Genomic DNA, 57,671 nt, shown 5'->3' with positions numbered 1-57,671 from the left:
GTCCACCACATAGGTCGTGGTGTTGGCGACCGGGCGGCCGATCGAGCCGCCCCTGCCGTCGGTGACGTGGAGCCTGGTGGACCACACGGTGGTCTCGGTCGGGCCGTACAGGTCCCACAGCTCGTCGGTGACGGTGAGCAGGCGCGCGGCCAGCGGGCCGGGAAGCGCCTCGCCCGAGCTGACCACCCGCGGGACCCGGTGGGCCAGCGCGGGCAGCAACCCCTCCAGCACGGAGGGAGTGGCCTGGACGGTGTGCAGGTCGCCGTTCCGGAGGAGTTCGTGGACGTCTTCGATGGCGGTGACCGAGCCGACGACGACCGTGCCGCCGCTGACCAGCGGTCCGAAGATCTCGGCCATCGAGATGTCGAACGAGACCGACGTCAGGAACAGGTAGCGCGCGCCGGGCGCCAGGCCGGGGCTTTCGCGCAGGTCGCAGAGCAGATTGACCAGACCCCTGTGCGGCACCACCACGCCTTTGGGCCGGCCGGTGGAGCCGGAGGTGTAGATCAGGTACGCGCACTGGTCCGGATGGAACGCGGGCTCCGCCACGGGAGCGGCCCTCCCGATGCCCTCGTCGAGCAGGAGCACGCGCGCGGCCGCCGGCAGACTGTCCCTGAGCGAGGTGACGGTGACCGTCAGGGCGGCGCCGGAGTCGTCGAGGATCTGCCGCTGCCGTTCGGGCGGATAGCCGGGATCCATGGGGACGAAGCTGCCGCCGGACTTGAGCACGCCCAGCAACGCCACCACCACGTCCGGGTGCCGGGGCAGGCAGACGGCGACCCTGTCCTCGCGGCCGACGCCGAGCGCCCGCAGTTCCGCGGCCAGGTCGTCCGCGCGCGACTCCAGCTCGGCGTAGGTCAGCGAGACGCCGTCCCGGCCCTCGACCGCGGTGGCCTCGGGGGTGCGGGCGGCCTGCTCGGCCACCAGGTGGTGGATGCCGCCTTCCGGGTACGGCCGCGCGGTCTCGTTCCAGGCGCGCAGGGTGTTCCCGAGCTCGGCCGCGTCCATGAGCGGCAGCTCCGACAGCCGCAGGCCGGGATCGGCGACCGCCGCCCCCAGCAAGGTGCGCAGATGCGTGGTCAGGCGCCGCGCGCGGTCCTCGTCGAACAGATCGGTGGCGTAGTCGAGCACGCACACCAGCGACCCGTCCGCGCGCTCCTCCACGATGAAGTCCAGATCGAACATGGCGGTCCCGGAGCGCACGCCCAGCCGCTCCAGGCGCAGCCCGCGCGGACCGCCGGGCGGCGCCTGCGGCACGTTCTGGTAGGCGAGCATCACCTGGAAGAACGGGTTGCGGGACAGGTCCCGCCCGCTGGAAAGTTCCTCCACCAGCGTCTCGAACGGCAGGCCCGCATGCTCGAACGCGGCCAGCGTCCGCTCCTTGGTCCGCCGTACCAGCTCGGCGAAGTCAGGGTCGCCGGACAGGTCGCCGCGCAGCACCACCGTGTTCAGGAACAGCCCGACGGTCCGGTCCAGGGAGGGATGCGGCCGGGCCGACATCGGCGTGCCGACCGGGATGTCGGCCCGGCCGGTGTAGCGGGCGAGCAGCGCCTGCAGCGCGGCGAGGAGGACCATGAACGGGGTGGCGCGCTGCCCGGCGGCCAGCTCGCGCAACCCGGTGGCCAAGGTGTCGTCCAGCTCGAACACCAGGCGGCGGCCCCGGTTCGACTGCATGGGCGGGCGCGGCCGGTCGGCCGGCAGGTCGAGCACGTCGGGCAGGTCGTCGAGGGCCTTGCGCCAGTAGTCCAGGTCGCCTTCCCCGGACGGCCGGCCCTGCTGCCAGGCCACGTAGTCGGCGTACTCCACCGGCCGCTCGGGCATCGGTTCACCGGAGTAGAGCCGGAAGAGGTCGCCGAACAGGATCTCCACCGACCAGCGGTCGGCCAGGATGTGGTGCAGGGTCAGGAACAGACGGTGTTCCCGAGGCGCCACGCGCACCAGGCGGGCCCTGGTCAGCGGTCCGGCGCTCAGGTCGAAGGCGAAGCGGGCCTCCTCGCGGGCGACGGCGTCGGCCTCCCCGGCCGGCATCGTCTCGACGCTCAACGCGGGGCGGAGATGGCCGGGAGCCTGGCGGGGCTCGCCGTCGCGGGTCTCGATCACGTGGCCGAGGATCGGATGCCGGTCCACGAGCGCGTCGAACGCCTTGGCCAGCGCGGCGGCGTCCAGGTCGCCCTCGATCCGGTACGCCCACGACAAGGTGTAGGCGGGGTTGCCCGGGTCGAGCTGGTCGACCACCCACAGGCGGCGCTGGGCGGCCGACAGGGCCCCGGCGTCCGAGGCCGGGCGGGGCGGGATGGACGACGCCCCCTTGTCCGCCGCCCGGGTGCGGGCGAGGCGGGCCTCCAGCGCGGCGCGCCGTTCCGGGCTGAGCCCGGCCAGCCGCGCGCGTACCCCGTTCCCGTCGCTCACTGCTCCTCCTCCAGGAGATCCAGCAGGTCGGCATCCGTGAGTCCTTCTTCGAGCACCGCGAGCGCCTGCTCCTCGACGGTCGTGGCGTCGAAGCAGCGCCGCAGCGGCAGCTCCACGCCGAACTCCTCGTCGATCCGGCCGATGAGGCGGACCACCAGCAGTGAGTGGCCGCCCAGGGCGAAGAAGTCGTCGGTCATCCCGACGCGCTCGCGGCCGAGCAGCTCGGCCCAGATCCTGGCGATGCCCTCCTCCATCGGGGTGCGCGGTGGGGTGAACGTGGTGGTGGTGTTTTGGGGTGGGGGGAGGGCGGCGCGGTTGAGTTTGCCGCTGGGCAGGACGGGGAGGTCGGTGACGGTGACGAAGGCGGTGGGGATCATGGCGTCGGGCAGGCGGGCGCGCAGGTGTGCGCGGAGTTCTGTTTCCTGGGTGGTGCCGGTGGTGTAGGCGACGAGGCCGCGTCCGCCGGGGGCGTCGTCGCGTACGGCTATGACGGCTCGTCGTACGGTGGGGTGTTCGCCGAGGACGGCGGCGACCTCGTCGAGTTCGATGCGCACGCCGCGCACCTTCACCTGGTCGTCGAGACGGCCGAGGCATTCGAGGGTTCCGTCGGGGCGCCGGCGGGCCAGGTCGCCGGTGCGGTAGAGGCGGCCGCCGGGCGGGCCGAAGGGGTCGGGCACGAAGCGCTCGGCGGTCAGCGCGGCCCGGCCGTGGTAGCCGCGGGTCACTCCGGCGCCGCCGAGCAGCAGCTCACCCGGCACGCCCACCGGGACCGGACGCAGATCGTCGTCCACCACATAGGTCGTGGTGTTGGCGACCGGCGCGCCGATGAGCATCGTGGCGGGGGAGTGCGGCACCCGGTACGCCGTCGACCAGATCGTCGTCTCCGTGGGCCCGTAGAAGTTCCACAGCTCGTCGGTGACCGTGAGCAGGCGCGCGGCCAGGCCGAGGGGCAGCGGCTCGCCGCCGAGGATCACGCGGGGGAGCCCGGACGGCAACTGCTCGACCGCCAGGCTCGCCACCGACGGCGTGAGCTGGACCAGGTCCGCGTCCTCGGCCGCCCGGCGGAGCTCCTTGGGCGTGCGGGCGGCGTCCTCGGGAGCGATCACGAGCGTCCCACCGGACAGCAGCGGCGTGAAGATCTCCAGCGCCGCGATGTCGAACGAGAGCGAGGTCATGTACAGCGCGCTGCCGCCGCCCAGCCGCCGGATCACATCGGTGACCAGGTTGACCACGCCGCGATGCGGCACCTGCACCCCCTTGGGGCGGCCGGTGGAGCCGGAGGTGTAGATCGTGTACGCCAGATGGTCCGGCCGCACCGGCGGCAGCGGCCCGGCGCTCCCGGAGACCTGGTCGAGCAGCAGCTCCGGGGGACGCTGCGCCGGCAGCCGGTCGAGGTGGGCGGAGTCCGTGAGCAGCAGGGCGGCGCCGGAGTCGGCCAGCAGATACGCCAGCCGTTCCACCGGGTACGCCGCGTCCAGCGGCACATAACACGCGCCCGCCCGCAGCACCGCGAGCAGCGCGACGACCTGGCGCACGCCACGCGGCAGGCACAGCGCCACCCGCGACTCGACCCGAACGCCTTCCGCCACCAGCCGCCCGGCCAGCGCTTCCGTGCGGTCGTCGAGCTCGGCGTAGGTGAGCTCCTCACCGTCCGGCGCGCGCACCGCCACCGCGCCGGGCGTACGCGCCGCCTGCTCGCCGACGAGCTCGTGCAGGGCCTTGTCCGGGTACGGCGCGGCGGTGTCGTTCCACCCGGTCAGCAGCTCGGTCCGCTGAGCGGGCGTCATCAGCGGCAGCTGCGACAGCCGCGTGCCGGGCTCGGCGGCGGCCGCCTCCAGGATCAGCCGGTAGGAGCCGGCCAGGCGCTCGATCGTGCCGGGGTCGAACAGGTCGGTGCTGTACTCGAAGTAGACGCCGGCGCCGTCGGCCGTCCTGACGATGTCCAGGTTCAGGTCCAGCTGGGCGGTGCCGTTCGGGAACTGCCCGCGCGCGCTCATCGGCAGCAGGTTGAAGCCCACCTGGTAGAGCGGTGTGCGGCTGGTGTCACGGACCGGCTGGAGCGCCTCGACCAGCCGGTCGAACGGCACCTCGGCGTGGTCCAGAGCGTCGAGGACGGTCTCGCGCACCCGCTCCAGCAGCGTGCCGAACGACGGGTCCCCGCTCAGGTCGCCGCGCAGCACCAGGGTGTTGATGAACACGCCGAGCACCGGCTCGAACTCCGGCAGGTCGCGCCCGGCCACCGGCGTGCCCACCGCCACGTCCTCCTGGCCCGCGTACCGGGAGAGCAGGGCCTTCAGCGCGGCCAGCAGCACCATGAACAGGGTCGCGCCGCGCCGCTTGGCCAGCGCTTCGAGCTCGTCCACCAGGGCGGCGGGCAGCACCAGATGATGCTCGGCCCCCGCGTGCCCGCGCACCGGCGGCCTGGGCCGGTCGGCCGGCAGCCCGAGATCGGCGGGCAGCCCGGCCAGCCGGTCCCGCCAGTGATCGAGCTGGGCGGCGAGCACCCCCTGTCCGAGGTGCTCGCGCTGCCAGGCGGCGTAGTCGGCGTACTGGACGGGCAGGTCCGGCAGCCGCGCCGGACGGCCCTCGTCGAGGGCCGCGCACAGCTCCCGGATCTCCTCGCCGAGGATGGTTCCCGAGCGGGCGTCGAACACGGCGTGGTGGAACACGGAGATCAGCCGTTGCTCCCCGCCCGGCATGAGCACCAGGTGCGAGCGCCACAACGGCGCACGGTCCAGCGTGAACGGCTGCCGCGCCGTCGCCACCGCCAGCGCGCCGAACTCGCGCTCGGCCTCCTCCGGCGGCAGCCCACGCAGATCGGTACGGGGCAGCGTGACCGGCATGTCGACCTGGACGATCTGGACGAGGCACCCGTCCTCGATCGCCAGGGCGGTGCGCAGCGCCTCGTGCCGCTGGACCAGCTCGCCCAGAATCCGCTCGCAACGGTCCGGATCGGTCCGCTCGGGCAGCTTCATGATGGCGTTGATGTGATACGTGGGCGCGCCGGGATCGAGCTGGGCCAGGAACCACAACCGTTCCTGGGCGAACGAGGCGGGGAAAACGTACGTGCCGGTCACCTGGGCCGCTCCTCTACTGCCCCATGGCCTCGCGCAAGCTGCGCGGGCGCATGTCGGTCCAGACCTGCTCGATGTGGTCGAGGCAGCTCTGCTTCGCCCCTTCGAAGCCGGCCTCCCGCCAGCCGCGCGGCAGGGGCCGCTCGGCGAACCAGATGGAGTACTGCTCCTCGTCGTTGACCACGACCTTGTACTGGCCGTCGCGCATGTCAGTGCCTTTCCACTCGGGGGAGCCGGGTGATCGTCGCCGGCTTCTTCTCCTCGCCCTGGCCGCGCAGTTCCTCCACGAGCCCGGCCATGCCGGCCACGGTGGGCACCTGGAAGAGGCTGCGCATGGGCAGCCGGACGCCGATCTTCTTCCTGATGAGGGCGATGAGCTGGACCGCCACCAGCGAGTTGCCGCCCAGCTCGAAGAAGTCCTGCTCGACGCTGACGCGGCGGGCGCCGAGCACCTCGCCCCACAGCCCGGCGAGCACGCTCTCCAGCTCGTTGCGCGGGGCGACGTGATCGTCGGAGTCCAGGCCGGCCTCGCCGGCGGCGGAGGCCGCGGCCAGCTCGTCGGCGACGGTGTCCTGGGTCAGCTCGCGTACCCCGGCCACGAACTCGGGCAGCGCCGTGGCGTTGACCACGACCTGGACGCCCAGGTCAGCGGCGAGCAGGCGGCGGAACGCCTCGGCGCCGTCCGCCGGCGGGATGCCGCGCTTGGCGCCGTCGAGGTCCAGGGCGACGCCCGCGGTCGCGGACTCCTCCTTCACCGTCACATCCTCGGCCGCCTGCTTCGCGTCCTCGCCGACGGAGCGGGACACCGCCTCCGGGTCGACGCGCCTGAGCACGAAGTCGGAGATGCTCACCACCGGCTCGCCGGCCTCGCCGTACAGGGTGAGGTCGGCGGCGAGCACTTCGCCGCCGCCGGTGTCGCGCAGCCGGGCGTGGCTCCACAGCGTGGCGGGCAGCGGGGCGTGCACGGTGATGCGGCCGTAGCCGAGCGGCAGGTAGCTGTGCTCGCCGGAGACGGAGATGAACGCGGTCGCCTCGTCCAGCAGCGCCGGGTGCAGCGGCAGGGCGGCCAGTTCGGCGGCGACGCCGGGACCGGCCTCCAGGTGGGCGAGCTGCTCGTTCTGGCCCAGCCGTACGGTGCGCAGGCTGGTCCACCGCGAGCCGAACGTGACCAGCCCGGAGGCCGAGGCGAACGGGTTGGCCTCGTCGGAGCCGTGGACGCAGCGGGAGCGGACCTCGGCCAGGTCACCGGCGCTCTCCCCGGCCGCCACCCAGGCCGCCGAGCCTCTGGCGTGCTGGGCCGGCTCGCCGCCGGCGATGCTGACCACCTCGAAGTCCATGCCGTCGCCGGTGGGGGTGAGCAGCACCCGCAGTTCGGCGCTGGACCCCTCGGCGACCGGCAGCGGCGCGATGAAGGCGACGTCGCGCAGCTCGATCGCGTGCCCCGGACCCGGGGGCGGCACGGCCGCCTCGAACGCGGCGCGGGCACTCTCCAGGTAGCCGGTGCCGGGCATGACCGGCACCCCGGCCACCCGGTGCTCGTCCAGGAGCCAGTGCGTCTCGGGCGACAGGGTCGCGGCGTACCAGGGCTGGCGGCCGGCGCTCTCGTGCCGATGGCTGAGGACGGGGTGCTCCAGCCGGGTCACCCGGTCGCCGCGCTGCAGGGCGCGGAAGGCCACCGGGGCGGCGACCTCGGCGGCCATGCCGACCTCCAGCCAGGCCCCCCAGTTCACCGACAGGACCCGGCCGGGCCAGACGTGCGCGTAGGCGTCCATGAAGTTGTTGGCCGCGCAGTAGTCGACCTGGCCGAACCCGCCCGCGACGGCGGTCACCGACGAGCAGAGCAGGACGAAGTCGAGCGGCAGGTCGCCGAACACCTCGCGCAGCGCCAGCGTCCCGGCGACCTTGGGCGCCATGACGTCGTCGGCGGCCTCGCGCTCCTTGACCTCGGCCATGCCGCCGCCGGGGACGCCGGCCGCGTGCACGATGCCGTCGACGCGGCCGAACCTGCCGAGCGCCTCGTCCTTGGCCCGGCGCAGCGACCCGGGGTCGGTCACGTCGGCGGCCAGCACGATCACCTCGGCGCCCGCCCGCTCCATGCGCAGCACCGCGGCCACGGCCCGCCGCACCCGCTCCGGCGCGCCGTCGAGCGTGTCCCACTCCGCACGGGGCGGCAGCCCGGAACGTCCGAGCAGCACCAGCCTGGCCTGGACGCGCCGGGCCAGGTCCTCGGCCAGCGTGAGGCCGATGCCGCCGAGCCCGCCGGTGATGACGTACACGCCGTGCCGGCGCAGCGGGTCGTCCTGCGGGGGCAGCGGCACCGGCTCGAAACCGCGCACCCAGCGGCGGCCGGCACGCAGCACGACGGGGGACGGCGGCACGCCCTCCTCCGGCTCCGCGGGCTCGGTGGCCAGCTCCGCCAGCACCTTCCCCACCTCGTACGGCCCCACCTCGTACGGCCCGGCCTCCAGGTCGAGATGGCGGGCCGTCAGCCAGCGGGCCTCCAGCGGGACGACGCCGGTGATGCCGGCGACGGTGGCGTGCTCGGGCCGGTGGACGTCCTGGCCGGTGACGCCCTGCGTGCCGGCGGTCAGGATGTCGAGCCGCACCCCCGCCTCGCGCTCGGCGCCGGCCAGCGCCTGCACGAGGGCGAGCAGGCTGTGGAAGCCGAGGTCCTGGGCGGCGGTGGCCCGCGCGGCCGTGGTCGCGGGCTCGCCGTCGAGCGTCCAGGCGTGGATGACGCGGGCCGGTACGCCGGTCTCGGTGAGCAGCGCCTCGTAGTCGTCGCGTTCGGCGGGGCGGACGGTGACGGTGCCGTCGGGGGCGGTGCCGTACGCGCTGCCGGGGACCACCCGGACCGCGTGGGCGCCGGCCGCGCGCAGCCCGTCCAGCAGCGGCTCGGCGGCGGGGCCGGCGAAGACCAGGCAGCGCAGGCCGGTCAGCGCGGCGGTCCCGGCGGGGGCCAGGGGCGCCTGACGCCAGGCCGGCGCCGAGAACCACTCTTCCAGCGGGAGCGCTCCCGCCCGCGGCGGCCGGGTGAAGACGAGCTCCGGGTCGAACGCGGTGCGCACCCAGTGCTCGGCGCGCTCGTACGGGTAGGCGGGAAGCGGGACGCGGCGCGCGGGCTCGGCCAGGGCGTCGGTGTCCAGCGGGACACCCGCCGTCCACAGGGCGCCGGCCGCGGCGTAGACGATCTCCAGGTCGGGCCGGGCGTCGGCGGGGCCGGGGAGGCTGGCCAGCGGCTGCGGCGCGGACTTGGGCAGCTGGGTCCTGGCCAGGCCGGCGAGCTGGCGTCCGGGACCGCACTCCACCAGCCGCCACTCGCCCTCGGCGACCAGCGTCGCCACGCAGTCGCCGAACCGGACCGCCTCGCGCAGGTGCCGCGTCCAGTAGCCGGGGTCGGTGGCCTGCTCGGCGGTGATCCAGGTGCCGGTGACGTTCGACAGGAAGGGCAGGCCGGGCGCGTGCCGGGCCGCGGCGGCGACGGCCTCGTGGAAGTCGCCGAGTATCGGGTCCATCATCGCCGAGTGGAAGGCGTGCGAGGTGCGCAGCGCGGTGTGCTGGACGCCGCTCTCCTCCAGCCGGGCGGCGTAGGCGGCGATCAGCTCGCCGGGTCCGGCGACGACGCACGTTCCCGGGCCGTTGACGGTGGCGATCGACAGGCCGTCGGGCAGGTCCCCGCGTACCTCTTCCTGGTCGCGGCGCAGGGCGAGCATCGCGCCCGGCGGCATGCTCTGCATGAGCCGGCCCCGGGTGGCCACCAGGCGCAGCGCGTCGGGCAGGGAGAAGACGCCCGCGACGGTCGCGGCCACGTACTCGCCGATGCTGTGCCCGATCATCGCGGCGGGCTCCACGCCCCACGAGCGCCACAGGGCGGCCAGCGCCCACTCCACCGTGAACAGTGCGGGCTGGGTGAGCCCCGTCTGCCGCAGCCGCTCGTCGGCGGCCTCCTTCTCCTCCTCGGCGGGGAAGAGCAGCGTACGCAGGTCCAGGCCCAGCTCGTCGCGCAGGATCGCGGCGCACTCGTCGACCGCGGCGGCGAAGACCGGCTGGGTGCTGTAGAGCCCGGCGCCCATGCCCGCGTACTGCGCGCCCTGGCCGGAGAACAGCCACGCGACCTTGGGCGTGCCCGCCTTGCCCTTGACCACGCGGCGCGGGGTGGACAGCGCCGTGATCGCGTCGGCGGCGTCGCCGGCCACCACGGCGGCCCGGTGCGCGTACCGCCGCCGGCCCGTCCGCAGCGTGTGGGCCACGTCGGCCAGGTCGGCCTCGCTGCCCTTGAGGTGGCCGGCCAGCCTGGTCACGGCCGCGTCCAGCGCGGCCGGGGTGCGCGCCGACAACAGCAGCAGGTGGGCGGGTCGCGGCTGGGCGGTGGGCAGGGGCGCGGGCGGCGCCTGCTCGACCAGGACGTGCGCGTTGGTGCCGCCGATGCCGAACGAGCTGACGCCGGCGCGGCGAGGGAAGCCGTTCGTCTCCCACTTGGTCAGCGTCGAGACGACGTGGAAGGGGTTGGTGCCGAAGTCGATGCGCGGGTTCGGCTTGTCGTAGTTGAGGCTCGGCGGGATCATGCCGTGCTCCAGCGCGAGCACGGTCTTGATGAAGCCCGCGATGCCGGCGGCGGGGCCGAGGTGGCCGATGTTGGTCTTGACCGAGCCGATGCCGCACCAGCCCGCCTCGTCGGTGCCGGCGCCGAGCACGCTGGACAGGGCGCCCACCTCGATCGGGTCGCCCAGCGAGGTGCCGGTGCCGTGCGCCTCGACGTAGGTGACGGTGCGCGGGTCGATCTGGGCGACGCCCAGCGCCTGCGAGACCGCGGCCGCCTGGCCCTCGGCGCTCGGCGCCGAGAAGCCCATCTTGGTGGCGCCGTCGTTGTTGATCGCGTTGCCGATCACCACGGCGCGGATGTGGTCGCCGTCGGCGACGGCGTCCGACAGCCGCTTCAGCACGGCGATGCCGCCGCCACCGCCCCAGATCGTGCCCGCCGCGGAGGCGTCGAAGGCGCGGCAGTGCCCGTCAGGGGCGTAGATGCCGTCCTGGTGGAACTGATATCCCCACTCGGCGGGCATCTCCAGGGAGGCGCCGCCGGTGAGCGCCATGTCGCACTCGCCGGTGCGCAGCGCCTCGCACGCCACGTGCAGGGCGACGAGCGAGGAGGAGCAGGCGGTGTGCAGGGTCAGGCTGGGGCCGCGCAGGTCGAGCTTGTACGACACCAGCGTGGCCAGGTAGTCGGGGTGGTTGCCGGTGTAGACGGCGAGGTTGCCGACCGAGGCGAACACCTTCTTGTTCGGCCGGATGTACAGCCATTGATACTCGTCCGAGCCGATCGCGCCGTAGACCCCGATCTCGCCGGGATAGCGGGCGGGATCGTAGCCGGCGTCGTCCAGCGCGCTGCTGGCCAGCTCCAGGAACATGCGCTGCTGCGGGTCACGCAGTTCCGCCTCGCGCGGGGACATGCCGAAGAGGGCGGCGTCCAGGGCCCGGTAGTCGTCCGCGATCGAGGACGCCGCCACGAACGTCGGATCGTCCAGCAGATAGTCCGGTACGCCGAGCGCCTCCTGCTCCTCCCGCGTGTAGAAGCGCACCGACTCGACGCCCCCGACCAGGTTGCGCCAGTAGGCGGGCACGTCCTCGGCGCCGGGCAGACGGCAGGCCAGGCCGACGACCGCGATCGGCTCGACGCCGAGCCCCTCTTCCTCGTGGTTGTGCGCAGCGGTCATTCGTTACTCTCCCGTCTGGCCCGGTGGGGCCGAGTTGAGGGTCGTGCCCGGCGCGCCGCGACCCGCATGGCGGCGCGCTCCGTTCCTGCGGTGCGTTGCTCGCCGTCCAGGTGTGCCGCGAGCGTCCGTACGGTCGGGAAGCGGAACAGGTCCACGATCGGCACCTCGCGCCCGAGTGAGGCGGTGAGGCGGGCCTGAACCTGAGCGGTGGCGAGCGAGTGCCCGCCGATCTCGAAGAAGTTCGCGTCGGCGGAGACCCGCGGCTGGCCGAGGACCTCCCGCCAGATGCCGGCGACCAGGCGCTCGGTCGCGGAGGCGGGCTCCTGGCCGGGCCCGGCCGCGGCTCGCGGGGGAGGGGCGGGCAGGGCGGCCCTGTCCACCTTGCCGTTCGGCGTCAGCGGCAGCACCGGCAGGAGCACCAGCTCGGCCGGGAGCGCGTAGTCGGGCAGGCTCGCCGCGAGATGCCGGTGCAACTCACCGGCCTGTACGGCCGCGCTCGCCGGCACCGCGTAGGCGTGCAGCACCGGCCCGCCGGGCTGCTCGGCCACCTTCGCGGCGGCCGCCCGGACCCCGGGATGGGCGGCCAGCACGGCCTCGATCTCGCCGAGCTCGACCCGGTACCCGCGGATCTTCACCTGCCCGTCGGCCCGCCCGGCCAGCACCACGCGGCCCTCCGGGTCATGGCGGCCCAGGTCGCCGGTCCGGTAGCGGGCCGTCTCGCCGTCCTGCTCGCGGCTGAAGCGCAGCCGGGTGAGCTCCTCGTCCAGGTACGCCCGCGCCAGCCGGCGGCTCCTGACCACCACCTCGCCCAGTTCCCCCACGGCGGCCGGGGCCCCGCCGGCGTCCAGCACGAGCAGCTCCGCCCCGTCCACGCCGCTGCCGACCGGCACCGGGTCGCCCGTGCCGCCCGGCCGGCCGGTGATCTCGTGGACGGCCTGCGCCTGGGGCGTCTCGGTCGTGCCGTAGGTGTTGACCAGGCGGGCCTTCGGCGCCACCGCCGCGAACCTGGCCACCTCCGCGTAGGTCAGCCGGTCCCCGCCGAACAGCACCAGCCGCAGGTCGGGCAGCTCCACCCCGGCCGCGGCGATCAGGGTGGCGAGCTGCGGGGTCAGGTGCGCGACCGTGACGGCCCGCTCGCGCAGCCAGGCCGCCAGCCGGGCCGGGTCGCGCACCCGGTCCTGGGCGGGCACGTGCAGCGTCGCCCCCAGGGTCAGCGGCGTCCAGGCGTCCCGGAGCAGCGGGTCGTGCGCCAGCCCGGCCAGCAACGCGAACCGGTCGGCGGAGGTCAGCTCGAACTCGGCCGCGTACCAGGACAGGAAGCGGGCCAGCGGGCGTTCGGCGGCCCGCACCGGCTTGGGCTCGCCGGTGGTGCCGGAGGTGAACGACAGGTAGCCGCGCTGCTCGAACGGCACGGGGAACGACGGCATGGCCCCGGCCGGTCCGGCACGTTCGGTCGGGTCGGGACGTTCGGTCGGGTCGGGGGGCTCGGTCGGGCCGGGAAGCCGGGTCAGGGTGGGAAGCCAGGCCAGGTCGGACGGGACGGGCACGCCGGGGCAGGCGATCAGCGCGCGGGCTCCCGCCGAGCGGGCCTGGGCCGCGAGGCGGGCGGGCGGCAGGGCGGAGTCGAGCACGGCCCAGCGGGCTCCGGCGCCCAGGACGCCGAGCATCAGGGCGGGCAGCTCGACCGCGCGGGCGGCCAGGATCGCCACCGTGTCGCCCGGACGCACGGCCGCGGACACGGCCCCGCCGGTCGACGTCGCGAGGCGGACCAGGCCGGCAAAGGTCAGCTCGCCATCCTCCCCGGCGACCGCGACCCGCGCGCCGTCCGCCCGTGCGTGATCGTCGTCCGCCTGTCCGGGAGCGTCCCGTACGTGATCGTCGTCGGCCCACGCGAGGACGCGTTCCACCACCCCGGGTCCGTCCCAGGCGGGGAGCGGGGCGGTGCCGTCCGGCAGGCTCGTGCGGCCGCCGGGCGGGTGCGCGGGACGGAGCGACGCCTGCCGGACCGGCTGCCCGGGAGCGGTGACGAGGTCGCCGAGGATGCGGAGGTAGCCCGCGAGCAGTTCCTCGATCCGCTCCGCACGGAACAGCCGCGGGTTGTACACGGCCTGCAGCACGTACCGCCCGTCCCGTTCTCCGACGTACAGGGTCAAATCGAACAGCGCGCCCGGCAGTCCGGGCGGCAGCGGGACGGCCGTGACGCCGGGCAGCTCCAGCCGCGGCTCGGTGAAGTCGTACATGTTGAACAGCACCTGGACCAGCGGGTTCCTGGACAGGTCGCGGCCGGGCCCGAGCCGGTCGACCAGCCGCTCCAGGTGCACGTCGAGATGGGCGAGTGCGCCGGACAGCGTCTCCTGGCAGCGCCGCACGTGCGTCTCGAAGGAGCCGGCGTCATCGACGCGCAGCCGTACCGGAAGAACCTGGACCAAGCAGCCGGTCAGCGGGTGGAAGGCCGGGTCGCGCCGGTCGGCGACGGGCGCGCCGACGATCAGGTCGTGCCGGCCGGTGAGGCGCCGCAGGACCTGCGCGAACGCCGCCAGCATCACCGCGTACGGCGTGCTGCCCAGACCGGCGGCCAGCGTGCGGACCCCGGCGCTGACGGCGGCGTCGGCCTCGGCGGCGGCCCCCGCGCCCTCGAACGTCTGCACGGCCGGGCGCGGATGGTCGCGGGGCAGGTCGAGCACGCTGGGCGCGCCTTCCAGGTGGTTCCGCCACCACTCCAGGCCCGCCTCCTGGTCACGCCCGCCGAGGTAGGCCACGTACCCGCCGAACGTCGTGCGCAGCGGCTCGGGTGACTCACGGCGGTAGGCGCGGCTGAGGTCGTCGTAGAGCACCCGCTGCGACCAGCCGTCGAAGACCAGGTGGTGCGCCGTGACGGCCAGCACGTGTTCCCGATCGGACAGGCGCAGCAGCCGGGCCCGCCACAGCGGTCCCGCCGCCATGTCGAAGGTGAGCCGGGCTTCGGCCTCAAGCCGTTCGGTCACCTGCGCCTCCGTGACGTCCTCCACCGGCAGCGGCACGGGTCCGGGCGGCGACACCGCGACGGCGGGAACCCCGTCCGACTGCGGCACGCGCCATCTCAGCACCTCGTGCCGCTCGGCCACGGTCGCCAGGGCGGCGCGCAGGGCGTCGGCGTCCAGCGGTCCGGACAGGCGCTGCGCCATGGCGATGTTGTGCGCGGGCGTGCCGGGCGCCAGCCGTTCCACGAACCACATCCGCCGCTGCACCGCCGACAGCGCGGCCGGCGCCGCGGCGAGCGGCTCGTCACGCACCGGTGGCGCGAGTTCCACCAGACGGGCGATCCCGGTCACGGTACGGCCCGCGAGCACGTCGCTGACCTCGATCTCCTTGCCGAGCCCGGTACGCAGCAGCGCGGTCAGGCGCATCGCCACCAGGGAGTGCCCGCCGGAGGCGATGAAGTCGTCGTCCGGCCCCGGCTCCCCGGTCCCGAACGCCTCGGCCCAGGCCGCGGCGACACCCCGCTCGGTCACGTTCGCCTCGGGCCGCTCCCGTCCGGCCTCGCGCGGCGCGCCGCTCACCGGGGCCGTCGCGCGCAGGGCCGCCATGTCGATCTTCCCGGCGACCGTCAGCGGCAGTACGGCCAGCCGTACCACCCTGGTGGGCACCATGTACGCGGGCATGCTCTCCAGGCAGTGGGCCCGCACGTCCTCGATGCCCGGCGCGTCCTCGGGCGCCAGGTAGGCGGTCAGCTCCTTCAGCCCCGCCGGGCCGGTCGCCACGTCCGCCACCGCCTGCCGTACGCCGGGATGGGCGCGCAGCACCGTCTCGATCTCGCCGATCTCGACGCGCTGGCCCTGGACCTTGACCTGCCGGTCCAGCCGGCCGATGAAGCCGATGCGGCCGTCGTCCTCCAGCACGACCTGGTCGCCGGTGCGGTACATGCGTGCCCCGGGCTCGCCTTGCGGGTCGGGCACGAACCGATCGGCCGACAGTCCGGGCCGGTCCAGGTAGCCGCGGGCCAGTTGCGGGCCGCCGATGCACAGCTCGCCCGGCGTGCCGGGCGGGCAGGGCCGGAGCAGGTCGTCGAGGATGTAGGCCCGGCAGCCGGGCAGCGCGTACCCGATCGGCAGGGGCCTGTCCCAGACGCCGTCCAGTTCGGTGCCGACCACGCACACGGTGGTCTCGGTGGGGCCGTACCAGTTGAAGAAGCGCCGCCCGCCCGTCGACCAGCGGGCCACCTGCTCGGGTCCGGCCGGTTCGCCCGCGGTGAGCAGGTCGCGTAACCAGGGCAGCCGGTCCGGCTCCAGCAGCGGGAGCAGGGCGGGCGGGATGGTGCCCCAGGTCACCTGGTGGCGTTCGAGGAAGCGCTGGAGCCGTACCGGATCGACCCGGTCCTCCTCGGGGATGAACATCACCGACCCGCCGCGCGCCAGCGGGGCGAAGACGTCGAGCACCGACACGTCGAACCCGAGCGCGGCGAATCCGATCGACCGGCACCCGGCGTCGAGCCCGAACACCTCGCCCGCCATCCGCACGAAGGACACCGCCGAGTCATGGCTCACCACCACGCCCTTGGGCCGTCCCGTGGAGCCCGAGGTGTAGAGCACATAGGCCGCCGCGCCCGACGGCGTGACCCGCGCGGGCGGCTCGCCGCCGCCGGGCCGGGGCACCGCCTCCAGCCGGACGGGGAGCCCGGCCAGCAGCTCGGCGCCCGTCCCGTCCGCGACGACCGTGGTGATCCCGGCGTCCTCGACGATCCCGGACAGGCGCCGGCGCGGGTGCGAAGGATCCAGAGGCACGTACGCGCCACCGGACATGAGGACGCCGAGCACGCAGACCAGCAGGTCGGGAGTACGGCGATGGCAGATGCCGATCCGCACCTCGGGCCCGGCCCCGAGCTCGCGCAGCCGGTGGGCCAGCGCCGCCGCCGCGGAGACCAGCTCGCGGTAGGTCAGATCGCGATCACCCTGCCGCACGGCCGTCGCGTCGGGAGTACGCCCGGCCTGCGCCAGGACGAGGTCGTGAAGAAGCGTCCTGTCGGTCACTCTGTCCCCCGTTACCTTGGCTCTTCGGCGGGAATGTCCAAGCTCAGCCGCACCGTGTCGTGCGGCACGGCGACCGCGCCCAGCGCTTCTCCCCGTGAGGTGCGCAGGGGCAGGTGGAGGACCTGCCAGCGGGCCAGCCGTTCCAGTCCCGGATCGCACTGGGCCTGCCACGGCCCGGGGTCGGTGAGGTCGGGGAAGCCGGCCGCGGCGGGATCGGCTCCCTGCCCGTCGGCGGCCATCAGCGCCCTTTTCGCGGTGACGGCGCGCAGCGCCAGCCAGCGCCGGTCCTCCTCGGCGGCGTCCTCGATCTGCTCAAGCTCGTCCCCGCTCAGCTCGGACAGGCCGTCGCCGAGATCCGGCGCACGCAGGATGGCCACCCCGACCCCGGGCTCGTGCGCGGCGACCGCGGCCACCAGGGTCAGCTCGCCGGTGTGGCTCGTGCCGAGCGCGGCGCGGCCGGCGTACCGGCGCACCACCGTGGCGTGGTCGGCGGGACGGCCGAGCCAGAGCTGAAGCTCGTCCGGCTCGGGCGGGGCGGGCTCGCCCGCGAGGTCGGCGGCGATGAGCGCGGCCAGCTCGGCGGGGCGGTCCTGGACGAACAGGTGGCCGCCGCGCAGCGTGCGCAGGCGGAATCCGGCGGTGGTGTGCCGGGACCAGCCGAGCATCTCCGCCGCCCCGACCTCGCCGTCGTCCAGCCCGGTGAAGGCCACGATGGGGGAGTCGATCGGCCGCTCGGGCGCGTAGGAGTAGTTCTTGATCCAGGTGAAGTCGGAGCGCAGCACCGGCATGAGCAGTTCGCGCAGCTCGGGCAGGTGCTTGAGCTCGAGGAGCGCGCCGGCCCTGCGGACGAGCTGGTCGATGAAGGCGTCGTCGGGCAGGTCCACGGCGGCGGCCAGCGGTACCCGGCGATCCGGCGGGTGCGCGCCGCCGACGTAGAGCCGCGACGGCCGGCGCAGACCGCGCCTGCGCAGTTCGCGCACCACCTCGAAGGCCAGGCGGGCGCCCATGCTGTGGCCGTACAGCGCGTACGGCTCGGCCGTGGCGGGCGCCACCTCGTCGGCGATCTCGGTGACCGTGAAGGCCGGCGGTTCGACGATGCGGTTCTCCCGGCCGGGAAGCTGGACGGGGACGACGGTGAGATCGGTGAGTCCGGCGAGCTCGCGCACGAGTCCGGTGTAGGCGCTGGCGCCGCCTCCGGCGTACGGGAGGCAGATCATCGTGCTGGCGGGGCGGAGATCCATGGGGTGGGGATTCTGCGCCGACGCGGCTAACTGATCACTGATCGCCCAGCACCCCCCTGCCGGGAGTCGCCGTGCGCGGCGAGTGGTGGATTCGTCGCTGAATAGAGAGGTCGTCAACCGCCATGTTACGGCGCTCCTCGACAATTGCCTCGAAACAACCTCGAAATAGAGAGATGTACAAGTGCCATGACTTAGCGTGTGATGTCACGCCGTTCACGACATTCACTCTTATATCGATGTTTGCCGGGTGTAGTCAACGGCCCGATTAGCGGGTGCCGGCTGGAGGTCGCGCGAATTCAGCACGAGAGCCCCTTGCATCACTGGTCATGCGATGATATGCGTGACCGTAAATAGGATTCGGGCATCCGAAACCTGTCCCAGGGTGACAGGGGATCTTCCGCTCGCCCGGGGTGTCCGCCGCGGCCTCGGCAAGAGGCGGGCGGGGCCTGCCGAAGTGCGGTGCCGCCTTCCGTCGTCCCTCCGGCAGCCACGCGAAATAACCTCTGTACGGCCGGGTGAGAAGAACCTCTGCCGCCCCGGGATCGCCGGCCTCCCACAGGCCGCCGACTCATGTTCGGACTCGTTTGTCGCCCGGCGTGTCAAGAGGCGCGAAAAACTTCCCCATATCAGTCAGGACGATTGTCCAATCACCCTAACCCGGGCTCTGGTCACCCCGAAACTCCGGCTCGACGTGCGAAGTTGGGTGGCGCGGGCGCTCCGCGCAGCTCTCGCCGGTGGATCGTCGATCACGACATCGTTGACCGGATTACCGGCAAGGCGCTTTACCAGATGTGTCAATCGAACCCTTGGGTCCCGTGCCGCCGCAGGCGTAACGGCCATATCCGTGAACGGCGGTTCCTCAATCTCCTGATTGACGCCCGCGCCCTGTTCCGCACAGCCGGAATCGGTTTTAACCGCCCGAGGAAAGGCGCAGGTCGCGCACGCGGTCCCACCGCTGCGCCGTGACGATCTTGGCGGTGAGGTTCTCCTGGTCGTAGACGATCGACCATCGGGTGTGCTGCTGGGCGACCCGCTTGAGCAACTGCATCGGGTCCGTGCCGCCGCCTTCGGTCAGAAGCCGGTAGCGGCGGTCGGCCAGTTTGGTGTTCCGGTCGGCGCCGGTCATCGTGATGTTGGTCAGGTAGCGCTCGTCGATGACGTTCATGCGCCCCTCGGCGAACTCCACGACCACGGACTTGCCCGCCCGGTCGGCGATCAGGTAGTGGAGCTGCGGGCCGCCGCTGAAGTCCAGGTCGTAGCGGCGCATCAGCTCGATCGCCTCGGGCACGGTCGCGGCGCGGTCGAGCATGAGCCGGATGATCCGCGTGCCGCTCACGACGGTGCGCCCCGGGGTTCGGGCGGGCAGTTCCGCGTGGGGCGCCTGGGCCAGGCCGACGGCCAGCCCCTTCTCGTTCATGCCGTCGAAGGGCATCAGCACCGCGTGCGCCAGCCGCCGCCGGTCCTGCGCGGCCTTCAGGTCCGGCCGGGCCGCCGGCGGGAACAGGTAGGAGACGTCGACCAGGGAGAGCGAGGCGTAGCCGTCCGGCGGGTCGGCGTGGACGACCATGGCCGGATTGGGGTCCCAGTCGAAGTTCCGGCCGAACCGGCCGGGGCGGTGGAACAGCGAGCACGCCCAGCGGTCCCCGTTCCTGGCCAGCTCCGCCTCGGTGAGCGGCGCCTCGGCGTCGTAGCCGCCGTGGTAGGTCATCTCGTACAGCGGCATGTCGTCCAGCCGGCGCAGGCCCGCCGCCGTACGGGCGATCTCGTCCTCCGTCTGCCGGAGAATCCCGGGGCGTGCCGCCGAGGAGGGCGCCGGCGGCGCCTCGGCGGGCGCGCACGCCGTCGCTGCCGCGAGGGTCAGGGCCGACAACACCGCGAGAGCAGGGGTCCGCATGTCTGTAGTCTGCCCACCGGCACCCGCCGTGTCACGAGGGAGAAGCGGCCGCGACGGCGGGCTCCGGCTTCCTGCGGGCGCGCGGCCTGAGCACGCGCTGGACGATGAACCACTCGCCCACACCGGCGCTGACGAGGATCGACGCCCAGACCGAGGAGGTGTAGATGTCGTCGAAGGTCAGCCAGTCGTAGCGGGAGCGGACCGCCAGCCCGAGCAGCAGAAAGACCCGCAGCACCACGGCCGCGAAGGACAGCGCGTAGTTGCGGATCATCCAGACGCGGTGCACCTGGATCTGCCTGCGCCTGATCGCCAGGTAGGCCTGGGCGAGCGAGTACAGCCAGGCGGCCGTCAGCAGGTAGAAGGCCACCTGGACGGGGAACCCGCTGACGGTGAACGTCGCTGCCAGGACGGCCGCCACGGAGGCGATCAGAACGTTGATCATGTACACGCGGCCGACCACCCGGTGCAGCCTGGGGTACTTGTTGCGCAACGCCGGCACGAACTGCAGCGGTCCGAGCAGCAGGATGAGGCTCGCGGGCAGGGCGTGGCTGACGAGGTAGAGGTAGTGAAGGACGATCTCCGGATTGAGCGGGATCCTGCTCAGCGCCCGGTCGCCGGTCAGGTAGGCGGGAGCTCCGTACAAGGCGAAACCGGCGGCCGACACGGCGAGCACCGTCCAGGCGGCCCACCACGTGCGGCGGGTGGACGGAAATCTGATGGCGGGCATGGCGGACTCCAGAAGGCGGCGCGGGGATGGGCGACGAGCTTCGCCCGGCATCACGCTAACGGGGCGGATCGAGGTTTTGGCAGTGTTAGTTTTCCTTGACACTGTTAGATTTACGGCATGGCATCAGACGAAGCCGCGCCGTCCCTCCGCCAGCGGCGCCGGGGCGTGGCCGTCGGCGAGATCCTCACCGCGTCCGAGCGGCACGTCGACGAGCACGGGCCGGCCGGTCTGTCGCTGCGCGCGGTCGCCCGGAGCCTGGGCATGACCGTGCAGGCGCTCTACCACTACTTCCCCCGGCGTGACGACCTCATCACGGCGCTGGTCACCAAGGCGTTCGGCGACCTCGCCGACGCCGTGCAGGCCGCCGCGGACACCCCGCCGCACGACCCGGCCGTCCCACGCCTGGTGGCCGCCGCCGAGGGCTTCCGCACCTGGGCCATCACCCATCCCGAGCGTTTCCAGCTCATCTACGGAACGCCGCTGCGGCACTACGAGGCGCCCGTGGAAGGCGCCACCACCCAGTCGGTACGCCGGATGAGCGCCGTCTTCCGCCGCGAACTGCTCGGCGGCTACACCCCCGCGCAACTGGCCGCGTGCGAGAGCCCGGAACTGTCCCCGTCGTTCCAGGCCCATCTGGAACGGCTGCCGCCCGACGGCCTCGGTTCGCTCCCGGCTCCCGCGGCGGCACTGTTCCTGAGCACGTGGGGGCACATGTACGGGCTCGTCGCGCTGGAGGTGTTCGGGCACACGGCGTTCGTCGGCGCCCACCAGGCGGAGGTGTTCCGCGTGGCGATGCTGAACCTGGTCGCGGACGTCCGCCGCCGGATTCCCGGCCCGTGATTCTCTCCGCCCGCTATGGTGGATTAAGGTACGGCGAAACCCGTGCGTCCCCCGAGCCTTCCATCGCGACCGCCCCCGGTGATGTCATGACTTTCCCCGGCATGCGACGAACGCGAAGAGCCGCCCCCTGGAGGCACCATGTCATCCATCGGCCGTTTCGCCGCCATCTCCGCCGCCGTCCTCGGCGTCCTGTTCATCGGCCTTGAGACCGCTCGGCGAGGCGTCCAGGCATGGTGGACGACGCCGGTCACGATCCTGGAGGACTACGTCGTCGGCATCCTGCTGATCATCGCCGCGCTGGCCCTCCTCCGTTCGGCCCGCCTGAACTGGCCGCTGATGCTGGCGGCGGGCGCGTACGCCACGGGCATGATGACCTCAAGCCTCTGGGGACAGGTCGAGGCGCAGCTCAAGGGCGAGACGTGGGAGTCGCAGCAGATCACGGTGATCGCCGTGAAGGCGCTGCTGTGGCTGCTGCCGCTCACGCTGGGCGTCATCTCGGTCCGGGAACTGCACCGGAGTCCCGCGACCCGTTCAGAAGTGACCGATGAGGGTCGCGCTGCCGGGCGAGACGATCGGTGAACGACCCGGAGCGGTGTCCTGCCGGCGCACCGCTCCGGGCGAAATCGGCCGTGCTGCCTTCCCGGGCCACGGCCGGGCCGGCCGACGGCAGTCCATCGGGCTCAAGGGAGGCACGTGGTCCCCGCCGCCGCTCCGGACCAGGGCGGCGGGTCCGGCTTCAGGGTGTCAGGCGTTCTCGTAGGGGATGATCTCGGCCAGGGCGGAGGCGCCGCCGAGGCTGTAGTCGCTGCGCAGCCTGATGTAGCGGGCCGTGACGCCGTCGAGCATGACGTCGTTGGGCGCGGTCATGCGGGGCCACGTGACCCGCTTGACGTCCCTGAACGTGACGCCGTCGTCGCTGACCTGCACCATGCCCTCAAGGATGGTGCCGTTCATGTTGACCCGGAGCTTGGGCTGGAAGCGTACGGCGGACAGGTTCCTGACGCGGCCGAGGTCGACGGTGATGGTGTGCGGCTGCGGCGGCACCACGGGGTAGTCGGAGTGGAAGTCGGTGGTCAGGTTGCCGTCGACGGCCCTCGCCGGATCGCCGATCCCGGGCTTGAAGGTGCTGGCGGTGGCGGTGAGCTCGGCGGGCGGGACGCGGCGGCCGGCGGGTGCGGCGGGCCAGATGTCGCGTCCCTTGCCGGGCTGTTCGGTGACGGGCGCCCGGTCGGGGCCCCTTCCCTTGCCGCGGATCAGGACGTCGGTGATGACGGAGCCGTGGTCGGAGTAGAACGGGTACGGCCGGTTGAGCGGCGACTGCTGATGGCGGGGCAGGCGCTCGACGTCGGCGCGGGAGCCCAGGACGCGGACGTCCTTGCCGCGGGCGAAGACGTAGTCGATGCGGCCGGGAATGGCGCCCATGCCGTGGAACGGGCTCCACGTGCGGCCGGGGTGGCGTCCCGCGTCGGGGTTGGCGTAGCGGAAGGTGTCGAGGAACCCGGCGTCGCTGTACTGCTTGCTGTACGGCCAGGGCAGCACCACTCCGCCGTGCCCGGGAGCGTTGGCGAACTGCTCGGACCAGTCCAGGTGCGACTGCGCGTTGAGGTCGCCGCCCATGAGGACGGGGGCGTCGTCGTCGCCGATGAAGGACGGGATGGCCTTCTCGAGGATGGCCTTGCCCATCGCGACCCGGCGGAAGTGGTCGCCCTCCAGGATCTGCTCGGTGGTCTTGGTGCGGGGCAGGCCGTGGGTGTTCTGCACGGCCGCGTCATGGGTGTCGCCGTACGCCCAGCCGTCGTGCCAGGTCCACAGGCTGAACGCGTGGACGTGTTTGCCGTTGGGCAGGCCGAGGCGGGCGCCGCCGAGGTTGAAGGAGGAGATGTCGGCGTCGGCGTAGCGGGGGTAGACCTTCTCGATCTTGAGCTTGGTGTAGAGCCACAGGTTGTCGCCGTTGACGCTGTAGTCCTGGGGCTGGGTGAGCTGCACGCCGGAGTACCGGTCGTTCGACGGCCGCCCGGCGTTCAGCCCGTCGAGGATCTTCTGGCCGGACCCGTACCCCTCGACCACGAAGAAGACGTCGGGGTTGACCTCGTTCATGTAGTCGATCATTTGGGTCAGGTTCTCGCCGGTGGTCTCCTTGCGGTCGAACGTCCCGCCGACGAAGAGGTTCCACGCCATCAGCCGGAGCGGCGTGCCCACGTGGTTCTCGGGCAGGGAGGTGACGGCGACGTCGACCGTGACGTCCTGCTCGGGCAGGGTGAAGGGGCGGCTGCGTACCCGCCCGTCACGGCTGTAGAGGGTGTCTCGTGCCCATACCTGCTCGCCGCTTCTGACGGTGGTGACGAACTCCTGGACGCGGTGCGGCCGGGACTTGGCGGTGGCGACCACGGTGCAGGTGCGGCCGTCGCAGTCGAGGCGGTAGCTGGGCTTGGATCCCCGGTCGGCGGTGGCGGGGGTGGTGGCGGCGAGCAGTCCGGCCAGGGCCACGGCCACGGCCAGGGGAGGGGTTAAGACGCGCATGGGCATTCCTTCACGGCGAGATGTCGAGGGGACGTCTGAAGGGCCGCCGGTGCTGCCCACCCATGGTTGCTGCTCACTATTGATGGACTCCAGAGGATATTGCTCCGAAAACGGCGCCTCATGCCGGGATCATCCCGTCATCTGACGCGTTGTCGCAAGCCCCGGTGAAGAGTATCTATGGAGTCCACAATAAAGACGTGCGGTTACGGGGTGGCGGTGGACGGGGTGTCGCCGTAGGACTCCAGCAGACCGGACATGATCGCGGCGAACTGGTCGCGGTGCTCCTCGTCCAGGGACTGGAGCAGGCGGGCCTGGTTGGCGATGTGCTCGGGGAGTACCCGGTCGATGACCTCCAGGCCCTGCGGGGTGAGGCGGATCTTGACCGAGCGGCGGTCGGCGGTGTCGCGTACCCGGGTGACCAGGCCCTTGTCCTGCATCTTGTCCACGCGCAGGGTGATCGCTCCGGTAGTGACCAGGGAGACCTTGAGGAAGGTCCCCGCGGTCAGCTCGTACGGCTCGCCCGAGCGCCGCAGCGTCGACAGGACGTCGAACTCGCCGGGTTCGAGCCCGTGCCTGGCCAGCACCTCCTTGATCGACATGTCCCACATGCGCGACAGCCGCATGAGCCGGCCGACGATGCCGACCGGCCAGATGTCGATGTCGGGACGTTCCCGGCGCCATTGCTCCAGCACCGCGTCCACCGCGTCGGCCATGACGACTCCTCCACATAGGCGAGCGCTCATCTACTTGACACTCACATAACCGCTCATTATCTTAGCGCTCATCTTATCAGCTATCGCCTTTCTTAGGGGTTGAGTCGCATGCCTTTCACCTCCCTCCGGGGTTCCAAGGTCCACTACGAGGTGGACGGCGCCGGGCCGGGCCTGGCCCTGGTGCACGGCACCGGCGGTGACGCCGACAAGGTCTTCGGCAACGTCGTGCCGTACTTCGCCGACACCCACACGGTGATCCGTCCCAACTTCAGCGGCAGCGGGCAGACCGAGGACGACGGCTCGGAGCTGACCGTCGAACTGATCGCCGGCCAGGTCGCCGCGTCCATCGAGGCGGCCGCGGACGGCCCGGTGGACCTGCTCGGCTTCTCGCTGGGCGCGGTCGCCGCCGCGGCCGTCGCCGCGACCAGGCCCGAGCTGGTACGCAGTCTGGTGCTGGCCGGCGGATGGGCGCATTCGACCGGACCCCGGGACGCCTTCTACTTCGAAACCTGGCGCAGGCTGCTGGAGACCGACCGTGACCTGTTCAAGAGGTTCTCCGCCCTGACCGGGTTCAGCGCGGCGGCGCTGGACACCTTCGGCCACGACGGGCTCGCCGCCTCCCAGGCCGACGCGTGGCCGCCCGCCGGGATGGGCCGCCAGATCGAGCTCGGGGCGCGCGTGGACATCCGGGACCTGCTGCCCGCCATCACCGCTCCCACCCTGGTCATCGGGTTCGGCGACGACGCCATGATCCCGATGGAGGGCTCGCGGCACCTGCACCGGGCCATCGCCGGCAGCCGTCTGGCCGAGGTGCGGGGGCAGGGCCACATGGACTGGTTCGCCGACCCCACCGGACTGGTCGAGCTCACCGGCGGCTTCCTCACCGGGGAGAAGTAGCCATGTCCTACCCCGACCCCCGCTACTTCGGCGACCAGGGCGAGGTCAACGCCCTGTTCCGGCCGTCCGGCGCCGCGCCCGACTTCGTCTCGGGGCCGGGCACCGGCGGCGAGACCCGCTACCACTACCTGTCCACCACCGCCTCCACCGGAGGGGAGTACGGCCTGTACCGGGTGGACATGGGGCCGCAGTTCGGCGGGCCCGGCACCCACTTCCACAAGGCGATGTCGGAGTCGTTCTTCATCCTGTCGGGCACCATGCGGCTGTTCGACGGCGAACGCTGGATCGACGCCGTCTCCGGCGACTACCTCTACGTCCCGGTCGGCGGGCTACACGCCTTCCGCAACGCGTCGGGGGAACCCGCGTCCATGCTGATGCTGTTCGCCCCGGGCGCGCCCCGCGAGGAGTACTTCGAAGGGATCACCCAGCTCGGCGACCTCACCGACGCCGAACGCGCCGAGTTCCTCATCCACCACGACAGCTATTTCCTCTGACCGGCGGTGAAGGCCAGCAGGGCGGTGGCGGTCCGCTCCGGGTCCTCCAGGAGGGGCGAGTGCCCGAGGCCGGGCAGCATCTCGACCTTCGCGCCCGGGACGACCCGGTAGTCGGCCGCGGACGCCGACCGCCACCTGCGGTCATCCTCGCCGAAGATCACCAGGAGCGGCTTGCCGAGGGGCGCCAGCCGTTCCGGGAGCGCCCGCTCGTGCAGGTACTCGGTCGTCGCCCGCATCGTCGCGACGAGCGAGTGGTACGTCATGGCGCGTACCTCGTCCAGGAGTTCCCGGGGGACCTCGTAACCCGGGCGGCTGAAGCCGGTGCTCGCGAACCGGCGGATCTGCTCGTCGGCCGGCGGCCACGGCTCCGGGCTGATGGCGGCTGACTCCGAGGCGATGAAGGCGCCCAGGCTGGGGCCGGTGTTGATGAGCGCGAGCGCGTTCACCAGGCCGGGACGCTCTTCGGCCAGTGCGGTGGCGACCACGCCGCCGCTGGAGTGACCGGCCACGACGGCGTGGCCGACGCCGAGCCGGTCCAGGGCCGCACCGACCCGGTGAGCCTGGTCGGCGGTCGCGTAGCTGACGTCGTCCGGTTTGGCCGATCGGCCGTGGCCGAGCAGGTCGATCCGGATCACGTGGTGGGATCCGGTCAGCAAAGGAACCAGCCAGTCCCACGAGCGGGACGAGGACGCGGACCCGTGGATGAGCAGAAGCGCGGGGGCGTCGCGTGGGCCGTCCTGGCGGACGTGCAGGGTTTCGGATGCCGTCATGAGGTCACTGTCCACGCCGGTACGCGGCGGTGTCTTGGACGAATGTTCCCTCAACGGGGCTCGTAGCATGGGGCCGTGCGGACGTTCGTACACGGTGCGGCCCGGTGGGAGGTCGCGGTCCCGCGGCGGCCCGGCCGGGTGGCAGGTGTCAGCATGGCCGGATTCCGGGTCGGTGACCTGGACGCGCTCCGGATGGTCCCGCACCCGGCCGTGACGCTGCTGCTGGAGTTCGGGAGCGGTTCGCCGGTCCTCGACCACGCCGCCGGGCGGCAGGGGGGAAGCGTCGTCGCCGGGCCCGGGTTCGGGACCGGAGGCACGGTCTGGGCGCGGGGCGAGAACGTCGAATGTGTGCAGGTACGGCTGTCTCCGCTGGTCGCCCGCGCGGTCCTGGGCGTCTCCCCGGCTGAGCTGGACGGCGCCGCCGTGGCCCTGGACGACCTGTGGGGGCGGGAGTCCTCGCGGCTGCTTGAGCGACTGGGCGACGTCTCCTCCTGGGAGGACCGCTTCGCCCTGACGGAGATGCTGCTCGCCCGCAGGTATGAGGCGGGGGCCCGCGTCGATCCGGAGGTGGCTCGGGCCTGGGAGCTGATCGTCGGCGGGCGGGGCCTGGCGCGGATCGACGGCCTCGCGGCCGAGGTCGGGTGGAGCCGTAAGCGGTTGTGGTCGCGGTTCCGGGACCAGATCGGGCTGCCGCCCAAGCGCGCCGCCAGACTGGTCCGCTTCGACCACGCCGCCCACCGGCTGGTCGCGGGTGAAGGCGCGGCCGGGGTCGCGGCGGAGATGGGTTACGCCGACCAGTCCCATCTGCATCGGGAGGTCATGGGGTTCACCGGGGTGACCCCGGCGACCGTGGCCGGTGAGGCGTTCCTGGCGGTCGACGACCTCGCCTGGCCCACGGAGTTCACCGCAAGAGAGCGCTCTCTTGACAGTGGGCTTGTCGTGCCGGACAGTCTCGGGTAAATCCATTTCTGTGAATCCGGGTTAGGAACTCCGAATGGATCACACCCCCCGTTCGCGAATGTCGCTCGCCCTCGTCGCCGCCCTCACCCTCGTCCTCGCGGCACTGGCCCCCACGGCAGCGGGCGCCACCGTGACCGCCGCTCCCGCCCCCGGCCCGCTGGTCTGGTCCGACGAGTTCAACGGATCCGCCGGCAGCGCCGTGGACCCGTCGAAGTGGCGCTTCGACGTCGGCGGCAGCGGCTGGGGCAACAACGAGCAGCAGTACTACACGAACAGCACCCGCAACGCCGCCATGGACGGCGGCGGCAACCTCGTGATCACCGCCCGCCGGGAGAACCCCGCCAACCATCAGTGCCACTACGGGACGTGCCAGTACACCTCGGCCCGATTACTGACCGCCGCCACCTTCACCCGGGCCTACGGCCGGTTCGAAGCGCGCCTGAAAGTGCCCCGCGGCCAGGGCATCTGGCCGGCGTTCTGGATGCTCGGCGACGACATCGGGTCGGTCGGCTGGCCCGGCAGCGGCGAGATCGACATCATGGAGAACATCGGCCGCGAACCCAGCACCGTTCACGGCACCATCCACGGCCCCGGCTACTCCGGCGGCGCGGGGATCGGCGCCGCGTACTCGATCAGCGGCGCGTACGCCGACGCCTTCCACACCTTCGCCGTCGACTGGTCGCCCAACCTCATCATCTGGTACGTCGACGGCAACGAGTACCAGAGGCGCACGCCCGCCGATCTCGGCGGCAACCGATGGGTCTTCGACCACCCCTTCTTCATGATCATGAACGTGGCCGTCGGCGGGCACTGGCCCGGCTACCCCGACGCCACCACCACGTTCCCGCAGACGATGACCGTCGACTACGTCCGCGTCCACGCCCCGCCCGCGAGCGGCGGCGGCCAGGTCACCGGCGTCGGCGGCAAGTGCGTCGACGTGGCGGGCGCCAACCCGGCCAACGGCACGGCCGTGCAGCTCTGGGACTGCAACGGCTCCGCCGCGCAGAACTGGACGTGGAACGGCGATGGCTCCGTGCGGGCGCTCGGCAAGTGCATGGACGTCACCGCCGCCGGCACCGCCAACGGCACGCGGGTCCAGCTCTACGACTGCAACGGCACCGGCGCCCAGCGATGGACCTTCAACTCCGGCACCGGCCAGATCGTCAACCCTCAGGCGAACAAGTGTCTCGACGCGACCGGAGCGAGTTCCGCCAACGGCACCCGCCTGCAGATCTGGGACTGCTCGGGCGGCGCCCATCAACGCTGGACACGTTGACACTTAATGAGAACGCGCTCTCTCGGAGCCGCCTATATTCACCGTGACCTTTCCCCGGATATTCCCGCGCTCGGCCGCACGGTGCAGGTCCGCCAGCGCCGCCAGCGGCCGGGCGTCCACCTCGACGTCCACCACGCCCTTGTCGATCAGCGCCACCAGCTCGGCCAGCTGACCCGGATCGTTGCGGGCCACGAAGTGAACCGCGCGTGGATGCTCGATCGGCCGGGTGATCGACACGAACGCCCCGGCGAGCCGCGTCACCGAGGCGGGCACCTCGCCGGCCAGATTGATCAGCACGTCGTTGCCCGGCGGCAGGGGAGCCGCGGTGTAGTCGACGACCTCGTCGGCGCCCAGCGCGAGCACCGCGGCGGCACTGCGCGGGCTCGCGGTGGCCACCACGTAGGCCCCCGCGTGCTTGGCCAGCTGCACGGCGAACAGCCCGACCCCGCCCCCGGCCCCGTTGATCAGCACCCGGCTGCCGGGCCCGACACGGGCATGCTCGAAGACCGCCTGCCACGCCGTGAGCCCGGCCACCGGAACGGCCGCCGCGTCCGCCAGCGGGATCCGCTCGGGCGCCCTGACCAGCATGTCCGCCCGGGCGACCGCGTACTCGGCCGCCGCCCCGCCGATCAGCCCGATCACCCGGTCGCCGGGGGAGAGGCCGCCCGCGCCGGTGACGACGGTGCCCGCGACATCCCAGCCGAGCGTGTGCGGCAGCGTGATGCCGAGCGTGTCCTTCAGCAGCCCCGTCCGCAGCCCGATCTCCGACGGGTTGAAGGACGTCGCGGCCACCCGGACGAGCACCTCACCGGGACCCGGCCGCGGCACCGGCACCTCGTCCAGCGAGATCACCGAGGCGTCGCCGTACTCGTGGACGCGGGCGGCGCGCATGGGGGCGAGAAAGTCCGCGGCGTGCTCGCTCGCCCAGGTCTCGAACGTGCTCGCGGGCACGCCCGTGACCTCCTCCACGGTCCTGGTGGGCGCCGGTCCTGGCGCGGCGAGCGCGCGCAGCATCCCGTCCACCGCCGGCGCGGGCCACCCCAGCCCGAGCAGCCGCTCCCGCGCCTCCTCCGGCGGCTCCTCCTCCCAGCGCACCGGCCGTCCGATCGCGGCGCCGATCGCCGTCGCCTGTTCGCGCTGGGTCAGCGCCCGGGGTCCGGTCAGCGTGTAGACCGCGCCGTGGTGGCCCCCGCCGAGCAGCGCCCGTACCGCGACGGCCGCGACGTCCCGCTCGTGCAGGGGAGAAAAGCCCGCGTTCCCGTACGGCTGCCGCACGACGCCCGCACGAACCTGCCCGGCCCACCGCAAGGTGTTGGCCGCGAACGCGTGCGGACGCAGGACCGTCCACTCCCGCGCGGTCCCGGCGACCAGACGCTCGATCTCCACCTCGTACGGCCGGGCGGCGGCCGAGGACAGATACACCACCCGCCGGGCCCCGACCAGTTCCAGCACCTCACGAGCACCCTCGGCCGACGCGAACGGCCACAGCAGGAACATCGCGTCCACACCGTCGAGCGCCGCCGCCAGCGCGGCCGGGTCGGTCAGTTCCCTCGTCACCGTGCGCACGTCGGCGCCCGCGTCCTGAAGCAGGCTCACCAGCGGCCGGCCGATCGTGCCGGTGGCCCCGCTGACCAGAATTCTTGTCATGCCGTCCACGCTAGGGCGCGCTGGAGAGTCACCCAATGCCCTCCCGTCTGCGAGAGATACGCGATCGTCTACCGAGTTAGACTGATGTCATGGACGTCCTGAGCGACGTGATCGCCTCCATGCGCATCGGTGTGCCGCGCTCGGCGCGGGTCGCTTGGCCGGCGCCCTGGGGGCAGCGGTTCCCGTCGGCGCCCGGCTCGGCGGGTTTCCAGGTGGTCCTGAAGGGCTCATGCTGGGCGATCCCGCCGGAGGGCGAACCGATCCCGGTCGGGACCGGCGACGTGCTGTTCTTTCCCCACGGCCACGGCTACACGCTGGCCGACTCGCCCGCCACGCCCGTCGCCGAGCCCGACTGCGACCCCTACGCCGACGCCGAACTGTTCGCCTCGGCCACCATGGAAGGCGCCGGGCTCACCACGGTGACGCTCTGCGGCGGCTACCGGCTCGACCCCGGCCGGGCGCATCCGCTGCTCAGGGATCTGCCCGAGATGATCCACCTGCCCGCCAGGCTGGGCCACAACACCGACCTGCGCGCCGCCGTCGAACTGCTCGGCAAGGAGATGGACGCCCCGCGGCCGGGCGCCGACCTGGTGGTGTCGGCGCTGCTGGACACCCTGCTCCTGTACATCCTGCGAGCCTGGTTCGACTTCTCCACCGAGCACTGCGCGACCGGCTGGGCCGCGGCGCTGGCCGACCCCGCCATCAGCGCCGCACTGGACGGCATCCACCGCCGCCCCGCGGACCCGTGGACCGTCGAATCGCTCGGCCGCCGCGCGGGCCTGTCCCGCGCGGCGTTCTCCCGCCGGTTCGCCCAGCTCGTCGGGCAGCCGCCGCTGACCTACCTGACCTGGTGGCGGCTGGGCACGGCCGCCCGCATGCTGCGCGACAAGGACGCCGCGCTGAGCGAGATCGCCACCGCGGTCGGCTACAGCTCGGAGTACGCGTTCTCCAACGCCTTCAAGCGCCAGTACGGCATGGCCCCCGGCAAGTACCGCCGCCTGGGCTGCCCGTCGCCCGGCCGCTGACCACGACCGTCCGGGCTCTCGCGCACATGGATCTCGCGTGCGTACGACATTCGCGAATGGAACGGTGTGCGCATTGCGTACGTTGTGCCTATAGTGAACGTCGTACACATCGCACGGCCGGTCTGGCCGTCGAAAGGAGACTCCATGCGAATGAGCGACTCCCCTTACAAGACCGCCGAAAAGCTCCTGATGCACAACCGGAGCAAGATCGTCTTCGGTGACAGGGTCGTGCCGAACTGGCTCGGTGACGGGGCCCGCTTCTGGTACCGGTCGAGCACCGCCACCCGGCGGCAGTTCCTCGTCGTGGACCCGGAGGCGGGCACCCGGCGCCCCGCCTTCGACCACGAGCGGCTGGCCAAGGCCCTGGAGACGGCCTCCGGCCACGAGGTGAGCGCGGCCAAGCTGCCTTTCCTGGCCATCGCGCCGGTCGGCGACTCCGTCTATTTCGCAGCCTTCGACAAGACCTGGCAGGTGTCCCTGGACACCTACGAGGCGCAGGAGACGCCGGCCCCGCCGGCCGTCAACCCGATCGAGGCCGTCTCGCCCGACGGGCAGTACACCGTCTACCGCGACGGGCCCAACCTCGGGCTGCGCCGGATCGCCGACGACCAGACCCGGCCGCTGACCACCGACGGCGACGCCGGCCACGAGTACGGCGTGAGCCCCGACTACTTCCAGTACGACAACCTCATGGCGGCGATCGGGCTGCCGGAGAACCCGATCTGCGCCGCCTGGTCACCCGATGCCACCAAGGTGCTGAGCCACCGCACCGACCAGTCGGGCATCGGCCTGGCGCACCTGATCGACAACCGGCCGCGCGGCGGCGGCCGTCCCGGCCTGCAGCCGCAGCGGCTGGCCCTGCCCGGCGACACGCACATCCCGACCGCCGAGATGACCGTGGTCGACGTGATCGGCGGCCGGGTCGTGAAGGCGCAGGACGAGCCCGTGCTGATGACGATCATCTCGCCGATGGTGGTGCGCTGGGCCTTCTGGGCGGAGGACAGCTCGGCCGTCTACTACCTCAGCCAGTCCCGCGACGTGCGCACCCTGAAGCTCAAGCGCATGGACCCGGTCACCGGCGAGGTGACCACCCTGATCACCGAGACCGGCCCCACCCGCGTGGAGCCCACCCAGACGGCGCTCAACTTCTTCCCCATCATCAAGGTGATCAACGGCGGGGCGGAGGTGCTGTGGTACTCCCAGCGCGACGGCTGGGGCCACCTCTACCTGTACGACACCAGGACCGGCGAACTCCGCAACCAGGTGACCTCCGGCGGCTGGGCCGTCCAGGAGATCCTGCACGTCGACGAGGCGAGCCGTACCGTCTACTTCACCGCCAGCGGGCTGATCTCCGAGGACCCCTATCGCCGCTCGGTCTGCAAGGCCGGGCTGGACGGCGGCGGGTTCACCCGGATCACCGACGACGCCCTCCACCACGTGGTGAGCGTCTCGGCCGACGGCCGCTACTTCGTCGACAACGCCTCCACGACGAGCACGCCGCCGGTGATCACCGTACGCGGCTGGGACGGGGCCGTACGCGTCGAGCTGGAGCGGGCCGACATCTCCGCGTTGCGGGCCACCGGCTGGAGCGCCCCCGAGCGCTTCCGCGCCAAGGCCGCCGACGGCGTCACCGACGTCTTCGGCGTGCTCTACAAGCCGCACGACTTCGATCCGAACCAGTGCTATCCGGTCATCGACGTGGCGTACCCGGGCCCGCAGGTCCTGCGTGTGCTCCCGACGTTCGACCCGGGCCCGTTCGGGTACGAGGCCGAGGCCCTGGCCGCGCTCGGCTTCGTGGTGGTCGCCATGGAGGGCCGCGGCACTCCGGGCCGCGACAAGGCCTTCCACGACCACTCCTACCGGAACTACAAGAGCGCCGGCGGCATGGAAGACCACGTGTCCGCGATCACGGAGCTGGCGCGGAGCCGGCCATGGATGGACATCGACAAGGTGGGCATCACCGGCATCTCCGGCGGCGGCTACCAGACCGCGCGGGCGATGCTCGACCACCCCGCGTTCTACAAGGTCGGCGTCTCCCGCTCCGGCAATCACGACAGCCTGACCTACCAGCAGGGCTGGGCGGAGACCTACGACGGCCCGGTGGGCGAGGTGGACTACGCGCTGTCGTCCAACGCCGAATCCGCGGCCCGCCTGCAGGGCAAGCTGCTGCTCATCCAGGGCGGCGTGGACACCAAGGTCCTTCCGGAGCAGACGCTGCGCTTCGTGGACCGGCTCATCGCCCATGACAAGGACGTCGACCTGCTGATCATCCCCGGCGCCGAGCACCTCTACCTGGGCTACGAGCACTACATGTTCAGGAAGCTGTTCGACTACTTCGTCCGTCACCTGCTCGAGGTGGAGCCGCCGGCGTACCGGCTGGCTCCCTCGGTGCTCGACGAGGAGCGCATCGCGGAGATGTTCGTCGGATGACCCGGCCGTCCCGGGCGGCGGGGGACCGCCCGGGGCGTGCCGTCACAGCACGTGGAGCGTACGAGCCGAAGGAGAGACCTGATGAGTGGAGTACCAGCGCGTCCGGCGCGCCCCGACCCGGAGCACATGTCCGCCACCGGCGGCAAGGGCATGATCTCGACCTCCCACCCGGCGGCGTCGTCGGCGGGCGTGGCCGTGCTGCGCCGGGGCGGCAGCGCCGTTGACGCCTACCTGGCCGCCGCGGCGGTGCAGACGGTGGTCGAGCCGACCATGACCACGCTGGCCGGCGGCCTGTCGGTCACGGTCTACGACCCGGACACCCGGCAGAGCCTCGTGATCGCGGGCATGGCGGGCCTGCCGGCGGGCGAGAAGGGCGACCTGGACGCCGGGGCCCGGCTGTCGGGCCGTACGGTGGTGCCGCCCGGCTGGGTACGCGGCGCGCACGCCGCCTGGAGCAGGTTCGGCCGCCTGTCGTGGGCGGAGCTGTTCGCCGACGCGGTGGTGGCGGCGCGTGAAGGCTTCGTGGCCGACCCGTTGTTGTGGGGGTGGGCGTTCGCCTACCGCATGGCCGCCGGCCGCTATCAGGAGGGGTACGACACCTGGTTCCCCGGCGGTCACCTGTTCCGCGCCGGCGAGGTGCTGCGCCAGCCCGCGCTCGCGCGGACCATCGAGCAGCTCGCCGAACAGGGACCGGAGTACTTCCACGAAGGCGAGTTCGCCAAGAGGTACGTGGAGACGGCCCGGTTGCACGGCGGCCGGATCACGCTCGACGACATGGCCGCGGCCGGTGCGGTCGAGATGCCGCTCCCGCCGCTGCCCACCGCGGGCGGCTACGAGCTGCACACGGTGGGCGCGCTCTACCCGCTGCTGCTGAGCCTGTCTTCGCTGATCGAGACCGACGACCTGTACACCCGGATGCGCGTCTTCGAGGAAGTGTGGGCCTACGGCCTGGACGAGATCCCCGACCCCTTCACCGATCCGACGGTCCCGATCGAGGACACGCTGCGCGCGATCTCGCCGGAGGCGGCAGAACGGCTGGTGCCCAGGGTGGTGCACGGCAAGCCGCGGCCGTTCGACTCGATGAACGGCGGCACCAACGCCATTGTGGTCGTGGACGAGCGCGGCATGATCGCGCACGGCACGCACTCCTCCAGTTCCACGGCGTTCGGCGTCGGGCTGATGACGGACGGGGTGATCATGCCCCGGCCGATCACGTTGTTCGCCGACCCTTGGGTGAAGATCCCGGTCGGCTGGGGAACCTCGTTGCTGGCCATGCGTGACGGCAAGCCGGCGTACGTGGCCGGGTCGCCGGCGATCTCGGCGGTGCAGAACGTGTACCAGAACTCCGTGAACGTCCTGCAGCGGGGCATGACGGCGCTCGAATCGGTGAACCAGCCCCTGTTCGGCGCGTCGGTGTATCCGAGCAGGCGGCCGATGGTGGAGTCCTCCTTCGGCGACGTCGTCCTCGCGGAGGTGGAACGGCGCGGCGTCGGCATCACCCGCGTCTCCCCGTGGGAGCTGGAGATGGGCAGCTGCCAGGCCATCGCGTTCGGCGAGGACGGCACCCTGCACGGCGTCGCCGACCCCCGCAGGCTGGGCAGCGCCGCCGGGTACTAGCGGTTCCGGAGCGCGGGCACGCCGGCGTGCCCGCGTTCCTCCGGCGCGGTCATGACGACGCTGGGTGTCTTCGACACCGCGTTGCCGAACGTCGACGCCCGCTTACGCTGACATCGGCCCATCCACCTGTATCAGCAACTTGTCAGGTTGCCCGAGCAGGGTGCACCTCATGATCAACGACGCGTACACCCTGCCGGCGCTGCCGGCCAACCGCACCTCCGGCTGCCCCTTCGACCCGCCGCGAGAGCTGTCGCGGGCCCGCGAGCACGGCCCCATCAGCCGCCTGCCCTTTCCCGGCGGGCACGAGGGCTGGGTCGTCACCGGTCACCAACTCGCCCGTACCGTGCTAGGCGACCCCCGATTCAGCTCCCGCCAGGAACTCATGCGCTCCCCGATCGCCGACCTGGGCGACAGCCCGGTTCCCCCGGCGCCGCCCGGCATGTTCATCATGATGGACCCGCCGCGGCACAGCCGGTACCGCAAGCTGCTGGCGGGCAAGTTCACCGTCCGCCGGATGCGGCTGCTCACCGAACGCGTCGAGCGGGTCACCGCGGAACGGCTCGACGCGATGGCCGCCGCCGGTCCTCCCGCCGACCTGGTCAGCGCGTTCGCCCAGCCGATTCCGGCGATCATGATCTGTGAGCTGCTGGGGGTTCCCGCCAGCGACCGGCCCTTCTTCCAGGGGCATGTCGCGACCATGTTCGACGAGGACGCCCCGGACGAGGAGCGCTACGCGAGCCACACGGCGGTCCACGGGTATATCGCCACTCTCGTCTCCGCCAAGCGCGCGGCCCCGACCGACGACGTCCTCAGCGACCTGACCGGCACCGACCTGTCGGAGGCGGAGCTCATCGGCGCAGCGGGACTGCTGCTGGCCGCGGGCATGGACACGACCTCGAACATGCTCTCGCTGGGCACCTTCGCCCTGCTGAGCAACCCCGGTCAGGTGGCCGTGCTGCGCGAGGACCCCGACCGGTCCGTCGAGGAACTGCTGCGCTACCTCAGCGTCGTGCACGTCCGGCCACGGGTGGCCCTTGAGGACGTCGAGCTGGCCGGCCACACCGTCAAGGCCGGCGACCAGGTGATCCTGTCGCTCAGCACCGCCAACCGCGATCCGGGGCGCTTCGAGCACCCCGGCGCCCTCGACGCCGGGCGATCGGCCAGTGGCCACCTGGCCTTCGGCCACGGGGTGCACCAGTGCCTCGGCCAGCAACTCGCCCGCGTCGAACTGCGCACCGCCTTCCCGGCGCTGTTCGAACGGTTCCCGTCGCTGCGCCTGGCCGTACCGGCCGAGGAGATCGCCGTCCGCCCCGAGACCGGGGACGTCGTCGGTGTGAAGAGCCTGCCGGTCACCTGGGACGCCTGAGACTCCGTCCCGTGCACGTCGTATGCGAGTTGCGCACACCGATCCGAATGCGTACAGTGTTTACAGCGAGTGTACGACGTGCGCATAAGGACTGATCATGCCTGTCTTCGAAACCCCAGAACCGATCCTCGCCGTCATCGCCCTGGCGGCCGGCGACGTCCGGATCACCGCCACCGGGCGCGGCGACACCAGCGTCGAGGTACGGCCGAGCGACGCGGCCAATGACGAGGACGTCAGCGCCGCCGGATCGTGCGAGGTCGAGTTCCTCGCCGGCCGGCTCACGGTCAGGACACCGCGCCAGGACGCGTCCGCCAGACGCGCCGGATCGGTGGAAGTCACCGTCGGACTGCCGGAGGCCTCCGGCCTGGAGGCCGACGTGGCCGCCGGGGGAGTGCGCTGCGCCGGGCGGCTCGGCGAGACCCGTGTCACCGCCTCGCACGGCGAGATCGACCTCGACCGGACCGGCCGCCTGGAGGCCGGTTCCGGCTCCGGGGCGATCCGGGTCGCCGCCGTCGACGGCCAGGCCCTGATCAAGACGCTGAGCGGGAACGTGCACCTGGGCGAGATCTCCGGCGACCTGCGCGCCGGCACCGCGCATGGGGACATCGTCGTCGAACGGGCCCTGTCCGGCGTCCAGGCCAAGACCGCGCACGGCGACATCCGCATCGGCGAAGTGGTCCGCGGGCTCATCTCCGTCTCCACGGGCCTGGGCGAGGTCGAGGTCGGCGTCCGCCAGGGCACCGTGGCCCGCCTGAACCTCGGCTCCACCTATGGCCGGGTCCGCAACCTGCTCCAGCCCGGCGCAGCACCCGGACCCGCCGAGGACCACGTCGAGGTCAGCGCCTCGACCACCCACGGCGACGTCCTCATCCACCACTCCTGACCCGCGAGAGGAATCCACCATGACCGAGCCGTTGAGCACCCTGCCCCTGGAACGGCCCGCCGGCCGCCCCTTCGATCCGCCCGCCGAGCTCGCGCGGCTGCGCGCGGAGCAGCCACTGCGGCCGCTGATCTTCCCCGACGGGCACGAGGGCTGGCTGGCCCTCGGCTACGACGAGGTCCGCGCCATCGTGGCCGACCCGCGCTTCAGCTCCCGCTACGAGCTGATCCACTACGCGCTGGCCGACGTCGGCCAGATGCCGCCAGCTCCGCCCGGCGACCTGGTCGGGGTGGACGCGCCGCAGCACACCCGCTACCGCAAGCTGCTGGCGGGCAAGTTCACCGTGCACCGCATGCGCCTGCTGGCCGAGCGCGCGGAGGAGGTCACGAAGGAGCACCTGGAGGCCATGGCGGCGTCCGGCTCGCAAGCCGATCTGATCGAGGCCTTCGCCCGGCCGGTGCCCGCGGTGATGATCTGCGAGCTGCTCGGCGTGCCGTACGCCGACCGGCAGGAGTTCCAGCAGATGGCCGCCACCATCGGCGGGCTGGACGCCACCCCGGAAGAGCAGTACGCCGCCTACGCCCAGATGGGCGAGTACATCGGCAAGCTCGTCCAGGCCAAGCGCGCCACTCCCACCGACGACGTGCTCAGCGACCTGACCGGGAGCGACCTGACGGACGAGGAGCTGGCCGGCGTCGGTGCGTTCCTGCTCGGCGCCGGGCTCGACACCACCACCAACATGATCGCGCTGGGCACCTACACCCTGCTGCGGCACCCGGACCAGCTCGCGCTGCTGCGCGAAGACCCGGACCTGGCCGGCAACGCGGTGGAGGAGCTGATGCGGTTCCTGACGATCACCCACACCGGAGCGCGCGCGGCCTTGGAGGACGTCGACCTGGGCGGGCAGACGATCAAGGCCGGGCAGACGGTCGCGCTGGCGGTGCAGGCCGCCAACCGCGACCCCGGGAAGTTCCCCGACCCGGACGTCCTCGACCTGCGCCGCGACGCCTCCGGCCACATCAGCTTCGGCCACGGCATCCATCAGTGCCTGGGCCAGCAACTGGCCCGCGTCGAGATGCGCGCCGCCTTCCCCGCGCTCCTCGGCCGCTTCCCCGGGCTGAGGCTGGCCGTACCCGCCGATCAGGTGCCGATGCGTGAGGGCTTGGACATCTACGGCGTGCACCGCCTGCCGGTCACATGGTGAGCGTCCAGCGACCCGCCGAAAGTCCCTGACCATGACCGTGGCCGAACCCGCCCTCAGCTGGGAGAACATCGTCACCGCGCACTCCGCGCTCGTGCACCGGCTGGCCTACCGGCTGACGGGCGACCCGCACGACGCCGAAGACCTCACCCAGGACGTCTTCTGCAAGGTCTTCCGTTCCCTGCACACCTACCGGCCGGGCACCTTCGAGGGCTGGCTGCACCGCATCACCACCAACCTCTTCCTCGACGGGGTACGGCGGCGCGCCCGCGCCCCCGTGCACCCGCTCAGCGAGGATTCGGCGGACCGGCTGCCCGCCCGCGACTCCACTCCCGAGCAGCTTCTCGACGAGCGGCGGTTCGAGCCCGACATCGAGGCCGCCCTGCTCGCCCTCACCCCGGTGAACCGGGCCGCGGTCGTGCTGAGCGACGTGGAGGGCCTGCCGTACGAGCAGGTCGCCGAAGTGCTCGGGATCAAGACCGGAACCGTCCGCAGCCGCATCCACCGCGGCCGCGCCCAGCTCAAGCAATACCTGCACCACCGAGCCTGTGAAAGGACATGACATGCACACCTTCGACACCCCCGGCCCCATCCACGCCCTCGTCGAGTTCGGCTCCGGCGAGGTCCGCGTCGACGCGGGGCCGTACGAGGAGACCACGGTCGAGGTGACCCCCGCCGACCCCGCGCGCTCCGCGGACGTGGATCTGGCCGGGCAGACCGAGGTCACCTACGCCGACGGACGCCTGGCCGTGCGCTCGCCCCGCCAGTCCTCGCGCCGCTGGTCCGCCAAGACGCCGCCGTCGGTGGTGGTGGTCATCCGGCTGCCGGCCGAGTCCGAGCTGAACGCCGACGCCTTCTACGGCGCCATCCGCGCCACCGGAAGCCTCGGCGACGTCGAGGCGCGCACCTCGCACGGCGACATCTCCCTGGAGGAGACGGCCGGCGTGCGCGCCCGCAGCGAGCACGGCTCCATCACCATCACGCGGCCCGTCGGCGTGGTGGAGATCGCCACCGACGGGGCCGTCCGCGTCGGCGAGGCCGGCTCCACCCTCACGATCGAGGCGGGCAGCGGCGACATCGACATCGACCGGGTGCGCGCCGACATCAAGGCCACCTCGGCCCACGGCGGCATCCGCATCGGACGGCTGGTCTCGGGCAAGGCCGTACTGGAGACCGGCTACGGCGCCGTCTCCGTCGGCGTTGCCCGCACCACCGCCGCCGACGTGGACGTCAACTCCCGGCACGGCGAGGTCCGCGACACCCTCGACTCCGGCCGCGCCCCCGTGCACACCGACGCCAAGGCGGACATCTACGCCCGCACCACCTACGGCGACATCCATGTCCACCGCGCCTGACCCGCCAAGGAATCCGACCATGACCGGCACCGCCATCACCGTCTCCGGGCTGCGCAAGTCCTACGGCTCCCACCGCGTACTCGACGGCATCGACCTGTCCATCCCACAAGGATCGATCTTCTCCCTGCTCGGGCCCAACGGCGCGGGAAAGACGACGACCGTGCAGATCCTGTCCACGCTCATCAAGGCCGACGCCGGGCAGGTCACCGTGGCCGGCAACGACCTGGCCAAGCAGCCGGACGCCGTACGCGCCGCCATCGGCGTCACCGGCCAGTTCTCCGCCGCCGACGGGTTGCTGACCGGCGAGGAGAACCTTCGCCTCATGGCCGACCTGCACCTGCTCGGCCGCTCCAAGGGCCGCAAGACGGCCCGCGAGCTGCTGGAGCGCTTCGACCTGACCGGCGCGGCCCGCAAACGGGCCGCCACCTACTCCGGCGGCATGCGGCGCCGCCTCGACCTGGCCATGACCCTGGTGGGCAACCCGAGCGTCATCTTCCTCGACGAGCCGACCACCGGCCTCGACCCGCGCAGCCGGCGTTCGATGTGGGCGATCGTGCGCGAACTCGTCGACGGCGGCGTCACCATCTTCCTCACCACCCAGTACCTGGAGGAAGCCGACCAGCTCGCCGACCGCATCGCCATGCTCAACGGCGGCCGCATCGTCGCCGAAGGCAGCGCGGAGGAGCTCAAGCGGCTGGTACCCGGCGGGCACATCAGCCTGAAGTTCGCCGACTCGGCGAGCTACGAGCTCGCCCTGCGCGGCGTCGGCCCGATCTCCCGCAACGACGAGGCCCTCACCCTGCTCGTCCCCAACAACGGCGGCACCGCCACCCTGCGCGGCCTGATCGACTGGCTCGACGGCAACGCCATCAAGGTGGAGGAACTGTCGGTGCACACCCCCGACCTCGACGACGTCTTCCTCGCCCTCACGGAGTCACGATGACACGCGCCCTGACCGACTCGGCGACCATGCTGCGCCGCCAGCTCCGGCACATCCTGCGCTACCCGGCGCTGACCCTGACCGCGGCCGGCATGCCGATCATCTTCCTGGTGCTGTTCGTGTACGTCTTCGGCGGCACCATGGGCGCCGGCATCGACGTCGGCACCGGCGACCCGCGCACCGCCTACGCCAACTACCTCGCGCCGGGCATCATTCTCATGACCGTCGTCGGCGCGGCCCAGGGCACCGCCATCTCGGTGGCCACCGACATGACCGGCGGCATCGTGGCGCGCTTCAAGACGATGGCCATCGCCCGCGTCTCCGTGCTCACCGGGCACGTACTCGGCAGCATCATCCAGACCATGCTCGCCGTCGTCGCGGTGGTCGCCGTCGCGCTGCTGGTGGGCTTCCGGCCCGGCGCGGGCGTGGGCGGCTGGCTCGGCGTCGCCGGCGTCCTGGTCATGATCAGCTTCGCGATCACCTGGCTGTCCACGGCGCTCGGCATGGTCACCGACGACATCGCCGCCGCCAGCAACCTGCCCATGCCGTTGATCATCCTGCCCTTCCTCGGCAGCGGTTTCGTCCCCACCGCTTCGATGCCGGACGCCCTGCGGTGGTTCGCCGAGAACCAGCCCTTCACCCCGATCATCGAGACCCTGCGCGGCCTGCTCACCGGCGCGCCGGTCGGCGACAGCCTCACCCGCTCGATCGCCTGGAGCGCCGTCATCGCCCTGCTCGGATACCTGTGGGCCAAGAAGCTGTACAACCGCGACCCCGGAAAGTGAGAACCGCCGGCCGGCCTTGCCCACGCCCGGATGACGGCGCCATCGACCCAGAAACAAGGAGACGCACCATGCATCAGTTCGCCTCGGAGCGGGGGCCGGCGTGACCGCCTCCGCCACCCTGCCGGCTCCCCTCAGCACGACCGCCCGATCCCTGGCGCCGGATCTGGCACGCGGCATCATGCTGCTGGGCATAGCCCTGGCCCACGCCCCGCAATTCCTGCTCGACTGGACACGCGGGTCCTCGGCCCTCAACACGATCGCCCACTTCTTCACCACCCTCGTCACCGACAACCAGGCCCGCGGGATGTTCGTCTTCCTGTTCGGCTACGGGCTCGGGCAACTGGCCCAGCGTCAGTACGCGCGCGGCAGCGAATGGCCGTCCGTGCGCGCGCTGCTACGCCGGCGCAGCCTGTGGCTGATCGTCATCGGGCTGGCACACGCGGTGGTCCTGGTGCCGTTCGACGTCATCGCGGTCTACGGCGTGACGATGCTCTTCCTCGCCTTCCTCGTACGCGCCCGCGACGCCGTCCTGTGGCGGCTGGGCCTGCTGACCCTGATCCCGGGGGGACTCTTCCTCACCTGGCAGAGCGTTCAGGTCTACACCACGGCCGCGGAGGGCTCGCCGTTCACCATCGCGAAGTACATGGAGCCGGCCTTCGTCGATCACCTTCTCACCAACGCCATCGCGTGGCCGGGCAGAACCCTGGTGTCCATCCTCTTCGCGATCCCCGGCATGGCGTGGGGACTCCTGGCCGCCCGCAAGAAGATCCTCGACGAGCCGGGACAGCACATGGCTCTCCTGAAGCGGATCGCCTTGCTGTGCATCGGCGCCGCGGTCGTCGGACGGCTCCCGGCGGCGTTCCTGGCCGTCGGCACCTGGCCCGACGTGGCGACGCCCGTCGTATGGGTGACGTACGCCGCGCACAGCTTCACCGGCTACATCGGCGGCATCGGCGCGGCCGCGGCCATCGGGCTCGCCGCCGTCCGCATCGGCCACAACCACGGCCCCCTCACCACCGCCCTGGCCGCCCTCGGGCAGCGCTCGATGACGTTCTACCTCGCGCAGTCGGTGGTATGGGTGGCGCTCTTCTACCCGTTCACCCTGGGCCTGCGCGACGACCTCAGCTTCGCCGCCAGCCTCGCCGTCGCCGTCGTCATCTGGGCGGCCTCGATTCCCGCGGCGGCCTGGATGCACCGCAAGGGATACCGGGGCCCGTTCGAGGCGCTCGTGCGCCGCATGTCGTACCGCTAGTTCCGGACGGCCGCTTCCTCCCGCAGGCAGGCGCCCTGCGGAGCGCGGGGGATGCCCAGGATCACGATCCGGCGACCGCCGAGGGGCGTCACGTTCGAGACGTGCCGTCGCCATCCGCGACGCGCAGCCGTTCCCGGTAGGCGCGAAGGCCGGCCGCACCAGGCACCCGCAGCCCGTAGACCCCCGGCCTCCTCGGGGTGAGCGACGGAAGCTCCGGGGCATCGGACATGAAACCGAACAAACGCATGTCCCCGAGCGAGGTAGCGGTCCACACGTGACGGTCACATGGCCGTCACGGACGCCCGTGAAGATCGTGGCGGGGTCAGCAGGGTTCAGGCATGGCCGAGTCCTACGCGGACCACGGTGGCGGCGGTCTCCAGGGGCGCGGGCTGGCGTGGTGAGCAGGAGGCGGCCACCACGAGCCGGTCGGCGAGGCCCGAGATCGTGGCGCACGTCGCCGCGGCGGATTCCACCGGCCCGGTGTGCGGCGAACGGCCGTCCACGACGGCGGCCACCACGGTCGTGCGGGGCAGGCCGCCCATCCGGGTGAGGGCGTCCAGGGCGCCGGGCGCGGTCACGAAGTCCAGGGCGATGCTCTCGACCCGCGAACCGCCCAGTACGGCCAGCGCCGGACCGGCCTCGCCCGAGCACAGGCACACCATCAGCCGGGGACGGTTGCTCAGCTCGCCCAGCCGCCGGTAGACGCGGGCCAGGCGGCGCAGGCCCGCAGGGTCGGCCGGTGCGGGCTCGTCCAGCTGGACCTCCTGCGCTCCGGCGGTGGCCAGCCGCTCCAGCAGTTCGGCGTACGGCTCCAGGAACGCCTCCAGCAGGCTGAGTGGATCGAAGCCCGGGCCGCCGGCGCTTCGGCCGCCGGTGCTTCGCAGGAAGGCGAGCGGGCCGGGTAGCACCGGGCGTACCTCGAAGCCGAGCCGCCTGACCGCCAGGTAGGCGGCGAGCGGCGCGCCGTGGTCGAGCCGGAAGCGGGTGGCTGGGGTGAGCGCCGACCCCTCCGCGACGCCGAAGGTCGCGGGGGAGCGGAAGGTGGGGTGGTGGAGCGGGAGGTCGGTCAGGCCGAGCGCCCGCCATCCTTCCCACAGGCCGGTGGTGGTCGCCGGGCGTCCGAGCACGGTGGTGCGCTGTCTCACGTCGGGTCCTTTTCCCTCGCGGAACCCCTGGGGGCCGCGCACCGGGCGGCGCGCGGGCGGTGGCAGGTGTTCGGACTCGCGGGCGTCCCACACGTTCCTACTGGCCGTCGCTTCCCAGGCCGGAGCCCAGTGCTTGCGTGGACGGCGGTCGTTCCCGCTCACCGCTGCGGGGCAGTCCCGGATTCACACCGGGTTCCCTCTTGCGCCGATCCCTCAACGGGGCCGGGCCAGCCGCAGGAGGAAGCATATGCCCTGCGCGGGTCGCGCACGCGGCCATGCCTCGCCCGGCCTGGGCGTGATGCGGCGAGGTGTTCCCGGCATGGGGTCGCGTCATCTCACGCCGAGGCACCTCGGACCGCGGCATGTTCGGGCTGTGGCATCTCGCGCGTCGCGCCTCGGGCCGGGGGCGCCTCGGGGCTCGGGCATCCGATCTCGCGTGTGCCGGGAGATCGGATGCGCCGCGTGCATGGGCGTGGTGCCGTGCGGGTGCCGGGCCTTGGTCTCCGATCGATGAGGCCCGCGTGCCGGGTCAGGGGCGGGGGATGGCGACGGCGTCGTACGTCGTGTCGGGGGTCGGCGGGGTGGTGAAGCGGGCATTGGGCAGGTACAGGCGGGACCCGAACGCCGCCACCGTCGTCGGCACGTCGAACAGGGCGCTGGTCACCCGCCGGACCACGCGGCCCTCGGTCCCCGCCGCGTTCAGCCGCAGGACCGCCACGGTGTTGATCCGGTTCTGCACCGCGTACAGGGTCCGGCCGCGCAGCAGCAGGCCGTCGCCCTGCGGCAGCGACTCGCCGTGCAGGTCGATCCGGGAGGTGGTACCGGTGCCGTCCACGCGGAACAGGCCGCCGGTGTTCGACTGCACGATGATCAGGCCCCGGCCGTCGGGGGTGGCGGCGATGCCGTTGGCGTTGATGCCGGTGCCGTACACCAGGTCGCCCGTGAGCGGGACCCGCACCACGTCGGCGGGCAGCCGTCCGCCGCGCAGCGGCAGCTTGTAGAGCACCGGGTTGGCGGAGTCGGTGAACCACGCGGCGTCGCGGGTGAGGATGACGTCGTTGACGAATCCGGCGGCGGTGGCCAGCCGGTAGGAGGCCAGGACCCGGCCGGTGCGGGTGTCGACGACGCGGGCGTCCCCGGCCGTGCCGCCCGCCACGAACAGGCGTCCGCGCTCGTCGATCTTCATCCCGACGGACGGGGTGCCGGGACCCTCGCTGATGATCGCGCCGCGCCCGGTCCGCAGGTCGGCCCGGTAGATGGAGCCGTTCGCCAGCGAGCCGAAGTAGGCGAGCGGGCCGGAGCCGATGGCGATGCCCTCGGGCCGGAAGCCGTCGGGCAACGGGATCGACTCGGGTAACTCCCGGTCCGCGGCCGCCCCGGCGGGAGCGCCGGTGGCGACGGCCAGGACGAGGGTCGTGACAATCGCGCAAAGGAGCCTGATGGTTCGCAGCATCTGATGCCCTCTTTCCAATCGTCTCGGGACCCACGCTAGATCGCCGGGCGCCGTGCGCAAGTGCCGCGAGGCCTCCGGCTAACGGGCGGGGCTCCCGCCGTACACGGCCGTCACCTTCACACCGAGCGCCGCGGGCAGCAGCGGCGCGGCCTCGGCGATGGCCGCACCGCCCGGGGCGAAGGCGGCGGCGTGCCTGAGCGCGATCCTGGCCGCCCGCCCCTGGACCTCGTAGGAGGCGTGCCCGAACGCGGCCGCCAGCGCGGGCGCCGGCTCGGCGGCATGCGGCAGCTCCCGTTCCAACCGGCGCAGGCCCTCCAGGGCGAGCCTGGCCTCAGGCCGGAACGTCAGCGCGCCGATCGTCTCGACGACCTCGCCTGCCGCGGCGGCGCCGCCGTACCCGATCTGGGCGAGCGCCAGCTCCGCGACCGCGCCGGGAGCGGCGGGCAGCAACCGCAGATAGTCGCGTACGCGCGCGCCGGCCTCCTGCGGCGTCGGGTCGAGCAGGTGGTGCAGCCGCACGAAGAAGCGCAGCCCGATCTCGTCCCCGCCACGCAGGAACCGGCGCAGGCACCCGTCGAGCAGTTCCGCCCGCGACACCCGGCCCTCGGCCGGCAGCCGCCGGAGCAAGGCCGGCCAGCGGGTGGGGACGGGTTCCCCACGCTCCTCACGCAGGACGCGGCCGGCGCCCTCGGCCTCGAAGATCCGCGGCAACAGTGAGCCGAGCAGCGGATCGTCGCCCGACGGCCGGGCTCGAAGCCAGGCGAGCACGAGGGGGTCGTGCTCGGGCGGCTCGCTGGCGGGAACCCCGTTGATCGATCCGACGAACGCCGTCGAGCACGGCGTGGGCGTGGTGCTGAACGGCCCCGGCGAGGCGATGGCACAGCGGATCGCCGCGCTGGCTCCCGGCGCGCACGTCGTGAAGGCCTTCAACGTCTTCCCCTCCGCCCAGTGGACCCGCGCCGGCGGCGGACCCCCCGTCACGGTGGCGATGTGCGGTGACGATCCGCGGGCGTTGCGCGTCGTCGGCGACCTGGTCCGCGATGTCGGCGGACTCCCGGCCGTGCTGGGGCCGCTGGATCGGGCGCGCCAGCTTGAGGAGGTCGCGGGCTTCGTCATCGGGCTGGCCTTCGCCGGTACCGACCCCGGATCCGCCGTCCCGAGCCTCCCCACAGCGGCCGTGTGAGGGTGGTCGCCACGCCGTAGACCAGGCGCGAAGTTCTTTCGCTCTGTGTGGATTTGGACGCGGATGTCGCTCCGGATCCTTCCTAGGTTCTGCGTTGCCGGACACCACCGGCACCACCACTGATGGGAGTCAGGAATCATGCGTAAGCTTCTCGCCGCCACGGCCATCGCCGGTTCGATCGCCGCCGGTCTGGCCATCGCGCCCGCCGCCAACGCGCAGAGCGCCACCACCGCCGCACAGAGCCAGTCGGGCATCGTGGCCTGGAAGAAGCTGTTCTCCAGCGACGGCAAGGCCTACACCCGCGGCGTCGTGCAGAAGACCGGCCCCGGTGTGTGGCGGATCAGCTGGAAGGGCTTCGACAAGGCCGGCGGCAAGAAGGGCTACGCCTGGTTCCGCTACCAGAAGAACGGCCAGTGGAAGAGCCGCGTCACCGCCTGGGACGGCGTCACCGGCATCCGCCAGTTCGAGCTGCGCGGCATCAAGAAGCTGTTCACCTACACCTGCTGGGCCGGCAAGGCCGACAACTGCGGCAAGAAGCTCTGGCTCGTCAAGTAGGCCCATCCAAGTGGCTACATTATGTAGTCGTTCCAGTGATTACTGTTACTAAGCTCTCCACAGGGGGGAGGCTGTGCGGTGGAGGGCCCTCAACGTCGAGGGCCCTGATCCGCGAAGGAGCGGCATCCGCGCCACGATCCCCTTCACCGAGGACCACCTCGACGAGGCCTGCGAACTGGCCGGCCGATAGCCGGGCCTACCGCCTCGGGACGTGCCCGGACCCGCCCCATCCGAAGATCGCCGCCATCCCGGAACGCTCCCGGGCGACGTGCCTCTTTTGATATCGCGATCTCTTCTCTAGCGTCGGCATATCCGCTGGCACATCACCCGGAAGGGATCACCGATGTCGCACCCCCCGACCGCCGAGGCGGCCTTACCCCCCGACACCGGCCTGGCCCGCGAGGACTACGCGCTTGAGCGCGTCCCCGCGTCGGCCCGCTACGGCTGGATGACCATCGCCGTGCAGCGCTTCGGCCTGCTCAGCGCGCTGTCGCAGTTCCTCCTGGGCGCCACCCTCGGTCTCGGCATGACGTTCTGGCAGGCCGTGCTGGCCGTCACCCTGGGCGCCGCCATTCTGGAACTGGTCGCGATCGCGCTCGGCATCGCCGGGATGCGCGAGGGCCTGTCGACCAGCCTGCTGGCGCGCTGGGCCGGTTTCGGCCGGTACGGCTCCGGCCTGGTCGGCCTGGTCATCGCCACCGCGCTGCTCGGCTGGTTCGGCGTGCAGACCGCCGTGCTGGCCCGGGGCGTCTCGGGCCTGCTCGGCGGCTCACCGGCGTGGATCTGGGCGATCGCCGGCGGACTGGTCATCACCGCGATCGTGGTGCACGGCTTCGCCGGCATGGCCTGGACCGCCTGGATCACCGTCCCGGCGTTCCTGGCGCTGGCCGGCTGGGCGATCGCGGTCGAACTGGCCCAGCGCCCGCTCGGCGAGCTCATCGCCTCCAGCCCGGCGGGCCCGGCGATGAGCCTGGCCCAGGGAGCGACCCTGGTCGCGGGCGGGTTCATCGTCGGCGCGGTCATCTCGCCGGACATGTGCCGCTTCAATCGCAACGCCGCCGACGTCGTCAAGCAGACCGTGCTCGGCATCTCCCTGGGCGAGTACGTGCTCGCGCTCGTCGGTGTCCTGCTGGCCCACGCGCTGCGTACCGGCGACGTCGTCACCATCGTCACCACCACCTCCGGCACGGTCGGCGTCCTCGTGCTGATCACCGCGACGGCGAAGGTCAACGACTGGAACCTGTACGCCGCCAGCCTGGGCGTCACCAACACCCTCTACACCGCGTTCGGTCTGAAGGCCGGGCGGGCCGCGGTCACCGTCGGGCTGGGCGTGGTCGGCACCGCGCTGGCCGCCCTCGGCATGGCCGACCACCTGGTCGGCTTCCTCATCCTGCTCGGCGTGGCGATCCCGCCGATCGCCGGGATCATGGTGGCCGAGTACTACGTCGTCCGCACGTGGCGGGCCGTCCTGGACACCTCCCGCGAGCAGGGCGCCCTGCCCGCGCGCTCGCCCGGCTGGGTGCCCGCGGCGCTGGCCGTCTGGGTGGCCGCCGCGCTCATCGGCCACTACGTCACCTGGGGCATCCCGGCGCTCAACGCGCTGCTGGCCGCCTTCGTCCTGTACGCCCTGGCCGGCAAGGCTGGGCTCACCGGTTCCAACCGGGCATCCGCCGCATGAGCGCGGCGCCGTATCCCGGCCTTCCCACAGACAGGAGCACCGCACCGTGCGCATAGGCATCGACGTGGGCGGCACCCACACCGACGCCGTCCTCCTCGACCCGGCCATGAACGTCGTGGCCACGATCAAGACGGCGACGACCGCGGACGTGACCCGCGGCGTCGTCACGGCGCTGACCGACCTGCTGGACAGCCACAATCTCGACCGCGGCGAGGTCACCGCAGTCATGATCGGCACCACCCACTTCACCAACGCGCTCGTCACCCGCCGCCGCCTGGCCCGCACCGGCGTCGTACGGCTCGCGCTGCCCGCGACCGCCGCGCTGCCGCCCACCTCCGACTGGCCGGCCGAGCTGATCGCGGCCATCCGCCCGAGCGTGCACCTGTGTCACGGCGGGCACGAGGTCGACGGCCGTCCCATCTCGCCGCTGGAGCCCGACGAGCTCAAGCGGGCCGCCGCCGACCTGGCCGCCCACGACATCACCACGGTGGCGATCAGCTCGGTCTTCTCCCCCGTCACCGCCGAGGCGGAGCTGACCGCCGCCGACATCCTGCGCGCCGAGCTGCCGCACCTCCGGGTGAGCCTGTCCCACCAGATCGGCCGCATCCGGTTGCTGGAACGGGAGTCGGCCACGATCGTCAACGCCTGCCTGCTCGACCTGGCCGACGAGATCGTCGACGCCTTCACCGGCGCGCTCACCGCCGTCGGGGTGCGCGCCCCGCTGTTCCTGTCGCAGAACGACGGCACCCTCATGGACGCCGAGTACACGCGCAGATACCCCGTCAGGACCTTCGCCAGCGGCCCCACCAACAGCATGCGCGGCGCCGCCTTCCTGGCCGACGTCACCGACGCCGCCGTGGTCGACATCGGCGGCACCACCGCCGACGTCGGCGTGCTGACCGGCGGCTACCCGCGCCAGGCCAGCACCGACGTGGACATCGCGGGCGTGCGCACCAACTTCCGCATGCCCGACGTCGTCTCCGTCGGCCTGGGCGGCGGCAGCCGCGTCACCCTCGACCCCGGCCTGCGGATCGGCCCCGACTCGGTCGGCTACCGGCTCACCGAGCAGGCCCTGGTCTTCGGCGGCGACACCCTCACCGCCACCGACCTGGTCGTCGCCGCGGGCATGGCCGAGCTCGGAGACCCGGCGCTCGTCCGCCATCTGGACCGCGATCTGGTGCGGCGCGGAGTGGCGTGGATGGCCGATCGGGTGGCGGGGCTCGTCGACCGGATGCGCCTGAGCGCCGAGCCGCTGCCCGTCGTCATCGTCGGCGGCGGCAGCATCCTCATGCCGCCCGAACTGCCCGGCGTACCCGAGGTGCGCGTCCCCGAGCACTACGGCGTCGCCAACGCCATCGGCGCCGCCATCGGCCAGATCGGCGGCGAGGTCGACCGCCTGTTCGTCACCGGCCCTCAGCTCACCCGGGAGGACGTCCTCGACCAGGCCCGCGCCGAGGCGATCGACCTGGCCGTCTCGGCCGGAGCCGAACCGGCCGGCGTCCAGGTCGTGCACGTGGACGAGATCCACGTCAACTACCTGCCCGGCAACGCCGTACGCGTCATCGTCCGCGCCGTCGGCGACCTCGACCTCGGCCGCACCCCGAAGGAGGCGTCCCAGTGGGCTACGACCTGACCCCGCAGGGCCTGCACGACCTGGCGGAAGGCGCCGCCGTCCTGGGCACCGGCGGCGGGGGAGACCCCTACATCGGGCGCCTGCTGGTGGAGAAGGAGATGGCGGCGGGCCGTACCGTGCACATCATCGGCGCCGACGAGCTGCCCGACGGCGCGCTCGTCCTGCCGTCGTCGATGATGGGCGCGCCGACGGTGTTCGTGGAAAAGCTCCCGTCCGGCGACGGCAACGCGGCCGCGTTCCGCGCCCTGGAAAGGCATCTCGGGCGTACGGCTTACGCCGTCATGCCGACCGAGTGCGGCGGCCTGAACAGCATGATCCCGCTCATGCTCGCCGCCCAGCTCGGCCTGCCGGTCGTCGACGCCGACGGCATGGGACGGGCCTTCCCCGAGCTCCAGATGCAGACCTTCGGGGTGCTGGGCGTGTCCGGGTCGCCCATGGCCATCGCCTCCGACCACGGCGACACCGCCATCATCACCGCCGGCGACAACAAGCGCATGGAACAGCTCGCCCGCGCGCTGACCATCCAGATGGGCGGCGCCTCCTCCATCAGCGACTACCCGATGGACACGGCAGAGGTCCGCCGTACCTCCGTGCACGGCACGCTGACGCTCTGCCGCCGCATCGGCGAGACGTTGCGCGAGGCTCGCGCCACCCACGCCGACCCCTTCGACGCCCTCACCAAGATGCTCGCCGGCACGATCTACAGCCTTGGCACGGTCCTGTTCCACGGCAAGGTCGTCGACGTCGAACGCCGCACCGTGGACGGCTTCGCCCGCGGCAGGGCCAGGCTGGAGGCGACCGGCGACCCCGGCGACGTCCTGGAGATCACCTTCCAGAACGAACACCTCGTCGCCCGCCGCAACGGCACGATGGTCGCCATCGTCCCCGACCTCATCTGCACCCTCAACACCGAGTCCGGCGCGCCCATCCCCACCGAATCCCTCGCCTACGGCCAGCGCCTGACCGTCTACGGCATCTCCACCCCGCCGATCATGCGCACCCCCGAAGCCCTGGCCTGCTTCGGCCCCGCGGGCTTCGGCCTGCCCGACCCGTACGTCCCGTTGGAAGATCTGTGATCAGCGGCCGGAGCCGCGCCCGCGCGGCTCCGGCTGCCACAATCAATTTCCTCCGATATTGACGACGAAATCACACAAAAGGCGATGTTATGCATAAGCGAATGGTGGTGGGATAAAAGGGTCATTCATAAACTGTGACGACGATCTCCGTATATGTGTGGATGGGATCGGAACCATCCTTAGGAGCCCTCCATGACCGTCGTCCGCGTCATGCTGTACGCCCTCCTCGTCCTGTGCGTCACCACCCCGCCGGCCGCGGCCTCGTCCCAGGCGTTCACCTTGACCAGCAGCGCCTTCTCGCCCGGTGGCGTGATCCCGAAGGTTCACGAATGCACCAGCGGCGGCAGCGACCCGCGCCAGCGGAACGAGTCCCCGCCCCTGTCCTGGGCCGGCGCCCCGGCCGCCGCCAGGAGCCACGCGATCGTGATGCGCGACCTCGACAACAACAATCTCATTCACTGGGTGATCTATGACATTCCGGTGAGCGTGACCTCGCTCCCGCAGAATGTCGACCACGCCTACAGGCCCTCGATCCCCTCGGGATCCAGGCAGGTCTACTACCGCGGCAGCGCGAGCCTCTTCGGATACCAGGGCCCCTGCTCGCCGCGCACGGTGAACACCTACGAGTTCGTGGTCCACGCGCTCAACAGGGCGACCTTGTCCGAACTGACCTCCGGTTCGTCCACGCAGACCGCGGCGAGGATCATCGCCAACGCGTCGCTGGGATCGGCGAGGCTGTCCGGCGAGTCGTGAACCAGAGCGCCGCATCTCGCCGTGGAACGCCGTGGAACCGGGTGTCACGCCCTCCCGGGTGAGGACAGACTCCCGCGAAACGGAAGGACATGAGAGATGCAGGCAACCGGCAAAGGGATCATCCGGGTGGGCGGAGTGCTGCTGATCGCGGCACTCGCGCTCACCGGGGTCGTCACACCCGCCTCGGCCGCCGGCCAGGCCACAGCGGGCACGTGCAGGCTGACCATTCAGCGGGTCCCCGGGCCCGACCTGTACCAGGTGGACGTCTCCTGTACCGACGCCCAGGTGCTCAACTTCACGCTCATGGGCTCGGACCCGTGGCCCAACCCCGATGACCGGCTGGTCCGGATCCTCGGCTCGTCGAAAGTCATCGGAGGCGACTTTCTCAACGAGGACATCGGAGCCCGCGACGAGGTCTACGCCAAGGTGTCGTACCAGATACCGGGCGGGAGCAGCGGGAGCCGTAACTCCAACACGGTGACCGGCCGCTTCGGCTCACTGTTCACCTAGAGATCCCCAGGGATCGGCGCCCCGGTTTCCCACGTTTTCCCAACCGGCGGCGCCGCTCTACCCACCGGGCGAGCCCCGATCGATGCTGAGGCGAATCACATGCCACGGGGAATCGTGTACCAGGGGAGCACGCATGGGGCTACGAAGGTGGACGGCCGTCCTGACCGCGGCGGCGCTGGTCATGGCGGGCCTGCTCGTCACGGCTTGGACGCCGCCCAGGGCGGACGCCGAGGCGGTGGACATCGCGACGGCGTGGATGGTCAAACCGCTGTACCGCTTACGGGGCACCACCACGAACGACAACACGCTGTTCACCACCTGGGAGACGGAGTACGACAGCGCGGTGGCCAGATGGGGCTACACCCCCGAGGGCCAGGTTCTGCACGTCGCGCGTGAGGCCGTGACGGGCCTGTCGCCGGTGACCGGCATGCGGAAGTCCGGCGGCGACCGGATCTTCACCCTCGACCCGGCCGAGCGCGATCAGGCCGTGGCGCAGGGGTACGTGGACGAGGGCGTCCGGTTCCACGCGCAGGCGGCGGACGGGGAGGGACTGCTCCCCGTCCACCAGCTGATCAAGGGCCCCTCCCACCGGTACGTCGTGGGCGAGACGGAGAAGGCCCGCGCGCTGGCCGAAGGCTGGACCTACCAGAAGGTCGCCTTCTACGGACGGGGCTCGTTCACGAAGAAGGTGCTGGTCAACGGGGAGTTCACCACCGACACCGCGTCCTGGCAGGCGGCCGGCCCGGCCACGCTGGCGGCCGAGAACGGCGCCGCGAAGATCACCGTGGCGGGCGGCACCACCGAACCCGCGCAGGCGCACGTACGCCAGAGCGGCCGGACGTTGCAGGCCAAGCGGACCTACACGCTGTCCTTCGACGCCCACGCCACGGCCGAGGCGGCGATCAGGGCCGTGGTCTGCGAGGAGACCGAGACCTGCCCGGAGATCTTCGCCGCCGACGTGGAGCTGACCGATCAGCCGCAGCGTTTCGCCTACACCTTCGACTCCACGGCCGACACCTCCCAGGGCGCGCTCACGTTCCAGCTCGGCGGCAAGGGCGAGCTGACGGCCTTCCTGGACAACGTGTCGCTGACGGAACGGAAGTGGACCGTCTCCACCGACCCCCGGCCGACCGAGGCCGAGGCGCTGGCCGCCGCGGAGAACTCCGGCCAGCTGGTGGAGGTGCTCGCCGAGCGGGGTGAGGCGCGGGAGGTGTACGCCACCCCCGAGGGCACGATGTACGTCCAGGACCGGCTCACCCCGATCCGCGTGAAGCAGGGTGACACGTGGGTTCCCTTGTACAACGGCCTGCGGTTCAAGGACGGGGCGGTCCGGCCGTACACCTCGCTGGTGGATCTGCGGCTGTCGGCCGGCGGGACGGGACCGATGGCGACGCTCACCCGTTCCGGCCACACGATGTCGCTGACCTGGCCCGGCGCGCTGCCCGCGCCGACCCTGGACCACGACACCGCCGTGTACACCGGGGTGATGGGCCCGGACGTGGACCTGCGGGTGAAGGCGACTCCGGACGGCTTCGCGCACACGCTGGTGGTCAAGACCCCGGCCGCGGCGCAGGATCCCCGGCTGGCCAGTCTGACCCTGACGCTGGCGGCGCCGACGCTGACGGTGAGCACGAACGCGGAGGGCACGCAGGAGGCGGTCGATCCGGCCAACGACGCGGTGATCTTCGAGGCGCCCAAGCCCATCATGTGGGACTCGGCGCCGGCTCCCGGAGGCGGCGCGGCCGCGCTGACGACGGGTGAGGACGGCCCGGTGGATCCGCCGGCCACCCACGCGACGGACGCGGCGCCGGGCGACGCGTCGAAGATCGCCACGATCGGTACTGAGCTGTCCGGCGGCCGGCTCACGCTGGTCCCGGACGCGGCCATGCTGAACGCGGCCGACACCACGTTCCCGGTGTACATCGACCCGATGTACCGCACGCCGATGAGCTCGGCCAACCTCATGGTGGCCAGCAGCGGGTTCGAGATCTACAACTTCACCAAGGACCAGGGGATGGGCCGGTGCCCGATCGGCCTGCCCTCCAGCGGCCGCAGCTGCGGCTCCCCGCATAAGAAGCGGCTGTTCTACCGCGTCCCGACCGGGTGGCTGGCGGGCAAGCAGATCCTGTCGGCCGAGTTCCACGTGCGGGAGGTGTGGGCGGCCTCGGGCAGCAAGCGGCCGGTGAACATCCACCTGGCCAAGGCGTTCGGCAAGAACTCCACCTGGAACTCGACCTCCGACAACTGGCTGCGCAAGCTGGACAGCCGCAACGTGGCCAAGGGCTGGTCGGGGTGCGCCGGCAGTACCTGCCCCGCGGGTGACGTGTTGTTCAACGTCACCTCGGGGGTCAGGGAAGCGGCGCAGAAGGGCTGGCGCGACACCACGTTCGGGCTGCGCGCCGCCGACGAGGGCGATCAGCTGGCCTGGAAGCGGTTCGAGTCGCGCGCCTTCCTGCGCGTGCACTACAACCGGCCGCCGCTGCAGCCGAGGATGAGCCAGCTGGAGATGGAGCCGGGCGGCCCGTGCAAGGGGCCGGGTAACCCGTCGGTGTTCAACTGGTCGACGCCGAAGCTGATCGCCAAGAACCTGCGCGACCCCGACACCTACAACCGCACCGCCGACAAGGTCCGGGCGGAGTTCCTGGTGTCCTGGAAGAACGCCGCCGGGCAGCCCCGGACGTGGCGGCACTTCACCGACCCGAAGAGCGCCAGGTCGGGCAAGGTGGCCAACAGCTTCATGGCGCACGTCCCGCGCGGGCTGCTGCCGGAGAACACGGTCATCGACTGGCAGGTCAGGGCCTGGGACAGCCGCAAGGGCAAGGGGCCGTGGAGCTCGAACGGCGCGGCGACCGCCTGCTACTTCGTCTTCGACACCAAGGCGCCGCCGCTGCCGGCGATCACCTCGCCGGGGCCCGAGGGGTACGTCGCGGAGAACCCCCTGGATCCGGCGCAGGTGCCACAGGACGGCATGGGCCGCTACGGCAGGTTCGTCGTCACCTTCGACCCGTCGGTGACCGAGTGGGCGTACGCGGTGAACGAGGAACCCGCCCAGTTCCGCCGCCGGACCGCGGGCAGCGCCACCGAGACGCTGCACCTGCTCCCCAAGGTCATCGGCAGCAACAGCCTCTACGTACGCGTCAGGGACCAGGCGGGCAACTACTCCAAGGGCTCGGCCGTCTACCGGTTCCGGGTCGCCCCCGGCCGCGCGCCGAAGGCGCACTGGAAGCTCAACGACCCCGCGGGATCGGTCATCCTGGCCGACACGCAGGGCCGCTTCCCCGCCCGGGTGTCCGGCACGCCGCACCTGGGCGTGGCCGGTTCGCGCGGCACCGCCATGGCCGGCGACGGCACGACGGCGTTCGCCCGTACCGACGGCGCCGTGCTGGACACCACGCAGAGCTTCACGGTGACCGCGTGGGCCAAGCTGCCCGACACCCTGCCCACGGGGTACGCGACCGTGGCGGCCCAGGACGGCGTCAACGTGTCGGGCTTCTGCCTGCGCTACGACCCGAACGCCAAGAAATGGGTGTTCTGGCGGATGAACTCCGACTCGACGTCGGTTCCGTCCTCCAGCGCCTGGTCGGCCAAGCCCGCCAGGCCCGGCGAGTGGACCCACCTGATGGGCGTGTACGACGCCGTCGCCAAGAAGGTGCGCGTCTACGTCAACGGCGAGCCCGGCAGCGAGATGGACTACACCAGCGCCTGGCGGGCCGGCGGCCCGCTCACGATCGGCCGGGTCCAGTGGGCCGCCACACCGCTCGACTTCTTCCCCGGGAAGATCGACGACGTACGCGTCTACGACCGGATCGTCACCGTCGAGGAGGCGGCGGCGCTGTCGAGGGAGATGCTGACGGTGGCGCACAAGTGGCACCTCAACCGCGCTCCCGACGACAGCGGCGAGGCGATCAGAACCCCCGTCCGCCTGTACGGCGCGGCCCGCTTCGTGCCCAAGACCCCCATGAGCAACAGCGCCGTGCCCGGTTCCCTGCACCTGCCCGGCGCGGCGGCCGACTACGCCGGCGTCGCCGCGGCGATCCTGGACCCGAGGGAGAGTTTCACCCTTTCGGCCTGGGTGGAGACCAGCGGGAACGCGCGCAAGGCGATGACCGTCCTCGACCTGCCCACGGCCACCGGCAGCGCGCTGCGGGTGAAGTTCGATCCCGGCCGCGGCGATCCGGACATGGGGGAGATCGGCCGCTACGTCGTGGAGATCCCGGGCGCCGGCATCGTCGAACACCCGGCCTTCCACACCGGATTCGGCGACTGGGACCATCTGGCGATCGTCTACAACGCGCGGGAGAAGACGCTGGAGTTCTGGGTGAACGGCACCCTCGAAGCGGCTCCGGAGGCGGAGGTCAAGTCCTACCGCCACGATGTCGCCCTCGCCGGGCCCGTCACCTCGGCGCAGATCGGCCGCGGCGGCACCTCGGCCAACTGGTCCGGCCACGTCGACGACATCTGGGTGCTGCGCGGCCCCGCCGACGAGACCCTGATCGACCTGCTGTCCCTGTGGTCGGAGATGTCAGTCGTCTCAGAAGACGCGCTCAACGACAACGACTCCGACTGACAGAGATGATGTAGGTGAGCACCTCCCGCCGAGGTCTGACCCACCGACTGACTGACTTCGGGTCTTCAACGGGATCTGTCGGCTT

40 protein-coding genes and 1 riboswitch (1 of these 41 running past the window's edge) are annotated in these 57,671 nt (G+C 72.1%); of the genes, 25 read left to right on the top strand and 15 right to left on the bottom strand.

All coding sequences use genetic code 11. The features are described 5' to 3' along the window. The 8 genes from ACIBHY_RS52920 to ACIBHY_RS52885 all read right to left on the bottom strand — a co-directional run. Positions 1-2,409: the beginning of an amino acid adenylation domain-containing protein gene (locus ACIBHY_RS52920; protein WP_397310843.1), read on the bottom strand. The gene continues 3,963 nt to the left of window position 1, outside the view; only the first 2,409 of its 6,372 coding nucleotides appear in the window; the start codon lies at positions 2,407-2,409; its stop codon lies off the left edge, out of view. Further along, a complete protein-coding gene (locus ACIBHY_RS52915; protein WP_397310842.1) occupies positions 2,406-5,486 on the bottom strand; it encodes an amino acid adenylation domain-containing protein in 3,081 nt (1,026 codons plus the stop codon). Before ACIBHY_RS52915 ends, ACIBHY_RS52920 begins: the two co-directional genes overlap by 4 nt. 13 nt (positions 5,487-5,499) lie before the next feature. Further along, positions 5,500-5,691: an MbtH family protein gene (locus tag ACIBHY_RS52910; protein ID WP_397257143.1), complete on the bottom strand. Its 192-nt coding sequence runs from the start codon at positions 5,689-5,691 to the stop codon at positions 5,500-5,502. A 1-nt stretch (position 5,692) separates the two neighbouring features. Continuing rightward, positions 5,693-11,197: an SDR family NAD(P)-dependent oxidoreductase gene (locus ACIBHY_RS52905; RefSeq protein WP_397310841.1), complete on the bottom strand. Its 5,505-nt coding sequence runs from the start codon at positions 11,195-11,197 to the stop codon at positions 5,693-5,695. Further along, positions 11,194-16,203, bottom strand: a complete 5,010-nt coding sequence (locus ACIBHY_RS52900; protein WP_397310839.1) for an amino acid adenylation domain-containing protein — start codon at positions 16,201-16,203, stop codon at positions 11,194-11,196. Before ACIBHY_RS52900 ends, ACIBHY_RS52905 begins: the two co-directional genes overlap by 4 nt. A gap of 11 nt (positions 16,204-16,214) precedes the next feature. Next, a complete protein-coding gene (locus tag ACIBHY_RS52895) occupies positions 16,215-17,444 on the bottom strand; it encodes a thioesterase II family protein (RefSeq protein WP_397257148.1) in 1,230 nt (409 codons plus the stop codon). A gap of 910 nt (positions 17,445-18,354) precedes the next feature. Further along, a complete protein-coding gene (locus ACIBHY_RS52890; RefSeq protein WP_397310838.1) occupies positions 18,355-19,338 on the bottom strand; it encodes a linear amide C-N hydrolase in 984 nt (327 codons plus the stop codon). A 31-nt stretch (positions 19,339-19,369) separates the two neighbouring features. After that, positions 19,370-20,065, bottom strand: a complete 696-nt coding sequence (locus tag ACIBHY_RS52885) for a DUF2306 domain-containing protein (protein ID WP_397310837.1) — start codon at positions 20,063-20,065, stop codon at positions 19,370-19,372. 117 nt (positions 20,066-20,182) lie between these two features. On the opposite strand from ACIBHY_RS52885, the gene ACIBHY_RS52880 reads away from it, so the two are divergent. Continuing rightward, positions 20,183-20,905, top strand: coding sequence for a TetR/AcrR family transcriptional regulator (locus ACIBHY_RS52880; protein ID WP_397310836.1), 723 nt, complete (start codon positions 20,183-20,185; stop codon positions 20,903-20,905). A gap of 138 nt (positions 20,906-21,043) precedes the next feature. Beyond that, positions 21,044-21,484 (top strand): hypothetical protein, encoded by a 441-nt coding sequence (locus tag ACIBHY_RS52875; RefSeq protein WP_397310835.1) that lies wholly within the window; start codon positions 21,044-21,046, stop codon positions 21,482-21,484. A 165-nt stretch (positions 21,485-21,649) separates the two neighbouring features. On the opposite strand, the gene ACIBHY_RS52870 is transcribed toward ACIBHY_RS52875, so the two are convergent. Then, positions 21,650-23,425 (bottom strand): discoidin domain-containing protein, encoded by a 1,776-nt coding sequence (locus tag ACIBHY_RS52870; protein ID WP_397310834.1) that lies wholly within the window; start codon positions 23,423-23,425, stop codon positions 21,650-21,652. A 203-nt stretch (positions 23,426-23,628) separates the two neighbouring features. Then, entirely contained in the window at positions 23,629-24,138 is a 510-nt protein-coding gene (locus ACIBHY_RS52865; protein ID WP_397257159.1) for a MarR family winged helix-turn-helix transcriptional regulator, read from the bottom strand. A gap of 108 nt (positions 24,139-24,246) precedes the next feature. Here ACIBHY_RS52865 and ACIBHY_RS52860 point away from each other — a divergent pair, with 108 nt between their 5' ends. After that, positions 24,247-25,035 carry an alpha/beta fold hydrolase gene (locus ACIBHY_RS52860; RefSeq protein ID WP_397310833.1) on the top strand — a complete coding sequence of 263 codons (789 nt, stop codon included), beginning with the start codon at positions 24,247-24,249 and terminating at the stop codon, positions 25,033-25,035. Positions 25,036-25,037: 2 nt separating this feature from the next. Next, on the top strand, positions 25,038-25,529 hold the full coding sequence (locus ACIBHY_RS52855; protein WP_397257163.1) for a cupin domain-containing protein: 492 nt from the start codon (positions 25,038-25,040) through the stop codon (positions 25,527-25,529). Here the strand turns inward: ACIBHY_RS52855 and ACIBHY_RS52850 are convergent. After that, positions 25,517-26,299, bottom strand: a complete 783-nt coding sequence (locus tag ACIBHY_RS52850; protein ID WP_397257165.1) for an alpha/beta fold hydrolase — start codon at positions 26,297-26,299, stop codon at positions 25,517-25,519. The two genes, ACIBHY_RS52855 and ACIBHY_RS52850, sit on opposite strands and share 13 nt — an antisense overlap. Positions 26,300-26,374: 75 nt before the next feature. Between ACIBHY_RS52850 and ACIBHY_RS52845 the strand changes: the two genes are divergently transcribed. After that, the gene (locus tag ACIBHY_RS52845) at positions 26,375-27,259 is read left to right on the top strand and encodes a helix-turn-helix domain-containing protein (RefSeq protein ID WP_397310832.1); all 885 of its coding nucleotides are present in this window, start codon (positions 26,375-26,377) and stop codon (positions 27,257-27,259) included. Positions 27,260-27,293: 34 nt separating this feature from the next. Continuing rightward, positions 27,294-28,535, top strand: a complete 1,242-nt coding sequence (locus tag ACIBHY_RS52840; RefSeq protein WP_397310831.1) for an RICIN domain-containing protein — start codon at positions 27,294-27,296, stop codon at positions 28,533-28,535. Positions 28,536-28,538: 3 nt separating this feature from the next. Here the strand turns inward: ACIBHY_RS52840 and ACIBHY_RS52835 are convergent, their stop codons facing one another. Next, positions 28,539-30,182 carry an alcohol dehydrogenase catalytic domain-containing protein gene (locus ACIBHY_RS52835; protein ID WP_397310830.1) on the bottom strand — a complete coding sequence of 548 codons (1,644 nt, stop codon included), beginning with the start codon at positions 30,180-30,182 and terminating at the stop codon, positions 28,539-28,541. Positions 30,183-30,271: 89 nt separating this feature from the next. Between ACIBHY_RS52835 and ACIBHY_RS52830 the strand changes: the two genes are divergently transcribed. From ACIBHY_RS52830 to ACIBHY_RS52780, 11 genes are all read left to right on the top strand, one after another. Beyond that, the gene (locus ACIBHY_RS52830) at positions 30,272-31,207 is read left to right on the top strand and encodes an AraC family transcriptional regulator (RefSeq protein WP_397257172.1); all 936 of its coding nucleotides are present in this window, start codon (positions 30,272-30,274) and stop codon (positions 31,205-31,207) included. 144 nt (positions 31,208-31,351) lie between these two features. After that, entirely contained in the window at positions 31,352-33,637 is a 2,286-nt protein-coding gene (locus ACIBHY_RS52825; protein WP_397310829.1) for a DPP IV N-terminal domain-containing protein, read from the top strand. A gap of 81 nt (positions 33,638-33,718) precedes the next feature. Next, positions 33,719-35,254, top strand: coding sequence for a gamma-glutamyltransferase (locus ACIBHY_RS52820; RefSeq protein WP_397310828.1), 1,536 nt, complete (start codon positions 33,719-33,721; stop codon positions 35,252-35,254). Positions 35,255-35,423: 169 nt separating this feature from the next. Further along, positions 35,424-36,620, top strand: a complete 1,197-nt coding sequence (locus ACIBHY_RS52815; protein WP_397310827.1) for a cytochrome P450 — start codon at positions 35,424-35,426, stop codon at positions 36,618-36,620. Positions 36,621-36,717: 97 nt separating this feature from the next. Then, on the top strand, positions 36,718-37,503 hold the full coding sequence (locus ACIBHY_RS52810; protein ID WP_397257179.1) for a DUF4097 family beta strand repeat-containing protein: 786 nt from the start codon (positions 36,718-36,720) through the stop codon (positions 37,501-37,503). Between the two features lie 19 nt (positions 37,504-37,522). Continuing rightward, entirely contained in the window at positions 37,523-38,704 is a 1,182-nt protein-coding gene (locus tag ACIBHY_RS52805) for a cytochrome P450 (protein ID WP_397257181.1), read from the top strand. A gap of 31 nt (positions 38,705-38,735) precedes the next feature. Then, positions 38,736-39,263 carry a sigma-70 family RNA polymerase sigma factor gene (locus ACIBHY_RS52800; RefSeq protein WP_397310826.1) on the top strand — a complete coding sequence of 176 codons (528 nt, stop codon included), beginning with the start codon at positions 38,736-38,738 and terminating at the stop codon, positions 39,261-39,263. A 1-nt stretch (position 39,264) separates the two neighbouring features. Further along, positions 39,265-40,056, top strand: a complete 792-nt coding sequence (locus ACIBHY_RS52795; protein WP_397310825.1) for a DUF4097 family beta strand repeat-containing protein — start codon at positions 39,265-39,267, stop codon at positions 40,054-40,056. A gap of 19 nt (positions 40,057-40,075) precedes the next feature. Then, positions 40,076-40,999 carry an ATP-binding cassette domain-containing protein gene (locus ACIBHY_RS52790; protein ID WP_397310824.1) on the top strand — a complete coding sequence of 308 codons (924 nt, stop codon included), beginning with the start codon at positions 40,076-40,078 and terminating at the stop codon, positions 40,997-40,999. After that, on the top strand, positions 40,996-41,781 hold the full coding sequence (locus ACIBHY_RS52785) for an ABC transporter permease (RefSeq protein ID WP_397310823.1): 786 nt from the start codon (positions 40,996-40,998) through the stop codon (positions 41,779-41,781). The genes ACIBHY_RS52790 and ACIBHY_RS52785 overlap by 4 nt, the downstream gene beginning before the upstream one ends. 100 nt (positions 41,782-41,881) lie before the next feature. Next, entirely contained in the window at positions 41,882-43,033 is a 1,152-nt protein-coding gene (locus ACIBHY_RS52780) for a DUF418 domain-containing protein (RefSeq protein WP_397310822.1), read from the top strand. A 332-nt stretch (positions 43,034-43,365) separates the two neighbouring features. Here ACIBHY_RS52780 and ACIBHY_RS52775 read toward each other — a convergent pair whose 3' ends face one another. From ACIBHY_RS52775 to ACIBHY_RS52765, 3 genes are all read right to left on the bottom strand, one after another. Beyond that, a complete protein-coding gene (locus ACIBHY_RS52775) occupies positions 43,366-44,178 on the bottom strand; it encodes a hypothetical protein (RefSeq protein WP_397310821.1) in 813 nt (270 codons plus the stop codon). A 43-nt stretch (positions 44,179-44,221) separates the two neighbouring features. Beyond that, positions 44,222-44,425: riboswitch (cobalamin riboswitch) on the bottom strand. A gap of 282 nt (positions 44,426-44,707) precedes the next feature. Then, entirely contained in the window at positions 44,708-45,631 is a 924-nt protein-coding gene (locus ACIBHY_RS52770; protein WP_397310820.1) for an SMP-30/gluconolactonase/LRE family protein, read from the bottom strand. 78 nt (positions 45,632-45,709) lie between these two features. After that, positions 45,710-46,399 (bottom strand): hypothetical protein, encoded by a 690-nt coding sequence (locus tag ACIBHY_RS52765; RefSeq protein ID WP_397310819.1) that lies wholly within the window; start codon positions 46,397-46,399, stop codon positions 45,710-45,712. 40 nt (positions 46,400-46,439) lie between these two features. On the opposite strand from ACIBHY_RS52765, the gene ACIBHY_RS52760 reads away from it, so the two are divergent. The 8 genes from ACIBHY_RS52760 to ACIBHY_RS52725 all read left to right on the top strand — a co-directional run bounded on the left by ACIBHY_RS52760 (position 46,440) and on the right by ACIBHY_RS52725 (position 57,586). Beyond that, positions 46,440-46,814: a hypothetical protein gene (locus ACIBHY_RS52760; RefSeq protein ID WP_397310818.1), complete on the top strand. Its 375-nt coding sequence runs from the start codon at positions 46,440-46,442 to the stop codon at positions 46,812-46,814. A 138-nt stretch (positions 46,815-46,952) separates the two neighbouring features. After that, entirely contained in the window at positions 46,953-47,369 is a 417-nt protein-coding gene (locus ACIBHY_RS52755; RefSeq protein WP_397257202.1) for a hypothetical protein, read from the top strand. 343 nt (positions 47,370-47,712) lie between these two features. Continuing rightward, positions 47,713-49,047, top strand: a complete 1,335-nt coding sequence (locus ACIBHY_RS52750; RefSeq protein ID WP_397310817.1) for a purine-cytosine permease family protein — start codon at positions 47,713-47,715, stop codon at positions 49,045-49,047. A gap of 46 nt (positions 49,048-49,093) precedes the next feature. Continuing rightward, positions 49,094-50,680, top strand: a complete 1,587-nt coding sequence (locus tag ACIBHY_RS52745; protein WP_397310816.1) for a hydantoinase/oxoprolinase N-terminal domain-containing protein — start codon at positions 49,094-49,096, stop codon at positions 50,678-50,680. After that, positions 50,665-51,756, top strand: a complete 1,092-nt coding sequence (locus ACIBHY_RS52740) for a DUF917 domain-containing protein (RefSeq protein ID WP_397310815.1) — start codon at positions 50,665-50,667, stop codon at positions 51,754-51,756. Before ACIBHY_RS52745 ends, ACIBHY_RS52740 begins: the two co-directional genes overlap by 16 nt. A 192-nt stretch (positions 51,757-51,948) precedes the next feature. Next, the gene (locus tag ACIBHY_RS52735; protein WP_397257208.1) at positions 51,949-52,509 is read left to right on the top strand and encodes a YbhB/YbcL family Raf kinase inhibitor-like protein; all 561 of its coding nucleotides are present in this window, start codon (positions 51,949-51,951) and stop codon (positions 52,507-52,509) included. Between the two features lie 96 nt (positions 52,510-52,605). Next, positions 52,606-53,019 (top strand): hypothetical protein, encoded by a 414-nt coding sequence (locus ACIBHY_RS52730; protein WP_397257209.1) that lies wholly within the window; start codon positions 52,606-52,608, stop codon positions 53,017-53,019. 133 nt (positions 53,020-53,152) lie between these two features. Continuing rightward, on the top strand, positions 53,153-57,586 hold the full coding sequence (locus tag ACIBHY_RS52725; protein WP_397310814.1) for a LamG-like jellyroll fold domain-containing protein: 4,434 nt from the start codon (positions 53,153-53,155) through the stop codon (positions 57,584-57,586). Positions 57,587-57,671 lie beyond the last annotated feature (85 nt).

This window comes from Nonomuraea sp. NPDC050547, assembly GCF_044457345.1.
In the GTDB taxonomy this organism is placed as follows: domain Bacteria; phylum Actinomycetota; class Actinomycetes; order Streptosporangiales; family Streptosporangiaceae; genus Nonomuraea.
Note: the sequence above shows the minus strand (reverse complement) of the source record. Positions and strands in the feature narration are given on the sequence as shown.

Coding starts and splice junctions, on each gene's coding strand:
- ACIBHY_RS52910 (WP_397257143.1), bottom strand. CDS start 5,691: ATGCGCGACGGCCAGTACAAGGTCGTGGTCAACGACGAGGAGCAGTAC.
- ACIBHY_RS52905 (WP_397310841.1), bottom strand. CDS start 11,197: ATGACCGCTGCGCACAACCACGAGGAAGAGGGGCTCGGCGTCGAGCCG.
- ACIBHY_RS52895 (WP_397257148.1), bottom strand. CDS start 17,444: ATGGATCTCCGCCCCGCCAGCACGATGATCTGCCTCCCGTACGCCGGA.
- ACIBHY_RS52890 (WP_397310838.1), bottom strand. CDS start 19,338: ATGCGGACCCCTGCTCTCGCGGTGTTGTCGGCCCTGACCCTCGCGGCA.
- ACIBHY_RS52885 (WP_397310837.1), bottom strand. CDS start 20,065: ATGCCCGCCATCAGATTTCCGTCCACCCGCCGCACGTGGTGGGCCGCC.
- ACIBHY_RS52880 (WP_397310836.1), top strand. CDS start 20,183: ATGGCATCAGACGAAGCCGCGCCGTCCCTCCGCCAGCGGCGCCGGGGC.
- ACIBHY_RS52875 (WP_397310835.1), top strand. CDS start 21,044: ATGTCATCCATCGGCCGTTTCGCCGCCATCTCCGCCGCCGTCCTCGGC.
- ACIBHY_RS52870 (WP_397310834.1), bottom strand. CDS start 23,425: ATGCGCGTCTTAACCCCTCCCCTGGCCGTGGCCGTGGCCCTGGCCGGA.
- ACIBHY_RS52865 (WP_397257159.1), bottom strand. CDS start 24,138: ATGGCCGACGCGGTGGACGCGGTGCTGGAGCAATGGCGCCGGGAACGT.
- ACIBHY_RS52860 (WP_397310833.1), top strand. CDS start 24,247: ATGCCTTTCACCTCCCTCCGGGGTTCCAAGGTCCACTACGAGGTGGAC.
- ACIBHY_RS52855 (WP_397257163.1), top strand. CDS start 25,038: ATGTCCTACCCCGACCCCCGCTACTTCGGCGACCAGGGCGAGGTCAAC.
- ACIBHY_RS52850 (WP_397257165.1), bottom strand. CDS start 26,299: ATGACGGCATCCGAAACCCTGCACGTCCGCCAGGACGGCCCACGCGAC.
- ACIBHY_RS52840 (WP_397310831.1), top strand. CDS start 27,294: ATGGATCACACCCCCCGTTCGCGAATGTCGCTCGCCCTCGTCGCCGCC.
- ACIBHY_RS52835 (WP_397310830.1), bottom strand. CDS start 30,182: ATGACAAGAATTCTGGTCAGCGGGGCCACCGGCACGATCGGCCGGCCG.
- ACIBHY_RS52830 (WP_397257172.1), top strand. CDS start 30,272: ATGGACGTCCTGAGCGACGTGATCGCCTCCATGCGCATCGGTGTGCCG.
- ACIBHY_RS52825 (WP_397310829.1), top strand. CDS start 31,352: ATGCGAATGAGCGACTCCCCTTACAAGACCGCCGAAAAGCTCCTGATG.
- ACIBHY_RS52820 (WP_397310828.1), top strand. CDS start 33,719: ATGAGTGGAGTACCAGCGCGTCCGGCGCGCCCCGACCCGGAGCACATG.
- ACIBHY_RS52815 (WP_397310827.1), top strand. CDS start 35,424: ATGATCAACGACGCGTACACCCTGCCGGCGCTGCCGGCCAACCGCACC.
- ACIBHY_RS52810 (WP_397257179.1), top strand. CDS start 36,718: ATGCCTGTCTTCGAAACCCCAGAACCGATCCTCGCCGTCATCGCCCTG.
- ACIBHY_RS52805 (WP_397257181.1), top strand. CDS start 37,523: ATGACCGAGCCGTTGAGCACCCTGCCCCTGGAACGGCCCGCCGGCCGC.
- ACIBHY_RS52800 (WP_397310826.1), top strand. CDS start 38,736: ATGACCGTGGCCGAACCCGCCCTCAGCTGGGAGAACATCGTCACCGCG.
- ACIBHY_RS52795 (WP_397310825.1), top strand. CDS start 39,265: ATGCACACCTTCGACACCCCCGGCCCCATCCACGCCCTCGTCGAGTTC.
- ACIBHY_RS52790 (WP_397310824.1), top strand. CDS start 40,076: ATGACCGGCACCGCCATCACCGTCTCCGGGCTGCGCAAGTCCTACGGC.
- ACIBHY_RS52785 (WP_397310823.1), top strand. CDS start 40,996: ATGACACGCGCCCTGACCGACTCGGCGACCATGCTGCGCCGCCAGCTC.
- ACIBHY_RS52770 (WP_397310820.1), bottom strand. CDS start 45,631: ATGCTGCGAACCATCAGGCTCCTTTGCGCGATTGTCACGACCCTCGTC.
- ACIBHY_RS52755 (WP_397257202.1), top strand. CDS start 46,953: ATGCGTAAGCTTCTCGCCGCCACGGCCATCGCCGGTTCGATCGCCGCC.
- ACIBHY_RS52750 (WP_397310817.1), top strand. CDS start 47,713: ATGTCGCACCCCCCGACCGCCGAGGCGGCCTTACCCCCCGACACCGGC.
- ACIBHY_RS52735 (WP_397257208.1), top strand. CDS start 51,949: ATGACCGTCGTCCGCGTCATGCTGTACGCCCTCCTCGTCCTGTGCGTC.
- ACIBHY_RS52730 (WP_397257209.1), top strand. CDS start 52,606: ATGCAGGCAACCGGCAAAGGGATCATCCGGGTGGGCGGAGTGCTGCTG.
- ACIBHY_RS52725 (WP_397310814.1), top strand. CDS start 53,153: ATGGGGCTACGAAGGTGGACGGCCGTCCTGACCGCGGCGGCGCTGGTC.